The following is a 51321-nucleotide window of genomic DNA, read 5'->3' as shown; positions in this document are numbered from 1 at the left end:
GTGCGGTCGGAGAGACTTGAACTCTCACACCTTGCGGCGCCAGAACCTAAATCTGGTGCGTCTACCAATTCCGCCACGACCGCATCTTGAAATCTATTAACCATTAGTTAATTGGTAAAAACTAATCGTTATAATTTTTCTTTCATTAAGAAAGAATGGTGGCTACGACGGGATTCGAACCTGTGACCCCATCATTATGAGTGATGTGCTCTAACCAGCTGAGCTACGTAGCCATCTTTTTGAGCGAGACAATATAAACCTTCACGCTCTAAGTGACAACCCTTTTTCTTAAAGGAATCCCACTTTGGAATAATGGCAGGTCTACCTGGATTCGAACCAGGGAATGGCGGCATCAAAAGCCGCTGCCTTACCGCTTGGCGATAGACCTGCAGGCAGTAGTATTTCTACCACTTAATACATGGTGCGGTCGGAGAGACTTGAACTCTCACACCTTACGGCGCCAGAACCTAAATCTGGTGCGTCTACCAATTCCGCCACGACCGCATCTATTCCTAACAATTCTAATAAAAGAACGTTTAGGAATGGTGGCTACGACGGGATTCGAACCTGTGACCCCATCATTATGAGTGATGTGCTCTAACCAGCTGAGCTACGTAGCCAATACCATGTTTTCCGTTCTCGCCGCTAAGTTGCCTTGTTGTCGGGAACGGCGCGCATTATGCGAAGTTGAGTGAGATCCGTCAACAGTTTTTTTCAATAAATCCCGCAAAATCCATCGTTCGCTTCCTTTTTAAACAAAGAGGCGTGTTTATGATCTAAAACTGGAAATAAATTGGCTTGGAGCGAGGGAGTTTATTTTGTGTTGTTTATGAAAGGTATAAAAAAAGCCAGCATGCTAGCTGGCTTTTTTTGTAAATGAAGTGTTTAAAATTCATTTACTTAGTTATACATTGAAGCGGAAGTGTACAACATCACCATCTTTAACGATGTATTCTTTACCTTCTAGACGCCATTTACCCGCGTCTTTCGCACCGCTTTCACCGTTGAATTGGATGAAATCATCGTAGCCGACAACTTCTGCACGGATGAAGCCTTTTTCAAAGTCAGTGTGGATTTTACCAGCTGCTTTAGGTGCGCTTGCACCAACAGGGATTGTCCAAGCACGAACTTCTTTCACGCCGGCGGTGAAGTAAGTGTGTAGGTTAAGCAGTTCGTAACCTGCACGAATTACACGGTTTAGACCAGGTTCTTCGATGCCGAGATCTGCAAGGAACTCTTCACGCTCGTCGTCTTCTAGCTCAGCCATTTCTGATTCGATAGCCGCACATACTGGAACAACTACGTTGTTTTCTTTTTCCGCGTACTCACGTACAGCGTCTAGGTATGCGTTATCTTCAAAACCGTCTTCGTTCACGTTAGCGATGTACATAGTCGGTTTTAGCGTCAGGAAGTTTAGGTAACCTACTGCTGCTAGCTCTTCTTTAGAAAGCTCAACAGTACGTGCCATGCCGCCTTCTGTCAGAACTGGAAGTAGCTTCTCTAGCACAGTCAGTTCGAATTTCGCGTCTTTATCGCCGCCTTTTGCTTTTTTAGCATTACGCTGAATTGCGCGCTCACAAGCATCAAGGTCAGCCATTGCTAGCTCAAGGTTGATAACTTCAATATCTTCGATTGGAGATACTTTACCAGCAACGTGAACGATGTTGTCGTTTTCAAAACAACGTACAACGTGACCAATCGCGTCAGTTTCACGGATGTTCGCTAGGAATTTGTTACCTAGACCTTCACCGCGTGATGCACCAGCAACGAGACCAGCGATGTCTACGAATTCCATTGTAGTAGGCAGAACTTTCTGTGGGTTAACGATCTTCGCTAGTGCGTCTAGACGTAGATCTGGCACAGGAACCACACCAGTGTTTGGTTCAATGGTACAGAACGGGAAGTTTGCTGCTTCAATACCCGCTTTAGTTAGTGCGTTAAACAGAGTTGATTTACCAACGTTAGGTAGACCAACGATGCCACATTTAAAACCCATGATAGTAACCTTATTCAGCTTTGAACGTGTGGAGGCGATTTTGCGCTTTTGATAGGCCATCCTTTATTAGGATGTCTAGACAGCGAACCGACTCGTCGGCTGCGGCGTCTAGTAGCTCTTGCTCTTTCGCTGGAGCTTTGCCTAGTACAAAACCTGCCACTTTATCTTTGTGTCCCGGATGGCCGATGCCGATACGAAGACGATAAAAATCTTTGTTATTGCCCATTTTGCTAATCGTATCACGTAGGCCATTATGACCTCCGTGACCACCACCTTTCTTAAACTTAGCGACACCTGGAGGTAAGTCTAGCTCGTCATGAGCAACCATGATCTCTTCTGGTTTAATTTGATAAAACTTCGCTAATGCCGCGATCGCTTTACCAGAAAGATTCATAAACGTGGTGGGGATGAGCAAACGGAGATCCTGGCCATTGACCATAATGCGTCCGGTTAGGCCAAAGAACTTTGGTTCGTTCTTCAGGGTAACGTTGTGAACGCGAGCTAATTCTTCTACAACCCAAGCGCCCGCATTGTGGCGAGTTTTGGCGTATTCTGGTCCCGGATTAGCAAGACCAACAAGAAGTTTGATTGGTTGAGTCAAGGTTAGGATCTCTCTGGAATCTCAAAAAGCGCAGTATGATAGCACAGAATTCTCACAGTGGGCGACCAAGGGATTTTCTGCCTATCGATACAAATAAAAAAACACCCCAAAGAGGGGTGCTTTTAAAATCAGTCTAACTGAAATGTTCGTATTAGTTGAACATTGCAGAGATTGACTCTTCGTTGCTGATACGACGAATCGCTTCAGCTAGCATGCGAGATAGGCTTAGTGTGGTCACTTTGCCAGTTGCAGCCATCTCTTTAGATAGAGAGATAGAGTCAGTTACGATAACTTGGTCAAGAACAGAGTTCTTGATGTTGTCTGCAGCGTTGCCAGAGAAAACAGCGTGAGTTGCGTAAGCGAATACACGCTTAGCACCGCGCTCTTTTAGCGCTTCAGCTGCTTTACATAGTGTGCCACCTGTATCGATCATGTCATCAACGATCACACAGTCACGACCTTCAACGTCACCGATTAGGTTCATTACTTCAGAAACGTTTGCACGTGGACGACGCTTGTCAACGATAGCGATGTCGATGTCGCCTAGTGCTTTCGCTGTTGCACGAGCACGAACTACGCCACCTAGGTCAGGAGAAACCACTACTGGGTTTTCTAGACCACGAGATTGCATATCTTCTAGCAGTACAGGCGTACCGAAGATGTTATCAACAGGTACATCGAAGAAGCCTTGGATTTGCTCAGCGTGTAGGTCGATAGTCAGAACGCGGTCAACACCAACGTTAGATAGGAAATCAGCAACAACTTTTGCAGTAATTGGCACACGAGAAGAACGTACACGACGATCTTGGCGAGCGTAGCCGAAGTAAGGAATAACTGCAGTGATACGGCCTGCTGAAGCACGGCGCATTGCATCAATCATAACAACCAATTCCATTAGGTTGTCGTTAGTCGGTGCACAAGTGGATTGAATGATAAAAACATCGCTACCACGAACATTCTCGTTGATTTGAACTGCAACTTCGCCATCAGAAAAGCGAGAAACAGATGCATCACCTAGAGAGATGTAAAGACGATCAGCAATACGTTGGGCTAGTTCAGGTGTTGCGTTACCAGCAAATAGCTTCATATCAGGCACGGTGGAAACCTCGGGTTTGCGTCCAGTTTTAAATAGGTCGGTGTTGGGCTGATTGGTATTCAGCCAAAGTCTCTTTTAGTGGCGAGATATTGCGCCCTTGAGCGACAAATGCCGAGACATTATCAGAGAGTTGTGCAAGGATAGCTTTTGCTTCCGCTTTGCTTGAAAATTCAGCAAAAACGCAAGATCCTGTCCCCGTCAATCTTGACGGCGCGTATTGTAGCAGCCATGAAAGTTGCTTATCAACCTCTGGGTAGAGCATTCGTACAATTTTTTCGCAATCGTTTACGCTTGGCGTGTTTAAAAGCGTTTCTAAATCGCGTTTTGGCGTGTTTCGAGTCAAATCCGGATGAGTGAATATGTCGACGGTTGCAATGGAAACATTTGGACGAACGACCAAATACCATTTCTCATCTGGATGAGCTGGCGAAAGTTTCTCGCCAACACCTTCTGCAAACGCGGCAAAGCCACGCACAAAAACGGGTACATCAGCACCAAGCGCAAGGCCGATTTCGGCTAATTCATCATCACTTAAGTGGGTTTGCCATAGGTAATTAAGCGCAACTAAGGCCGTTGCCGCATTAGATGAACCTCCGCCAATACCACCGCCCATAGGTAAGATCTTATGAAGATCGATATGTGCACCGTATGAGCAATTAGCGTAGCGTTGCAATGCTGTGGCGGCTTTCCAGATCAAGTTGTCTTTTAGAGGAACACCTTCAATTTCAGGTGAAATTGTGATCTCGCCAGAGCCATTCGCTTGGATGCTAAGTTCATCGCCGTGATCGACGAATTGGAATAAGGTTTGTAATTCGTGGTAGCCGTTTTCAGTTCGGCCATTGATATAAAGAAAGAGATTCAATTTCGCTGGTGAAGGCCAGCGGGTTGAAAATTCGATCATTGGGTGATGTTCCATTTTGTGATCACTAAATTAATTTTTACGTCTGCGGTACTTAGCTTGAGTTTGTTCGGTAATGGCAACGCTTGTTCGTGCCAAGCCACATCCCCATACCGTTGGTAGGCAATGTTCCAATCGTTCATACCAATCTGTTTGTCCAGCGCTTGCAAGGTATTGGTCGCTGAGAGTTGGAAGGAGTCTGCATCCGTTGGAAGGCCAAGTAGCCAATCTGGCATGTGATCAACAGGCATCATTAAGCCCGTTAATCGGTAAATCAATTGATTGGCATTACGCGCAGAAAGTACTTGGTCGTCATAGGTTTCTACAGTCGCACCTTGTGGTGTAATCGTGAGTTTTAATGCGGTTTGACCAAGTAGAGTAGTTAAGCGCAATTGGCTTAAGGTGGAAGAGTGTTTCCAGAAAAAATTCAGACTTTGCCTTTGGTCGGGGCCAATGTAGCCAAGCTTGCCCGTGGCTTGAAAGTTATCAATGGTTTCTAGTCGCTGTTCATGTGCTTGCCACTCAACACTGGTGACACTCTCAGGAACAGAACTACAACCTGCAAGTACTATGCTCGATAAGAGCAAGATGAGAAAGGAGCGTAAGGTCATGTTTGATGGCTTATTAATCAGTTTCATCGGTAATCGCTCACAACTATAGCACTGAAAACAGAGACGAAGGAAAACAAATCCTGCTTACCCTTTCAATAAATGCGTGCTTACAGTAAAATTCTGAACCTATTTTATAACCGATCTCAGAGATACCACGTTAGATGTCCTTGCTTGCTATTGGAATCAATCACAATACAGCGTCTGTTGACTTGCGAGAGAAAGTGGCGTTCGGACCCGATAAACTGGGCCCAGCACTTGAGCAACTCAGAGACCATGAAGCCGTTAATGGCAGTGTGATTGTTTCAACCTGTAACCGTACCGAAGTGTACTGCGACGTAAAGCAAGGAGCGCGAAATAAGCTTATCGACTGGTTAGCCCAGTTCCATCAAGTTAATCAAGAAGACTTGATGCCGAGCCTTTATGTCCATGAAGAGCAAGCGGCGATTAAGCACTTGATGCGTGTTTCTTGCGGCCTTGATTCACTGGTACTTGGTGAGCCTCAGATTTTGGGTCAGGTAAAACAAGCGTTTTCCGATTCCCGAGATCATCAGGCGGTGGATACGTCGATTGATAAGTTGTTCCAAAAAACTTTTTCTGTCGCAAAACGTGTTCGAACTGAAACTGATATTGGTGGTAATGCGGTGTCAGTGGCTTACGCTGCTTGTACACTGGCAAAACACATCTTCGAATCACTTTCTGATTCTACGGTGTTGTTGGTGGGCGCAGGCGAAACCATCGAACTGGTGGCGAAGCACTTAGCCTCCAATGGCTGCAAGAAAATGATTGTGGCTAACCGAACCAAAGAGCGTGCATTGTTATTGGCAGAGCAATTTGGTGCTGAGGTGATCAGCCTGAATGAAATTCCTGACCATCTACCAAGAGCGGATATCGTAATTAGCTCAACAGCGAGTCCGTTACCTATCATCGGTAAAGGCATGGTGGAAACGGCATTGAAAAAACGTCGTCACCAGCCAATCTTGCTTGTAGATATCGCCGTGCCACGAGATGTGGAGGCGCAAGTCGGTGAATTGAGCGATGCTTACTTGTATTCGGTGGATGACTTACAGTCGATCATCGATAACAACATTGAGCAACGTAAAGTCGAAGCGATTCAAGCGGAAGCGATTGTTAGCGAAGAAAGTGCAGCATTCATGACGTGGATGCGCTCGCTGCAAGCGGTCGACAGTATTCGTGATTATCGTAAATCGGCGAACGAAATTCGTGAAGAATTATTGAGTAAGAGCCTACAATCATTGGCAACGGGCGCAGATCCTGAAAAGGTCCTGCGTGAGCTTAGTAATAAACTCACCAACAAACTGATTCACGCTCCTACTCGTGCATTGCAAAGTGCGGCCGAGCAGGGCGAACCAGCAAAATTAACGGTTATCCGCCAGACCCTTGGTTTGGATGATCTGTAACTCACGCTTTTTATTAAGAAAACGACACTATGAAAGCCTCTATTCTGACTAAGCTAGAAACGCTAGTAGAACGTTACGAAGAAGTACAACATCTTCTTGGTGATCCTGATGTAATTGGTGATCAGGACAAATTCCGTGCTCTATCAAAAGAGTACTCGCAGCTAGAAGAAGTAACTCAGTGCTTCCAAGCGTATCAGCAGGCAAAAGAAGATCTAGAAGCCGCTGAAGAGATGGCGAACGAAGACGACGAAGAAATGCGTGAAATGGCGCAAGAAGAGATCAAAGAAGCAAAAGAGGCGATTGAGCGTCTTACTGACGAGCTTCAAATCTTATTGCTACCAAAAGATCCAAACGACGAGCGTAACTGTTTCTTAGAAATCCGTGCGGGCGCAGGTGGTGACGAAGCGGGTATCTTCGCAGGTAACTTGTTCCGCATGTATTCTAAGTTCGCTGAGAAGAAAGGATGGCGCGTTGAAGTGATGAGCAGCAATGACTCAGAACAAGGCGGCTACAAAGAGATGATCGCGAAAGTGAGCGGCGATGGCGTTTACGGTGTGCTTAAGTTTGAATCAGGTGGTCACCGTGTACAACGTGTACCTGAGACTGAATCTCAAGGTCGTGTTCACACTTCAGCGTGTACCGTGGCAGTGATGCCTGAGATCCCAGAAGCGGACTTACCAGAAATCAAAGCAGCCGATCTGAAGATTGATACATTCCGTGCATCTGGCGCGGGTGGTCAGCACGTCAACACCACGGATTCTGCAATCCGTATTACCCACTTACCAACAGGTACAGTAGTAGAGTGTCAAGACGAGCGTTCACAGCATAAGAACAAAGCGAAAGCGATGGCAGTACTTGCTGCTCGTATCGTTCAAGCGGAAGAAGAGCGTCGTGCTGCAGAAGTCTCTGATACACGTCGTAACCTACTAGGTTCTGGTGATCGTAGTGACCGTATCCGTACTTACAACTACCCGCAAGGTCGTGTATCTGACCACCGCATTAACCTAACTATCTACCGTTTGAACGAAGTGATGGAAGGTGACCTGCAAAGCTTGATTGAACCAGTGGTTCAAGAGCACCAAGCAGACCAACTTGCGGCGCTAGCTGAGAACAACTAATCGATGAGCCAAGTTCAATCGATTGAGCAAGCACTGAAAAGTGCAACGGCAATTCTGACAGAAGGCGGCAAAGAGTCGCCTTCTCTCGATGCGGCTGTCCTCCTTTGTCACGTCCTAGGCAAACCAAGAAGCTACCTGCTCACTTGGCCAGAAAGAGCATTAGAAGCGGAACAACAAGCTCAGTTTGAGATGTTGTTAGAAAGACGCATCGCAGGTGAACCAGTGGCTTACATCATTGGTGAACGTGAGTTCTGGTCTTTGCCGTTAAAAGTCTCCCCTTCTACCTTAATTCCAAGACCAGATACCGAACGTTTGGTTGAAGTCGCACTAGATAAAACCTTTGATCAGACCGGGCCGATTCTTGACCTTGGTACAGGCACAGGAGCGATTGCCTTAGCTTTAGCGTCTGAAATGCCAGCGCGTCAAGTGATGGGCGTGGATTTAAAACAAGAAGCAAAAGAGCTCGCAGAGTACAACGCGGCGCAACTAAACATTAAAAATGTGACGTTTGACCAAGGTAGCTGGTTTGAACCTATTGCCAGCGGAACAAAGTTTGCTTTAATTGTCTCCAATCCACCATATATCGACGAAAAAGACCCACACCTATCTCAAGGTGATGTGCGTTTTGAGCCAAAATCTGCGCTTGTTGCAGACGAGAATGGCTTAGCGGACATTCGATATATCTCCGATCTTGCTCGTCAATATTTGCAAGAGGGTGGATGGCTTGCTTTCGAGCATGGTTACGATCAAGGTGATGCAGTACGCGAAATCCTGACGAACTTTGGTTTCGAGCAAGTGATGACAGAAAAAGATTACGGCGGTAACGACCGAGTGACGCTTGGTTGCTTTAAGCCAAAATAATAACGAGCAAGTCAGCAGTAAACTTATAAAAGAGAAGAGAAATGTACGTAGCTCTAAAACACATTCACTTGGTGACGATCGCGCTGAGTGCAACACTATTGTCTATCCGATTTGCGTTGTTGATGATGAATTCTCCGAAACTCAACAATCGCTTTCTGAAAATTTTCCCGCATATTGTTGATACCGCGCTACTGCTATCTGGTATCGGTCTGATCATGGTGACCGGCTTTATTCCATTTACGGATGCCGCGCCTTGGTTAACCAACAAGATCACTTGTGTGTTGGCGTACATTGCTCTTGGTTTCTTTGCGATGAAGATGGCGAAGAACAAGTTGCTGAGAATCTTTGCTTTCTTCGGTGCTTTAGGCTGGTTGGTTATGGCCGCGAATATTGCCGTTTCTAAAAATCCAAACCTATTTGGGTAATCTTCATGCTTGAACTTTTTGACGAAGATTTTGACAACATCCCGTTGGTGGAAGGCGCCTTAGAGCTGAACCATTCCATTAACCCAGAAACCAATGTTCATTGGGCAAAACAAGAATTAGAGCGTCTGTACAAAGAAGCAGAAGCGACACTTGTTCATGAAACCGATGAAGAGCAACGCTTTGACTCATTCTTGCGCCTATTCTTCCATGAATGGGGATTTAAAGGGGATGAGCAAGAGTATTTTATCTCTGACAACAGCTTTATTGATAAGGTGCTAGAGCGTAAGAAAGGCATTCCAGTTAGCCTTGGTGCTATTTTGCTTTATCTTGGCAATCGTCTTGGTTTCCCGATGAAAGGGGTGACATTCCCAACTCAGTTCTTGATTAAGCTGGATTGGATGCACAAAACACCAGATTACATTAATCCGTTTAACGGTGAATACGTTGGCGAGAAAATTCTTCAAGCATGGTTGATTGGTCAAGAAGGTCCACTTGCGACGCTTAAACCTGAACATTTTGAAGAAGCCGATAACCCGACTGTCATTGGCCGTTGGTTAGCTTTGATTAAAAGTGCGATGCTGCGTGAAGAGCGCTACACACTGGCACTGCGTTGTACCAATCTTGCGTTGACGTTTGTACCTGATGACCCATATGAAATTCGTGACCGTGGCTTTATCTTCCAGCAGTTAGAGTGTCTTCAGGTTGCCGCTTCCGATTTTGAGTACTTTATTGACCAATGCCCAGACGATCCGGCATCAGAGCTACTAAAATCACAAGTTAATGCGATGAACGAAAAGCACGTCACGCTTCACTAATTTTATCAATAGGCCGAAAGGCATATTGAGGACAGACAAAAGAGAATCAAAATGGAACAGAAAATCGTTAATATTGGTGACATTCAGGTTGCTAACGACAAGCCATTCACACTGTTTGCTGGTATGAACGTTCTTGAGTCTCGTGATCTTGCTATGCAGATCTGTGAGCACTATGTAAAAGTAACCGACAAGCTTGGCATTCCTTACGTATTTAAGGCATCGTTCGACAAAGCAAACCGCAGCTCTGTCCATTCATACCGTGGCCCTGGTCTAGAAGAAGGTATGAAGATCTTCCAAGAACTGAAAGACACGTTTGGCGTAAAGATCATTACTGATGTTCATACTGAAGCACAAGCTCAACCAGTGGCAGACGTGGTTGACGTTATTCAGCTTCCTGCATTTCTAGCTCGTCAAACTGACCTTGTTGAAGCAATGGCGAAAACAGGCGCAGTGATCAACGTGAAGAAACCTCAGTTCATGAGTCCAGGCCAAGTGGGTAACATTGTTGAGAAGTTCGCAGAATGTGGTAACGAAAACATCATCCTATGTGAGCGTGGCTCTTGTATGGGCTACGACAACCTAGTTGTAGACATGCTTGGTTTTGGTGTCATGAAGAACGCATCAAAAGGCAGCCCAATCATTTTTGACGTAACGCACTCATTACAAATGCGTGATCCATCGGGCGCGGCATCTGGTGGTCGTCGCGAGCAGACGGTTGAACTGGCAAAAGCGGGCTTAGCAACAGGCATTGCGGGTCTGTTCATCGAAGCGCACCCGACTCCAGACCAAGCTCGCTGTGATGGACCATCTGCATTGCCTCTAGACAAACTAGAGCCGTTCCTAGCGCAAATGAAATCGCTAGACGATCTAATCAAGAGCTTTGCAGACATCGATATCAAATAATCGATCGTTGTGAATGTTTGAATGAAATGGTCAGCCCGCGTGCTGGCCATTTTTGTATCGACACATTGATTCTGCCTCACTATCCTTTTCTCGCTTCCTTACCCCACCTTGATTATGTCTATAATCTGTTTAAATTTGCGGCTATTCAGTTCGCATAAGTAAAGTGCGTCGCAGAAACATGAAATCAATATGTTAGTGTTTTACACTATATCAAGTTTTTGCGTCTCAATAAGTAAGAGTTGAGTTAGTTCTTCTCATTGAGCGTGCAATGCAGTGGACTCCAGACGATAAAAAGGTAAAACAATGAAGCAACGCCTGATTGTAAAAACCGCTTTAAGCGCCGCTATTCTGGCTACTTTAGCCGGATGTGCAACGCAACCAGCACACGAATGGAATGAAGATACAACGTACAAATTGACCGTACTGCACACCAACGATCATCATGGTCGTTTCTGGCAGAATAAATACGGCGAGTACGGCATGGCTGCGCGTAAAACGCTGATTGATGAACTGCGCGCAGAGATTCAAGCGGAAGGGGGCAGTGTGCTACTCCTATCAGGTGGCGACATCAACACAGGTGTACCTGAGTCTGACTTGCAAGATGCAGAGCCTGACTTTAAAGGCATGAGCAAAATTGGTTACGATGCGATGGCGCTAGGTAACCACGAGTTCGACAACCCACTCGAAGTGCTATTCAAACAGCAAGAGTGGGCAAACTTTCCGATGCTGTCTGCCAACATTTACGACAAAGAAACTGGCAAGCGCTTGTTCCAACCTTATGCCATGTTCAACAAGCAAGGCATCAAGATCGCTGTTATTGGTTTAACCACTGAAGACACGGCGAAGCTAGGTAACCCTGAATTTATTGGCGAGGTTGATTTCCGTGACCCGAAAGAAGAAGCGAAGAAGGTCATCGCTGAGCTAAAAGAAACTGAGAAGCCAGACCTTATTTTTGCAGTGACACACATGGGCCATTACGAAAATGGCAACCGTGGTGTGAATGCTCCCGGTGATGTGGCATTGGCTCGCTACCTAAATGAAGGTGACTTGGACATGATAGTGGGTGGTCACTCTCAAGAGCCTGTTTGTATGGAAGGTCCGAACGTCATCAAAAAGAACTTCATGCCAGGTGATGAATGTAAACCTGATGTGCAAAATGGGACTTACATTGTGCAAGCGTATGAATGGGGTAAGTTTGTTGGCCGCGCGGATTACGAATTCCGTAATGGTGAGCTTTCTATGGTGAGCTACGATCTGATTCCGGTTAACTTGAAGAAGAAAATCAAAGTGAATGGCGAATCACAACGTGTGCTGATTCAAGATGAGATAAACCAAGATGAGGCCATGCTTGAGTTTCTACGCCCTTATCAAGAGCAGGGGCACGACAAGCTCAATGTGAAGATTGCAGAATCGAATGGGAAACTTGAAGGCGACCGTAACGTGGTTCGTTATCAGCAAACCAATCTTGGCCGTTTAATCGCAACCGCGCACATGGAGCGAGCGAAAGCAGACTTTGCTGTCATGAACTCAGGTGGCGTGCGTGACTCCATTGAAGCCGGTGATATTACCTACAAAGACGTACTAACGGTACAACCGTTTGGCAACATGGTTTCTTACGTCGATATGTCGGGTAAAGAAGTCTTAGATTACTTAAATGTAGTCGCAACTAAGCCCGTAGATTCAGGTGCTTATGCTCAGTTTGCGGGCATTTCTATGACTGTGGAAAATGGCAAGGTTTCGAACGTATTCATTGGTGAAAAGCAGTTACGCCTCGATGGCCAATACCGCTTTACCGTACCGAGCTACAATGCGTCAGGCGGTGATGGGTACCCGAAAGTAAATACGCATTCAGGCTACGTCAATACAGGGTTTACAGATGCAGAAGTGTTGAAAGAGTTCTTACAAACGCACAGTCCGATTGACGTAAATGAGTATGCCCCTTCTGGTGATATTGTTTACAAGTAAAAAGCGATTGACTCAAACTCGCGGATACCATTAACTTAAAGCGCTGCTACCGATAACGGAGCAGCGTTTTTTGTTTTATGAGGAGAATCTTGATGACTCCGGCCATTAATCTTGCGAAAAAGAAAAAAGTATCACACACCATTCACCAGTACGAGCACGACCCACGAGCGGACAGCTATGGATTAGAAGCGGCAGAAGTATTGGGACAAGATCCAAAGAAAGTCTTTAAAACGCTGCTGTTCTGTTTGAACGGCGAGCCTAAAAACCTAGCCGTTGCCATTATTCCTGTCGACCAAAAGCTGAATCTTAAATTGGCAGCGAAAGCGGCGAAGGGCAAAAAGGCCGATATGGCTGATCCGGAAATTGCACAAAAGACCACAGGATATGTTGTTGGTGGGATTAGCCCACTTGGACAAAAAAAAGCGCTGCCTACCTTTCTACATGAAAGTGCAATAGATCAAGACACCATCTGCGTGAGTGCGGGTAAGCGTGGTTTAGAAATCGAGTTAGCCCCGAAAGATTTGCTGAGTTTAACTCGTGGTCAATTTGCACCGCTGTGCTTGTAAGTTTAAGACAAGCAAAAAGGACGCTCATGAGCGTCCTTTTTTGATCTTACCATTCAGTGAAGCGTTATTTCTTCAGGCTCAATGTGCCACCAGAACGTTTTGCAGGTTTGCTTGGCTTAGCGGCATTTGGGTTCATGTAATGCTGCTTAGGTTTACTCGGTGATTGAGGCTTTTCAGTTTTACCATATTCACCTTGAGGCTTAGTGCGTTCATTTTGTGGCTTTGCGTTGTAATGCTCTTTTGTTGGGCGTGCTTTTTCATCATCACGTTGACGACGCTGTTGGCCTTTTTTCGAATTCGGTGCATGACGAAATTCATCAGCATTGTTACCACGGAAAGTTCGTGTCTTCTGGTTACGACGAGCAGTAGAGTCTTGGTTTTCTTCACGGCTATCAAACAGCTTTGCGTCGGTCGCTTTACGAATATTACGCCCTCTAGAGTCTGTTTTTGATGCTTCTTCCGTACCCACTGAGCCTTCACACATTGCTAGGATCTCTGCCATTTCGTCGTCACTTAGGTAACGCCACTTACCATTAGGAATACCATCAAGTGAGATGTTCATAATGCGTACGCGACGTAGTTTGAAAACTTCGTAGCCTAGCGCTTCACACATACGACGGATTTGACGGTTCAAACCTTGTGTTAACACGATACGGAAAGAGAATTTGGTCTCTTTCTCTACTTTACAAGGCAGAGTCACCGTATCAAGGATCTTCACACCGCTCGACATCTGCTTAAGGAATTCGCCGGTGATAGGTTTGTCGACACGCACCACGTATTCTTTTTCGTGGTTGTTGCCTGCACGCAAAATCTTGTTCACGATGTCGCCATCGTTTGTTAGGAAGATCAAACCATCTGAAGGTTTGTCCAGACGACCAATTGGGAAGATACGCTTTTTATGACCGATGAAATCAACGATGTTACCAGGGATATCACGCTCAGTGGTGCAAGTGATACCGGTTGGCTTGTTCAAGGCAATGTAAATTGGCTTTTCTTTTGCCGCAACGGGGTTGCCATCGACGCAAACATCATCACCAGGTAGCACTTTTGTGCCCATCTCTGGTTGTTGACCATTAATGGTGACGCGGCCTTGCTCGATAAGGCGGTCTGCTTCACGGCGCGAGCAGAAGCCCGTTTCGCTGATGTATTTGTTTAAGCGTTTTGTGTTGTCTTGTGACATGTCGTCTCCTAACGTTTCACAACGGCGGTTAATTGAAGTGCCTTACTGCTAGATAAAGCAGCAAGACGAGATAAGGTCGGGCATTCTAGCACCGGGAGAGCGCTTAGCCTAACCGTTTTTGATGACGTTCTCGCGTCTCAAGCTTCTTCTCGGGGCTCTTTCTTAATAGAACGTACACAGCACCGCTGCCACCGTGAAATCGTTGCGCACTGTGTACACACTGCACTTCGCGGATTTGCTGCAACCAACTGCTGACATAACTTTTCATTAAGGCTGGTGGATTAGAACGTTCACCACGGCCATGCACTATTACCACGGTACGAATGTCCATTTGAATGCATTGCTTAAGGAATTTTACGACTTCGTCACGCGCTTCTTTCAACGTCTTACGGTGTAAATCAAGACGAGCTTGTATCGGGTACTTGCCCAAACGTAGCTTACGATAGACACCGTCTTGTACGCCATCACGTTTGAACTCGATAAAGTCATCTGGTTTCAGCATTTCTGCATGGTCAATCGACAAGTATTCAGGATCGTCTTCAGTTAACCAAATTGCTGCCTCGCGTTTAGCAAGGTGTGCATCGGTAACTTGGTGAACCTTTTTGTGTTCGGCGGTGTCATTGCTGATTGGCTTTACATCGCCCATCATCTGTTGGAACAGATCAAAATCGTCATCGTGAGACATAACGGCAATCTCATAAAGAACAGGATAAGTAGAGACAATTATATCAAGGACGTGTGTGAAAAGATCAAATAAAAAACCGGAGCAGGCAGGTTACCAACTCCGGTGCAAAGCGTTTCTAGAGCTAAGCGAGATCTAGTGAGGAGATTTGTCGTTCATGATCTTGTAAATGAAGAAACCGCTGAAAAACAACATCAGTCCAATTGTCCCAAAGATTACTATCATTGACGATAGTCCCACCGCATTACCAAATAGGAGTTCAAGCCAAAAGTCCATGTGTTTCCTCCAAGATAGTTCCGACATGGACCAAACTAATAGGTGGTGCTTTTTTACACACTGATCTGGATCAATTATGTTGCCAAGGTTAATAGTCTGTATTTTATTGTGGGTTCTTAGTCACATTTCACGTGCTAGTGTTCAGTAATTCATCAAACGAATTAAGACATTAGGTTTTTTCGCAAAAAGCACTTGCGTCTCTCAAAAGAATCCGTAATATACGCATCCGTTGACGGGGATAAGTCCTCAGTTAAACATCTCGGTGAATAGCGCAGCTTGGTAGCGCATCTGGTTTGGGACCAGAGGGTCGGGGGTTCGAATCCCTCTTCACCGACCATATTAGAGAAAAAGGCCCTACAGAAATGTAGGGCCTTTTTCGTATTTGGTGATATTTATTTGGAACCAGAGGGTCGGGGGCTGGAATGCCAGTCCTCTGGAAGCCCAGCCGCGTCGAATCCCTACTTCACCGACCACTTTCAGAAAGCCTGCTCAATGAGCAGGCTTTCGTCGTTTCAGCGGTCGCAAATTTGGCTTTGATAGTAGCGAACCAAATGGGGTTCGCCTGAAGTTAGAATATGGCTCTTCACCGACCTATTTTAGAAAAGCCGCAACAGAAATGTTGCGGCTTTTTACGTTTACGGTTTTTTTGAGTCGGGAGCGCTTCGCTTTAGGAATTGAGAGGTGTTCGCTAGAGGGCTAATGAAGTGCACTCGGCTTTGAAAGTTGTTGATGGAACTTGTTCCTAGAAAGACAAAACAAAGTCGCTTCCCATTCCCGCTATTTCACATCACAACTAATATCTTTAATTGGTGTTTCGGATGTGGTGAAACAGACATAAACCGTTTGTGGATTGTTTGGTCCTACCTTGATGTAGCCAGCTTGAAGTTCATCTTCATCAAACGTCACAGAGTGTGATTTCCCTGTTTTGCCATCGAAGTATTCGGCTTCAAAATTCTGATTGATTAGATGTGCGACGCGATTGCGAGTATGGGCAGTAGAAAAAGTAATGTTCGCACAGCGCATCATAGGTTTTTGGGTAATTAAGAACTGACCACTTTCTTTATCGAATACACCACCTTTAGTTTCTGGGGCGATATCGACGGGCTGGAATTCTTCAATCGTGCAAGATGGCTTGGCATTCGCTAACGAAGGTAAAAGTAGTGCGCTGGCTAGACATAATAATGAGGCTTTGAACGTCATAAGGCTCTTATCAAATTTGAGATTGTGTACAGGTTGAGTCGATAGTATCGGATAGATTGCTGGATTTGTCAGCGAAGCGTAAGTGTAGACTCAACAGCGTGGGTGCGGTGTAAGAGGATGTAAGTGCCCCGTCAATCAGGGCACTGATGTTCGTAGTGTAAATATTGTGCCCGTTTAGATGTCACAATCTGCTTTGCTAGTATTGCCCAGAGCTTCGATGTTAAAGCCGCGTTTTCTGAGTAAATCGATCAAGTTGTCTTTACCAACTAAGTGCAAGCTACCGACCACAATGGTGTATTGACCTGCTTTCTTTGGCAGTACACTGCCTGAATCTAGCTTTTCAGCCCAATCATGGTTGCGCTCATACAGGAAAGCCTCATTAAATGCATCGGTAGACTCTGCGCTTTTAGACGCATCTTCTAGAGAGTTACCATCTCCAGTCTTCCAACTGTCGATCAAGCACTGTACCAAAGCCTCACCACCGTCATATTCTTCGATAGAAGAGAGCAGTAATTCTTTCCCGCCATCTTCTTGTCCAGCAATTAAGTCCAACTGAAATTGTACCGTTTCGAGTGGGATCACTGGCACATTTTGCTTATCAGCAAGCGTCATTAAGTGCATGTCGACACCTTGGTCTGAGGCATAGCCTAACTTATTCACTAGCAAGAGCTGAATCGTCAATGCCGCCGACCAAGGTGGTGCATCGAGTAGTTGTTCTTCCGGTAATCCAAGATCTTTTGCGATGTCAGCCAAGTGCTGACGTTGTTGTTTGTCGAGGATGTCTTTCGCAAGTAGTTTTGTTTTTGGAAATGCAGCCCCTTCGGTATTTCTGATATCCGCTTCGATGATCAAACCGTCACTGTTGTTGAGGAACTGAGTCACGGCTTTCGGTAAAGGGTACATGCTTTTGTCGCCCACATGGACAGAACCAATAATCATGTATTCGGTGTCTCCTTTTTGTACCAACCAGTGTTGTGGCTCTGCTTGTGCGGAGTAGGAGGTGAAAAAAACAATCAAAGATGACATGACAGACAAGAGTCGAAACATATTTTGCTCCTCGAATTCAATATGCACCTTATCTATAACATGGTTCGGCAAAATCGTCATTTCTAAAAATATTGACGAGTTTTGACGGCATGGAAATGAGATCTAATTCACGAAAGCACTTCAATTGAGTTTGTTGTTAATGGATTACTAAATAACCAATAGTGATCAAAATCCTATAAAACCCGACTAAACCCATCGATATTCGTGATTGAGATCGCAACAAACTCGTCAAAAAAAGTTGTTCGTTTTTGACGTTTTAATTAAGTAATTGAAATGTAAGTGTTTATATTTTCTTAAGCAATGCTGAATTTGACCTGGATCACTTCTTAGTTTCATTAATTTTACGCTTAGAAATAACTGCTTGTATGTTGAATGCAACTGTTAAGCGCCTCGCATTTAGGTGCTCACCATTTTTGATAAATGTCGTTTTGAACCACTGACTTTTTGGGGAAAGTAAGATGTTGAAACATAGTCTGATTGCTGCTTCTGTTATTGCTACATTGGCAGGTTGCTCTTCACTACAGAATTCTGAGCAACAAGTTGTAAACTCATTGGCTGACAACCTTGATATTCAATATGAAGTGTTGACTAACCACGGCGCTAACGAAGGTCTTGCATGTCAGGATATGGGCGCAGAGTGGGCGTCTTGTAACAAAGTCAACATGACACTGGTTAACCAAGGCGAAGCGGTTGACTCTCAAGATTGGGCTATCTACTTCCACAGCATCCGTCTGATTCTGGATGTCGACAACGAACAATTCAAAATCTCTCGTGTAACGGGCGACCTACACAAACTAGAACCAACAGACAAATTTGATGGCTTTGCGGCAGGTGAAGAAGTGGTTCTTCCTCTTGTTGCTGAATACTGGCAGTTATTTGAAACTGACTTCATGCCGGGTGCATTTGTTGCAGCGCCAAACGCTGAGCCTAAGATGATCGCGTCGCTTAATACAGAAGACGTTAATTCTTTCGTTACTGGCCTTGAAGGCAACAACCTAAAACGTACGCCTGATGACAACAACATCATGGCAAGTGCGGCATCTCGTTTTGAAAAGAACGAAGATCTAGCAAAACAAGATGTATCAACTACGTTGCTACCAACGCCAATGCATGTGAAAGCAGGCAAAGGCACAGTAGACATCGCAGGGGGTATTGCGCTGCCGAAAGACGCATTTGATGCGGCTCAATACGCAGCAATTCAAGATCGTGCAGAAGTGGTAGGTGTGGATGTTCGTGGTGATGTTCCTGTTAGCATCACGCTAGTTCCTGCAAACTTCACCGGTGAATTAGCAAAATCTGGTGCTTACGATATGAGCATCAACGGCAACGGTATTGTTATTAAAGCGTTCGACCAAGCTGGCGCGTTTTACGCAGTACAATCTATCTTTGGCCTGATAGATAGCCAAAATGCTGATTCTCTACCACAACTGTCTATTCAAGATGCACCTCGCTTTGATTACCGTGGTGTGATGGTGGATGTGGCTCGTAACTTCCACTCTAAAGACGCAATTCTTGCAACGCTAGACCAAATGGCAGCGTACAAGATGAACAAACTACACCTTCACTTAACGGATGATGAAGGCTGGCGTTTAGAAATCCCGGGTCTGCCTGAGCTGACAGAAGTGGGTGCTAACCGTTGTTTCGATTTGGAAGAGAAAAGCTGTTTACTGCCTCAGCTTGGCTCAGGTGCAACGACAGACAACTTTGGTTCTGGCTTCTTCAGCAAAGCAGACTACGTGGACATCTTGAAGTACGCGAAAGCGCGTAACATCGAAGTGATTCCTGAAATCGATATGCCTGCGCACGCTCGTGCAGCTGTGGTATCAATGGAAGCTCGTTACGACCGCCTAATGGAAGAAGGTAAAGAAGCAGAAGCGAACGAGTACCGCCTGATGGATCCTCAAGATACATCGAACGTAACCACGGTTCAGTTCTACAACAAGCAAAGCTTCATCAACCCATGTATGGAATCTTCAACTCGCTTTGTTGATAAAGTGATTTCAGAAGTAGCGGCAATGCACCAAGAAGCGGGCGCACCGTTATCAACATGGCACTTTGGTGGTGACGAAGCGAAGAACATCAAGCTAGGCGCTGGTTTCCAAGATGTGAACGCTGAAGACAAAGTAAGCTGGAAGGGTACGATTGACCTGTCTAAACAAGACAAGCCATTTGCACAATCTCCACAATGTCAGACGCTAATTGCAGACGGTACGGTAAGCGACTTTGCTCATCTACCAAGCCACTTTGCAGAAGAAGTGTCTAAGATTGTGGCTGAGAAGGGCATCCCTAACTTCCAAGCTTGGCAAGATGGTCTTAAGTACAGTGAAGGCGAGAAAGCGTTTGCAACAGAAAATACTCGCGTAAACTTCTGGGACGTTCTTTACTGGGGGGGCACATCATCAGTGTACGAGTGGTCTAAGAAAGGTTACGACGTGATCGTTTCTAACCCAGACTACGTTTACATGGACATGCCATACGAAGTTGACCCGAAAGAGCGTGGTTACTACTGGGCTACACGTGCAACAGATACTCGTAAGATGTTTGGCTTTGCACCAGAGAACATGCCTCAAAACGCAGAAACGTCTGTAGATCGCGATGGTAATGGCTTTACTGGTAAAGGTGAAATCGAAGCGAAACCTTTCTACGGTCTATCAGCACAGCTTTGGTCTGAGACAGTACGTAACGACGAGCAATACGAGTACATGGTATTCCCTCGCGTACTAGCAGCCGCTGAGCGTGCATGGCACCGTGCTGATTGGGAAAACGACTACAAAGTGGGTGTTGAATACTCGCAAAACTCTAACCTAGTAGACAAAGCAGCGCTAAACCAAGACTACAACCGCTTTGCGAACGTACTTGGCCAACGTGAACTGGCTAAGCTAGAGAAATCTGGTATCGACTACCGCCTACCTGTACCAGGTGCGAAAGTAGAGGATGGCAAGCTAGCAATGAACGTTCAGTTCCCTGGTGTGAAGCTTCAATACTCTCTAGACGGCAAGAACTGGCTAACTTACGCAGACAATGCTCGTCCAAATGTGAAAGGTGAAGTGTTTATCCGCTCTGTATCTGCTACAGGTGAGAAAACAAGCCGCGTGACTAGCGTGAAGTAATTCTGCTAATCATTCACTAAAATCATTGTTCCTTACTCAAAGCCCTCAACCTATGCTGAGGGCTTTATTTATTTTTCTACGGAAAATAAGCGTGACCAATGTCTGATTATTTTTTACTGATAATTAAGTTCGTAATTTAGAAAGAAAAGAAGAGTGTGATCTCGATGCTTATTTTGTGCCAAATTTGAGAGCCTAATTAGCTTCAGGTCACACTTTATTTTTTTGACGAATTTTTATATTTTATATCAAGTGACTGTATTTAATAAACTTTATTGGGTTTCGAAAATGTTGATTTGAATTGGATCACTGTTTTAAACGATTTATTTTTCAATGCGAATTAAATTGCGCAGTATTGCTGTCGCCAGGGAGGCACATCCCAATGTTTGCGATGAAGGGCAGTGATAGCCGGACATCTCATCGCATAACGTGAACAAATAAAGGCAGTAATTATGAAAAACGTTTTAGCACTAAGTGCACTTTCTCTTGTTTTCGCTTCAAGCGCTTTCGCAGACTCATCTTACGTAACGGGTAATATTCAATTTCACGATGATGGTCGAATTCACGGTTCGGACATGACATCAACGCTAGAAGCTGGCCACACTTTCGATAACCAATTCGGCGGCTTCACGGTTTACACTGAGTTTGATGGCATCCAACTTGGTAAGTTAGAAACTGAAAACGGCGGCGCAGGTAACACAACACCGGCTATCACTGTGGGTGGTGAGCAAGCATTTAACATCACTGATCACCTATGGGTTGCAGCAGGTTACCAGCATCTATTCTCTGCTGGGGAGAGCATTCAATACCGCCCGCTAGTTAAAATCGGCTACAACTTCGATAATGGTATCTCTCTAAGCAACCGTACTCGTGCACACATCGATGCAACAGACGCAGATGCGAAAACAGATTACCGCATGGATAACCGCATTGGTTACGCGATGAACGAAGATGTGACACTGAGCTACAACAACGTTTACATGATTGATGCTGAAACCATGGACCACGAGTTACGTGCAACATGGACTCGTAAGGGCGTTCAACCTTACTTTGAGTTCCGTAGCCAAGCACACGGTGCAGAGAATGCATCAGGTGATAGCCTAGTAAACAACGCATTTGTATTCGGCGCATCTTACGGCTTCTAATTAAAAAGTTTGTCTAATACCCAAGTAACCTCGAGATGCTAGGTTCAGCGAGAATGACTTGGTTTGAAGGCAAGGCAACAATTTGAAGATCTAGTGGTTCTAAATCAAAAATTGTTAACAAAGCATGCAAGGCAAGACAACTCGCCCTCTGGGAGCGTGTCATTGACTCAATTGCTGTGTCAAACAACTTGGAAAGAGCTTGCTATTCCGCTTCGTTGTCTTCCTTGCACTCGAATCAATGACAACGCTCTGAACTCTGCATCTTGAAGTCACTTGGGTATATTTGTCCATTAAGAAAAAGCCCAGCGGTTTGAATCGCTGGGCTTTGTTTTTATTGGTCGTTACCTTTGTGGTAACGGTATTCGTATACTTGGCCTTTCTCGTTGTAGGCGTAAACAGCGTAGCTGTCTTTCTTATCGCCGTATTCCATGCCTGGTGAGCCCATTGGCATACCCGGTACCGTCAGGCCTTTTGCATTTCTAGGCGGGTTTTCTAAGAAGGCTTTAATGTCGGCGGCAGGAATATGACCTTCAAATACGTAGCCATCGATCTCTGCGGTGTGGCAAGAGTAAAGCTGTTCGTTCTTGATGCCCAAATCGCGTTTGATCGCATTCATGTCATCATGCAGCTTTTCTTCCACAGTAAAGCCGTTCTCTTCCATGTGTTTTGTCCATTCGCCACAGCAGCCACAGTATGGCGATTTGTGGTTGATGACATCAGCGGCTAATACGTTCGCCGATGTGACAGCAAGCATTGTAAAGGTCAATAGTTTCAACTTCATAATATCCTCGAGAAGAAGTGTCGCTTACTTAATGGTAAACAGTCGTAGTCGATTTGCATTACTGACGACCGTGATTGAAGACAGTGCCATCGCTGCACCAGCAACGACAGGACTGAGCAAAAATCCAAACGCTGGGTAAAGTACGCCTGCGGCGATAGGAATACCCAACGAGTTATAAATAAAGGCGCCGAACAAGTTTTGTTTCATGTTCTTAAGTGTTGCGCGAGAGAGTTCAATCGCATGCACAACGGCCATTGGTGATGTATTGAGAATGGTCATTTGTGAGCTTTCGATTGCTACGTCACTGCCACTTCCCATTGCGACACCAAGATCCGCCAACGCAAGGGCTGGTGCGTCATTGATGCCATCACCGATCATCGCAACTGTGCGGCCTTGAGATTGCAGCAATTCAATGTGTTGTGCTTTCTCGTCGGGCATCACTTGAGCGATGACTTCATCAATGCCGAGCTCTTTACCGATAGCATTGGCTACGTGTTGGTTGTCGCCTGTGAGCATGACGGTTTTTATGCCCTGCGATTTTAATGCAGACACCGCTTGCTTGGCATCAGATTTAATTGGATCAGCGATGGCAATTAAACCAATCAGTTCGTTGTTCAGAGCCACTGCCACTGGTGTCCAAGCGTTGTTTGCACAATCTTCAATCGCTTGCTTCATTGAGCTGGTATCAATCTGCTCGGTTTGCATAAATTGCAATGAGCCAATGAGTAGCGATTGTGCTTGGTAAGTCGCAGTAATGCCACGGCCACGAATGTTCTCGAATGCGCTCAACTCAATATTTTCAGTATTGTTCTTTCTCGCGTAATCACACACGGCTTTTGCCAACGGGTGCTCCGATTGACGTTCGGCCGCGTATGCCAGAGCTAGCAAGTGCTCTTGGCTGGTGGCGTGAGTAAACACTTGCTGCACACTCGGTTTACCTTGAGTCAGCGTGCCAGTTTTATCGAATACGACGGTGTCGATTTTGCTTGCCAACTGCAGTGCGTCAGCGTCTTTGATCAGAATGCCGAGCTCTGCGGCTTTACCGACACCAACGGTAACCGACAATGGCGTTGCTAAGCCTAGCGCACAAGGGCAGGCGATAATCAGCACTGTGGTCGTTACTACAAGCATGTAGCTGGCTTTAGGTTCTGGACCTACGGCAAACCAAACCAAAGCGGCAAGGATTGCGATGCCGACCACGACCGGTACAAATACCGATGAAATCTGGTCCGCTAATTTGGCAATGGCAGGCTTGCTGCTTTGCGCTGTGCGTACCATGCGAATGATTCGAGCCAGCATGGTGTTCGCGCCGATGCCCGTTGCTTCAATGATTAATCCACCATCTGTGTTCAGTGTACCGGCAGACACTTGTGCATCTTGCGCTTTTAACACTGGTACTGGTTCACCGGTTAGCATTGACTCATCAATGTACGATTCACCCTGTATCACAACGCCATCTACTGGCACTTTCTCGCCCGGTTTGATGCGTAGTTTCATGCCTAGCGTGATTTGCTCAACTGCGATCTGTTGATCACCTTGTTCTGTCATCACCGTCGCTTGTTGAGGTTGTAGGTTAATCAGCGCCTGCAATGAGCGTGTTGTGTTTGCTTTGGCTTTTGCCTCGATATAGTGACCAAGAGAAATTAAGCCGATGATCATTGCGCTCGCTTCAAAGTACACATGGCGTGAAGCAAGAGGGAACCAGTCTGGGAATATCACCATAAGCATCGAATAGAACCACGCCGCCCCGGTACCTAACGCGACTAAGGTGTCCATAGTGGCACGTTTGTGAGTGGCTGCTAACCATGCGTTAGTAAAGAAGTGCTTACCCGCAGTTGCTAGCAGTAAGAGACACAGAATACCAATCGCACCCCAAGCCAACTGGTCGTTCGTGTTGCGAATCACCATGTTGCCGCCAAATACCCCCCACAACATCAGTGGCGCACCGACAACTAAGCCAGCTATTGCATCAAGCCTGAAGCGTTTTTGTTGGGCAAGTTGCTGTGCTGCTTGCTTTTCTTGTTGGGTTGCTGCGTCTTGGAGAATCTCTGCTTGGTAACCGGCTTGTTTTACTGAATCAATAATCGCGTGGTGAAGGGCTTCAGAATCTTGAGTAGCGAACACTAATGCACTTTGCTCAGCAAGGTTTACTTGTGCTTTCTCAATGCCTTCTACGTTAGTAAATGCTTTCTCTACTGAAGAGACGCAACTCGCACACGTCATGCCTTGAATCAGCATTTGCAGCTGAATACTCGCTGGTGGCACCTGTGCATCTTTAATATTGCTTTGCTTTTCTGCCAGTTCAGGCTCTGATGAACCTTCTTCTTCTTCTACTTCAATAGAATCAAGGCTAGCGGTATAGCCAAGAGTTGCCACAAGATCGATCACTTGCTGCTCTGAGAGTAGGGTCGTGATATCCAGTTGGGTTGTCGACGCTTGAAATGCAATGACGTCTTGATTCGCTTCTAACAAAGAAGAGAGTTTCTTCACGCAGCCGCCACAACTTAGTCCAGCTAGGTTGAACTGATATTGATGGCCAGCGTGATAACCCAATGTCTCGATGGATTCAACAATAGAAGAAAGAGGGGACTCGGTTTTCAACTCAACCACTATTGGGGACAAATTGATGATCTCAACACTGTGATTGGCATGTAAAGCTTTCTCAACTTTTCTAGCACAGCCCATGCAGTTAAGCCCTGACATCGGTACAACGAACTGATACATAATTTGTCCTCAAGAATAGTAATGTTCAGAGGATAAACCTTCCTGCAAGGTGAAGGTCAAGCATTTCGACGTGAAACAATTTCGTCAAAATCCCCCTACTTGCACCGTCAATGTACTGATATTGTTGCGAGTTATCTCAAAGTTTTTTCTCTCTGAATATAAAGTTCCGTTAAAACGCCTAAAAGTGAGGTGAGGTTGCTCACGAATTTCGAGCTTTTTATATAAAAAGCAAGTGACTCTGGATGCTTTTGACGTTTTTATATTTTTATTTGTCATTTTAAGTCGTTGTTATTAATTGGTTTATATTGTTTTTGATCTTCTCATTTTGAAGTTGCTCAGATTGCCGTGGGGAAAGTTTTTTACTGCGAAAAAAGTTTGTCATATTTGCTCCGTCCAAACACAGATTCAAGTTCCTGCAATGTCCTAGTTAGCGAATTTGAAAATGGAAAAAACTAAAAATATAGGGGTTAAAAATGTCTTACCTAAAGAAAAGCCTACTTGCTACTGCAATCACAGGCATGATGTTCAGTGGTTCAGCTTTTGCTGATGGTGCAAACAGTGATGCAGCGAAAGAGTACCTAACTAAAGACTCTTTCTCATATGAAGTGTACGGTATTATCGCGATGCAGGCCGCGTACCGCGATTACGATTCTGGTAGCAAAGCAACTGACGATGACTTGGGCGGCATGCAGCTAAACAACGAATCACGTATCGGCTTCCGTGGTAAAAAGCAATTCGCTAACTTTGAACCAACGTTCATTTGGCAAATCGAAGGTGGCTACGTAGACCCAAGCTTTGGTGGTGAAGGCGCAGGTCTTGGTGAGCGTGACACATTCGTAGGTTTTGAAAGCGCTTCTTGGGGTCAAGTTCGTCTAGGTCGCGTTCTTACTCCAATGTACGAGTTGGTTGACTGGCCAGCATCTAACCCAGGTCTAGGTGATGTTTACGACTGGGGTGGTGCAATCGGTGGTGCTAAGTACCAAGACCGTCAATCAAACACTATCCGTTGGGATTCTCCAATGTACGCTGACAAGTTCTCTATCGACGCAGCAGTGGGTGCTGGTGATAAAGCGGGTCTAGGTGAAGGTGACGATTACTGGGGCGGCATCGCGGCTCACTACAAGTTAGGTCCACTACAATTGGATGCTGCTTACGAAGGTAACCGTAACATCGAAGGTGAAAGTCAAACTTGGGAAAACAACACGTACCTACTAGGTGTTCAAGGTTGGTTTGACAACGGTATCTCTTTCTTCGCTCAATACAAATACATGGAAGCTGATGCAAGCAACGGTGTAAGCGAGAAGCAAGATGCAATGTCTGCAGGTCTAATGTACACAACAGGTGATTGGCAGTACAAACTGGGTTACGCAGCAAACTTCGACCTAGAACGTGACGGTAAGACAATCGATAACACAGCGGATGATGTACTATCAGCACAGATCATGTACTTCGTAGACCCATCTGCAGTACTTTACGCTCGTGCTCGTACGCTAGACTTCGGTGACGGTGCGTCTCAAGTAGACGATGACACTAAAGCACGTTGGAAGTCAGCTGACTACGACGAGTTCTCTGTAGGTGTTGAATACTACTTCTAATATAGAAGCAGCTAAAAGGGCGGAAACGCCCTTTTTGTATTGATACTTATTCACATAAGTCATTGGAATTACTGGCCTGTTGATTTCAGTGACTTATCTAAATTGGTATAAGACGAGAAAACCATGATGAAAAAAACAACCACACTATTAGGACTTTGCGCACTTATTTCTGCGCCTGCATTTGCTGCTCAACTGACTCTGCAAGCGGAATTGGTTCCTCGCGTTCTCAACAGTGAGTTCGTCTACCCTGAGTGGATCTCTGACAACAACAGCATCAAAGTAGAAGACGGTGCAAACCAACTGGCCGTGAACGTGGGCCAAATTGTTTTTGAAGATGGTAAGCGTCGTAAGTTTGATTCACAGCCTCTTTTACTTGAGTTCGATGCACCGAAAGATGCAGAGCTAACGCTGACATACAATAAGTTCCGCACTATTGAAGAAGCCAAAGCATTTGAAATAGATCCGAAACTGACGCTGAAAGACGCAAGCGGTAAAGATGTTGAGTTTTCAATGGTTCAACTTCGCAAAGGCGGCCTACAAGGGTTCCGCGACTATGAACGTGAAGTGGCTGATTACAACAAAGCAATGAACAAGCAATCGACGAAAGCAAGCATCGCGGCGTCTCCGGCTGTCACTAAGACATTGAAAGAGTCCTTCAGTGATCTAAGCCGTCAAGAGCAACAAGAATTCATGCAGTGGGCGATGCAGAATCTAAAATAATCGGCATTCGTAACTTTCTTTTGCGATAGCTTTTCTGTTGTTCCAAGCGTTTTGTCGCTATAAATAAGAGGGCAGTACCTTAATCGGTGCTGCCCTATTTGTATTTCTGGCGTTAAACCACACGGAAGGATTGTAGAATCGACCTACGATGGTAAAATGTCGCCACTTTTATCCTTGATATTACAACGAGAGCCCTCTCGTTGCTCATTACCCCTAAGGAACTCTGATGACGGTTAAAACTCGTTTTGCTCCTAGCCCAACTGGCTACCTACACGTTGGTGGTGCGCGTACTGCACTTTACTCTTGGCTATATGCTAAAAACCAAGGTGGTGAATTCGTTCTACGTATCGAAGATACTGACCTTGAGCGTAACTCTCAGGAAGCGGTTGATGCGATCCTAGAAGGCATGGAATGGCTAGGTCTTGAGTGGAACGAAGGTCCTTACTTCCAAACTCAACGTTTTGATCGTTACAACGAGATGGTTGATAAGCTTCTAGAAGAAGACAAAGCATACAAATGTTACGCATCTAAAGAACTGCTAGATGAAGTTCGCGCAGAGCAAGAAGCAAACAAAGAAATGCCTCGTTACGATGCTAACCATCCAAAAATCAAAGCGGCAAACGAAGCGGCAAAAGATGGCGATCCATGTGTTATCCGTTTCCGTAACCCGAAAGAAGGCAGCGTAGTATTTGATGACCAAATCCGTGGCCGTATCGAAATCAGTAACACACAAATGGATGATCTGATCATCCGTCGTACTGACGGTTCGCCAACGTACAACTTCTGTGTAGTGGTTGACGACTGGGATATGGGCATCACTCACGTAGTGCGCGGTGAAGACCACATCAACAACACGCCTCGTCAGATCAACATCTACGAAGCGCTAGGTGCGCCAGTACCAACATTCGCACACTGTGCAATGATCCTAGGTGATGACGGTGCGAAACTGTCTAAGCGTCACGGCGCTGTATCGGTAATGCAATACCGTGATATGGGTTACCTACCTGCAGCACTAAACAACTACCTAGTGCGTCTTGGTTGGTCTCATGGTGATCAAGAGATCTTCACTCAAGAAGAGATGATCAACCTATTTAGCCTAAACGCAGTATCTAAGTCAGCGTCTGCATTCAACACTGACAAACTGCAATGGTTGAACAACCACTACATCAAAAACTCAGATCCAGCGTACGTTGCACAGCACCTACAATGGCACCTAGATCAACAAAAACTAGACGTAACAAACGGCCCAGCTATCACTGAAGTGATCAAGCTAGTGGGTGAGCGTTGCAACACGCTAGTTGAGCTAGCTGAGCAAATCCGTTACTTCTACGAAGACTTCGCTGAATTTGAAGCGGGCGCAGCGAAGAAACATCTACGCGGCGTGGCTAAAGAGCCTCTAGAGCTTGCTCTAGCGAAAGCAGAAGCACTGACTGAGTGGACAACAGCGAACATCAAAGATGGCGTAATCGCAGCTGTATGTGAAGAGCTAGAAATCGGCATGGGCAAAATCGGTATGCCACTACGCGTTGCAGTCACAGGTGGCGGTCAGTCTCCTTCTGTAGACGCAGTAATGGAACTGATTGGCAAAGAACGCTGCGTTGCTCGCATCAAGATGGCGCTTGAGTTCATCGCTGAGCGTGAAGCAAACGCATAATTGCTTGAATAATTAGTCGAAAAGCCGCGGTAAATACCGCGGCTTTTTTTGTATCTGGCACCAGGGAAACAGCAAATTTCCTGAAATACCGCCTGAATTACTGAACTTTTTCTCATCAGATTGCTCAAAAATTGATAAGTTTTACTAATCCAAATATAGCTGTTGTGAATGCTAATTGAGTAGTTTCATGCGAAATATCTCTCTGAAATAAAAACACTATCCTCAAAGTTCCTTAAATATCGTCTCATTTATGAGAAGTTAATTTGCTTTACCTCTACTATTTTGAAATTTCACGCAAACGTTTGCGTTATTGCTGTGGCTCACTTTATGGTGCGCCAGATCACACTAAATCATGCTTTTCGATGACACTAAATTGACAGTTTTGGGATTTGTCTTGGGATTTCTTAGGGTTATAGTGCTCGCCGTCAGTGAGGCACGCTTATGCATCATTGAGCAGGAGACATACCCAAGTGACTTTTATGCAAATGAGCGGAAGTTATTTCGGTATCAAACTCAAAGGAACTGAATAAAAGAATTGAAATACAACGTCAGTCAGGCGGCGCATTTCGTTAACGAACAAGAGAACTTCTTTTAGAGGAATCAATAATGAAAAAACTAGCAGCGGTAATTTCAGCTTCTTTACTTATGGCTTCAGCAGCGCACGCAGAAGTATACGTGGGCGGTAAGATGGGTAAGTCTTGGATGGACGACGCTTGTGTAGCTGGTCAAGCTTGTGACAAAGATGGCTCTACTCTAGGTGCTTTTGTTGGTTACGAAATGAATGACTACTTCTCAGTAGAAGCAGGCTTCGACAACCTAGGTGACTTCGACCAAACTTCTTTCGGTGGCCACGTAGAAGCAATTACACTTGCTCCTAAGTTCAGCCTACCAATCACAGAAGACATCGCACTTTACGGTAAAGTGGGTGGCGCTTACCTAATGATGAACGATGGTAAAGACGATTACTCTTACCTAGGTGCAGCTGGTGTTGAATTCAACGTAAGCGAAAACGTAACAGCACGTGCGGAATACCAAACAATCACAGACATCAACAACGATTCTGTGAAAGCAATGGGTAACTCTGCAACGCTAGGTGTTGCATTCAAGTTTGGCGGTAACGACGAAGTTGTTGTTGAAGAAGAGCCAATCGTTGAAGAAGTGGTTGTTGAAGAAGTTGCTCCAGTTGTAGTAACTAAGACTTTTGAAACTCAAACTATCGGTACAGGTAGCTTTGCACTAAACAGCACAACTCTAAAACCAGAGAGCGCTGCAAAACTAGACGAGCTAGTAGCATTCCTAAACGAGTACCCACAAGCGAACGTTGACGTAATTGGTTACACAGACACTTCAGGCCCAGCAGCTTACAACCAAAAAGTTTCTGAGAAACGTGCTGAATCTGTAGCAAACGCGCTAGTAGAAAAAGGTATCGATGCTTCACGTATCCACGCTCGTGGTGAAGGTGAAAACAACCCAATCGCTTCAAACGAGACTCGTGAAGGTCGTGAACAAAACCGTCGCGTAGAAGTTGTTGTTCCTGAGTTTGAATACCAAGTTCAGCAATAAGCTCCTATCTGACCGTTAGAAGCATAAACGCTGAATGCCCCAAAGAGTTCGCTCTTTGGGGCTTTTTTATATCTATTGCGCTCATCTTAGATGTATTACAAAAGAATCAACGTCTATGCTATTTACAGTTTTGTATTTTATTACTTTAATTATGTATGAGTTTTGCTTACCCTTTGGCTATTAATAGAATTATTAGTTAGCACTATGTCTAAGAGCAATTTAATAACAAACACTGGACACCGCTTTATTTCGAAAGGCAAAACAGCCTTTAAGATCCACATCCACACACCGGAAGATACGGTATTGCACCGCTCCGTGGGTTTCGTTCGCATTGGAGAAAAGAAAGGCCTTAAGAAGGCCATCAAACTGCGTAACGAGCTCGGGCGTGAAATGTGGGGCAAGTTTTGGCGTCGTCTATTGAAAGACCCGTACCTGATGACAAGGCTGCCACACAGCGTTGAGCCTAAGATTGTCCATAAACCCAACCCAACGTTGGAAGATCCGAACAATCGAGACACTTGTTACATTGCCAAGTGGCGTGAGTTCGACGAGGAAGGGCAGTACAAGTACAAAACGGTGGTTCGATCCATCAACAAGTACGGAAAACTTGCTGCCTATATGCAGACGAAAAAAGCGTTGTTGGATGCACACAAAGATAACCTTGAGATCTTAACCTTCATGGGGCGCCTAAACAGCATTGATCTTAAGTAAGCGGTTTTTCACTGGTGTCGTCGACATCGTTCGAAATGATTTGCCTATACTGCGGGCATAAAAAAGCCTTAGCTTGAATGCAATAAGCTAAGGCGATGAATGGCGCCCCCAGTAGGATTCGAACCTACGACCTGTCCCTTAGGAGGGGACTGCGCTATCCAGCTGTGCCATGGGGGCGTAATCAAATAAGATGCGTTACCTATGATATTCAAAAGTAAGCATATCGCAAAGCCTTATACGCGTTGCTAAAGCATCTTGTTCATTACGTCGCCAATTTGAACACTTGAGGCAAGGTTTGGTTGTTCGATCGTCAGTTCCGCTTCGTGCTCGTAGACACGAGTTACTCTTAGGGTTATTTCGCTCTGAGAGACCTTATTACGTGGCAAACCGTTTTGGTCGATGAATGACGCCGTGTGCCACAATTGCAGCTGGTCACCCTCTTGTACGCCGTGCATGCGGCCAAGATCCATGGTGACTGTGTTGCCAAATACCGCGACCACTTCTGGTAGGGTAATTTTACAAGACAGTTCCGATTCCAAATCCAACATAATATTACGGCTCACGCGCAGCATCATTTCACCGTAGGTGGATGCCCAGAAGCGTGCACTGCGTGTATCGACTTGGCTGGTTTTTGCAAATGGCCAGCGAGCCACTTCACGGTAATTTTTGTGGTAGACCTCATGGCCAGTTTTACCGTCAAAAACTTTCATCTCCAGTGCAAACTGACGATTGATTACGTCGTCTTTCAATAATTTTGCATCAATGGTTGCGGTTAAATCTGTTACTACACCACCAATGATGTATTGCGCGCCGTTGTCTTGCGCGATCATTTTGGTTCGTTCAGGGTAATTTGCGCTGATCGAATAATCGGTGGTGCCAACAGAAACAAAGCTGCGTGACGTTTGATCCAATTGACGATTCACAACATGGCTGAAATCGTCGCCGACATTGTAGATCTGGCCCATGACCGCCTGTTGGGGTGACGCGACATCAATGTTACCCACCAGAACGGTTTTCTTGTATTGATCCACGTGGCAACCCGTTGCCGATGGATAAATGTCCACACGGATGCGCATTTCCATCTTGCCGCTGCGTTTACGCTCTGACTCCACCAAGATGTAACGCACTTCATGGTTAGTGAATTGGTACTCTTTGCGGCTTTCTTCTAATAGCGGCATCAAATTACTGATGCTGCCAATGTCTGCGCCCGAAAAGTTGACGGCTTTGAAGAGGGCGTCTTCCAATGCGTGCAGCCTTGCCGCTTCATCTGAAGAGACGATCGTGGCAACGCCTGTCACTTCATACCAAGATGCTGCCGCTCGAAATGGCGTCATCAATATGAAAGTGATTGATATTAGGCTAAAAAATAATTTTTTCATTGTTTGTAACCGTTCGGGTATAAATATTGCTTTACCAATTTCAGTGAAGTTTGGTGGCTTTTTCTTAGTTAGACAAACAGAAGAAAAGCAAAGACTGTTCCAAGATCACGCTTCTTCGTAAACGAAGTGATGAAAGAGCAGTAACACCTAAGATTATCTGGAGAATCAAACCATGAAAAGATGGCTTGTCGCCGCATCGATGATGACGCTTTTGACATCGTGCGCGTACTCACCAATTTACAATGGTAAAGAACCGTATTCTGGCAGTCAGTTTATGCTGATGGACAGTCCTCGTCATACGATGGACTTTTTCATTGAGAGCATGACGGAAGAGTTAATGGTTTCGAATGTTGCAGTATCGTCGCGTACACCGATTGCGATTACCTCTTTTGTCGATCTGCAAAGCATGGATGCCACTAACTGGCTGGGCAATTCAGTATCGGAAGGGTTTATCCATCAGTTCCAGCGCCGTGGCTTCAAAGTTGTGGATTTTAAAACAACGGGCAATATCCAAGTTACACAGCAAGGTGACTTTGCTCTAAGCCGTGATTGGCAAGACCTTGCACAAGCACAAGAGATTCAATACGTGCTGACCGGTACGATGTTGCGTCAAGAGGGCGGCGTCCTAGTCAACGCTCGTGTAGTTGGAATGCAAAGCCGTATCGTAGTGGCGACAGCGCAAGGCTTCTTGCCTGCGGACCGTATTGGTCGTGATTTGGATACGCTTAACAGTATTCGCACTCAAGATGGCGTGCTGATTCGCTCCGACCCAACTATTCGTCAGCCATACACAGTGATTCTCCGCCCGTAGGACATTAGCATGAAGAAGTTATTATTTATTATTGCGACATTGGTGCTGGTGGGGTGTCAACCATTGCAGCAGATGCGCCAAGATGAGATTTTAGTGGCGGTAGGTTATGCCAGCGTAAGTGAGCAAACAGGCCGAACCGTTGAAGAAAGACGCGTTCGTGCCATGCGTGCGTCAAAGATTGATGCTTACCGTGAGTTAGCAGAGCAAGTGTATGGTATGCGTGTTAGCGGCCGTGCAGAGCTTGCTGATCAGCGTCTGGGTGTGGAAAGTACCACTGGCGCTGTTGATGGCGTTATCCGTGGTGCAGAAGTCGTGCGCAGTTACTTGGTTGAAGACAGTTACGTGACAGAGCTTCGCCTAGATATCCGTAAAATGGATAAGCTGCGAGATTACGGAGAAGTACAACAAGTTCCTGAGAAGCGTCAGCAGACCTTGTTCTAATTCGACCCAGCTTTACTCAATAGATAATCTTTCTTAAGCGGCTGATTGGCAACAATGAGTCGCTTTTTTGTTGGCGTTTTATTGCGAAGTCGTGTGAGTAGAAAATACCCTCAGTGGGAATGTTCTGGTGAGCGTGGAGCGAATGCCAAAGAGTAGAGGTGAGGAAATCTACGCTTTAATGTTGGTTCCGAGAGTAGAAATCGTATGGGTTTTACCGCCAGCATTGTAAGTCATGCCGATCTTACCGTGGGTATGTTGAAGCATGTTGTTAAGTTTGTTGAAACTCAGTTGAGCACGGTTGAGTGATTCACCGTTCATTTGGTTTACTTGCTGACAATCGAGGACGATGGATTGGATTTGAGCGACTAGCTGACTTAGGTTTTCGTCTTCAGTAAGTTGATTGACGTGCGGGTGAGAGGCGATTCGCTGGTCAGTGGTTCTTAGTTGACCAATGAGTGTCATTTTTTCTTTGGCGAGTTTTTCGATCTCAATAGAGACACGAGCAGTGATGGCTTGTGTTTCTTGACGCAGTACACCAGAAAGTGCTTTCGTATTTTCTAGCTGGAAATTTACAAGATCGACTAATGCTGCCATGAATACTTACCTTGGGCCTAAGTCAGTTAGCTTTTGCCTTGCAATTCGTTTTCAAACTTAATCATATTGTCCGCCAGTTTTTCTGGGTCGACTTTGTATGAACCGTTTGCGATTGCTTCTTTAATTGCCGCTACTTTTGCGCTGTCATAAGCCGGAGAAGCTGCCATATCCTTTTGGAGTTTGCTGACTGCTTTGCCTTGTTGGCTTAGTGATACCGCGTCTTGCTGTGCTGGCGCTTTTTTCGATTCCGTTGTGCTGGTTGCACTAGAATCTGTACGTGCAGGTGCGCGACTGGTTGTCGTCATCATCTGTCCTGAACGTATATTGTCTATACCTGCCATATATCAACCTTAAACTCGTATCGTAATACTGGTATCCAGACTATCGACCAAGTACCAAATAACTTTAGTGCTTTTTTGCATTTTTATTGATCGATTTGCCGTACACCAGCCAACCTTAGAAGGTGATGGTGATTTCCGCAATGCCTGTCACAATTCCTTCTATTATACGTTGGGACTTATCATTTTTCACTCTTACTTGATCGCCAGAAGATCCATCTTGCAATGCGGTGCCTTGCGTGGTGATGGTCATACCTGATTTTACTGCTCTGATCGTCACTTTCTCATTACGGCAAACCACGCACACGTCATTGCGCTCGACCACATCACCTAGGCGTACATTGCGCTTGAGTTTTGAGCCGATCACTTGCTCAATATTGGTGAAACCGTCTTTGCGAAAACGCTGTAACTCGATCATTGAAGTGGTTACGTCAGAAGCACTGATGATCTCTCCTCGACCTAACTGGCGGGTAGAAACGATCATTGGAACTGAAGCCGAGATCCTTACCGGAACGTAGACCTTCCAATTGTCTGCGGGGCATTCAACCAAAACGTTAATATTGCTGCGTGTGCTACTGGTTGAAGATGCAGATGTATCAAGGGGCTCTGGGCAATCGGTGGCTTTGATACGTGGATCAATATTTGCCGCATTGACGGACAAATTTCCTCCCGCTGGTTGCTCTACCGTGCTAAGAATGTGCTGCTCGGCGGCGGTTCGGATTTGCTCAAGTTGGTTTTCCGTTGCTGAATGCACAAAAAAGCTAAACATACTGAGCAAGATGCCGATAGACTTAGCGTACTTTGTAAATAACGCTCTACATATTGTCATAGTCAATGGTGTCGAATTTATATTATGATACGCCATACTGTTTCTCTGGTATTATGCCTACCAGTGGTAGAGTATCATTTAAAATCAAAAAGTTTGAGATGGAGATGAGCATATGACGGGGATTCTTGATTCGGTGAATCAGCGTACGCAACTCGTTGGCCAAAACCGATTAGAATTACTGACTTTTCGGTTGATGGGGCGACAGCGTTACGGCATTAACGTATTCAAAGTAAAAGAAGTACTACAGTGCCCTAAGCTGACTTCAATGCCAAATCTACACCCTTTGGTGAAAGGTGTCGCTCATATCCGTGGCCATACTGTGTCAGTGATTGATTTAAGTCTGGCAATCGGTGGCCGCCCAACCACAGATATTGATAAATGTTTTGTTGTTATCGCAGAATTCAACCGTACCATCCAAGCGTTTTTGGTGTCGTCCGTTGAGCGCATTATTAACATGCATTGGGAAGCGATTCTGCCGCCACCTGATGGTGCAGGCAAAGCGCATTACCTAACTGCGGTAACGAACATTGATAACGAATTGGTAGAAATCCTAGACGTAGAAAAGATCTTAGCTGAGATTGCGCCAGTGGATGAAACCATGGATTCAGCTATCGGTGAAGAAATTGCCGTTGCTGAGCAAGCGAAGCCAATTGTTCGTCGTATTTTGATTGCGGATGACTCAACCGTTGCTCGTAAACAAGTTGAGCGAGCAATTACTTCGATTGGATTTGAAGTTGTCTCTGTGAAAGATGGTAAAGAAGCGTACAATAAGCTGCTTGAAATGGCACAAGAAGGAAGCATCTACGATCAGATTTCGTTGGTGATCTCCGACATTGAAATGCCAGAAATGGATGGTTACACGCTAACCGCCGAGATTCGCAGAAATGCAGATTTGAAGAACCTTTATGTTATCCTCCACTCCTCATTGAGTGGCGTCTTCAACCAAGCCATGGTTGAGCGCGTGGGTGCAAACACCTTCATTGCGAAATTTAACCCAGATGAATTGGGTAACGCGGTTAAATCTGCATTAACACAATAAAAGAGACATTAATGACTGCTATTACAATCAGTGATCAAGAGTATCGTGACTTTAGCCGTTTTCTAGAATCACAGTGTGGCATCGTATTAGGTGACAGTAAGCAATACCTAGTGCGCAGCCGACTGAGCCCGCTTGTGACTAAATTCAAGCTTGCTTCGTTGTCTGATTTGCTCCGTGATGTCGTAACTGGCCGCAACCGTGAACTGCGAGTTGCCGCTGTGGATGCGATGACGACTAACGAAACATTGTGGTTCCGAGATACTTATCCTTTCACGGTATTAGCTGACAAATTGTTGCCGGAGATGGCGGCAAATAAACGACCAATTAAAATTTGGTCAGCTGCTAGCTCGTCGGGTCAAGAACCTTACTCAATGGCAATGACCATCTTGGAAACGCAGCAGCGTAAACCGGGTCTATTGCCGAGCGTGTCGATCACCGCGACGGATATCTCAGCAAGTATGTTGGATATGTGCCGAGCGGGTGTATACGACAACCTAGCATTGGGCCGTGGCCTTTCTCCTGAGCGTCGTCGTACCTTCTTTGAAGATGCTGGCGATGGCCGTATGAAAGTTAAAGACAACGTGAAACGCTTGGTAAACTTTCGTCCACAAAACTTGATGGAAAGCTATGCGCTGATGGGCAAGTTCGACATTATTTTCTGTCGTAACGTGTTGATTTACTTCTCTCCAGAGATGAAGTCTAAAGTGCTGAACCAGATGGCAAACAGCTTAAACCCTGGTGGCTACCTGTTGTTGGGTGCTTCGGAATCGCTCACTGGTTTGACCGACAAATTTGAAATGGTGCGCTGTAATCCAGGTATTATTTACAAATTAAAGTAGCGGTAAGCTAAAATAGCGGACTCTTTTTAAAACAATGAAGCCTGACCTTGTGTCAGGCTTTTCTTTTTGTTCCTTTCCATCCCACCATTTCCTTACTCTTTCTGCGTTTCTCCTCGCTAAAGATCTGGCCGTTTTTGCCTGCAATGCACCAAAGGGTGTATATTTTTTAGAGGGTCGAGTTGATTACTCGATTCTATATGACACTCCATCAATCACTTTGGCTTGCTTATTGCAATCCATTACGTCGGTAACAAAAATGGCAAAACGGCATGTTCTATTTTTGGCACGCTAATTGCTTTTTAGTTATCAATAACGGTCAGTTCTTAATGTAGAGGCAAACATGGCTATATCTTTTGACAATGCACTAGGCATCCACCAATACACGGTGGGCGTACGTGAGCGCAATGCGGAGGTGATTTCCACCAACATCGCGCAAGCCAACACGCCTGGTTATAAATCAAGAGGTTTAGATTTTGCTAAGGAATTGCAGGCGGCAAGTTCTGGGGCAAGCATTGGTCTTAGCCGTACAGATGGTCGGCACATTCCTGCCACTACAACGTTGGTCGGGGACAAGCTATATCGTCTTCCTACACAACCTGATACGGGCGATGGCAATACGGTGGATTTGGATTTAGAGCGTAACTTATTTATGCAAAACCAAATCAGACACCAGGCATCACTCGACTTTCTAGGCAGTAAATTCAAGAACTTAACCAAAGCAATCAAAGGGGAATAATTTAGATGAGCTTATTTAACGTTTTCAATGTGACAGGTTCCGCAATGAGCGCTGAGTCCGTTCGTCTGAATACTACCTCAAGCAACTTGGCGAACGCCGACAGTGTCAGCAGCTCTGCGAAAGACACTTACAAAGCGCGTCATGCTGTGTTTGGTGCGGAGTTAAGTAACGCCATGCGTGGCGGTGATACGGTGCCAGTGAAGGTGATGGGTATTGTAGAAAGCGATAAACCGCTTAGTGCGGAGTACAACCCAGACCATCCTCTTGCAAACGATGAAGGCTACATCTACAAGCCTAACGTAAATGTAATGGAAGAAATGGCAAACATGATCTCGGCTTCTCGTGCATACCAAACCAATGTGCAAGTAGCTGATTCTAGTAAACAAATGCTGCTGCGTACGCTGCAGATGGGTCAATAAGGATAAGGGGGTAGCGTATGGCCGGAATTAACAACGTTGGTCAAAGCGGCTTGTCCTATATCGACCAGCTTAAAAGTCTACAAGAGAGCAACAAGAAGACGGAAGAGAGCACTGGTAAGCAAGACCTGAAACAGGAAGACTTCTTATCTTTGCTCACGAAGCAATTGTCGCAACAAGACCCTTTTAAGCCGGTAAGTAATGACCAGATGATTGCGCAAATGGCGTCATTTGCGACCGTAGATGGTATTGGCAAGATGAACTCTCAGTTCGAGAGCTTAAACTCGTCAATGACATCAAACCAAGCGTTACAAGCTTCCTCTTTGGTAGGTCGTGACGTATTGGTCCCAGGTGCGGCGGGTGTGAAGCAAGACAATGCTGCAATGGCGGCAATGGTTAAGCTGGCACAACCAATTGACAACCTGTTTGTTCGAGTGGAAAACGAAGCGGGCCAATTGGTGCGTACTTTTGAGGTAGGTGCGAAACCAGCCGGTGACACTCGTGTACTTTGGGACGGTAATGATGAAAACGGTAATCCATTGCCTGCTGGTAAATACAATGTGAAAGCGTCTGGCTTGGTAGAAGGGGAGTCGCAAGAGTTCCCGGTGTCTACTTATGCGAACGTGAACAGTGTATTGCTAGGCAAGGGTGACGGAAACGTATTACTCAATCTGGCTGGTTTTGAATCGCCAGTTCGACTTGCAGAAGTATTGGAAGTCGGCAAAGCGTAATTCGATAACAGGTCAGGTTAGGAGATTTTGGAATGTCATATGTATCTTTAAGCGGTTTGTCCTCCGCTCAACTGGATTTGAACACCACCAGTAACAACATTGCGAACGCCAACACGTACGGCTTTAAAGAGTCTCGTGCGGAATTCAGCGATGTGTACTCGAACTCTTTGTTCACCAACGCAAAAACCACTCCGGGTGGCGGTGCGCAAGCGAACCAAGTGGCGCAACAGTTCCACGAAGGTTCAAGCATTTACACCAATAACCCAATGGATTTACGTGTGTCGGGTACGGGCTTCTTCGCGGTAGCGAAAGATCGCCTTATCCCTCAACAAAATGAAATGACACGTAACGGTGCATTCCATTTGAACAAAGAAAACTACATGGTAACGGCGAACGATGAGTTCCTACTTGGTTACCAAGTAAACCCAGAGTCTGGTGAGGTATCGTCTTACGAGCCACAACCAATCAATATTCCTGCAGAGTTTGGTAAGCCAAAGCAAACAGCGAACATTGAAGTGGGTGTGAACTTACCGGCTAACGGTGATTTGAAAGATCCAACTCAGTTTGATTTCTCAGATCCAGATACATATAACCGTTCAACGTCTTCGACGATTTACGATTCAATGGGTCAGTCTTACAAGCTAACTACTTACTACTTGAAAGACCAAACTCAGCCGAACACGTGGCAAACTTACTACACAGTAACGGACAAGGGCGGTGAGAAGCCATTGAACGTTGCTAACGGTGATGCGGCAACACCAACGGGTCACGTTGGTCACACGATGAAGTTCAACAACGATGGTACGCTGGCAAGTTTGAACAACGGTCAGCCAATCACATCGGTAGCGTTGGGCGATCCTGCGACAAACACCAACCCAGTGGATTTAAACGGTGCCGATCCTGCGCAAACACTTAACTTTGGTTTAGGCTCAGCGACTCAGTTTGCTGCACCATTCGAGCTGACAAAGTTCGATGAAGATGGCGCAACAACGGGCTTCCTAACTAAAGTAGACTTCGATGAAAACGGTAGCGTATTGGGTACTTACTCAAACGGTGAAAACGTAACATTGGGTCGTGTGGCGCTAGTACGTGTTCCTAACGAGCAAGGTCTGGATAAGAAAGGCGGCACTCAGTGGGATTCAACACAGTTCTCTGGTGATAAAATCTGGGGCGAATCAAACAAGGGCTCTTTCGGCACCATCAACAACGGTATGCTGGAACAGTCAAACATTGATATGACTCAGGAGCTGGTGGATCTTATTTCTGCTCAGCGTAACTTCCAAGCAAACTCACGTGCGCTAGAAGTACATAACCAACTGCAACAAAATATCCTACAGATCCGCTAGTACACTAGCCTGATAATCTGTTTGATCAAGCGCTGCGAGCCACGGCCGTTACCGCTTGGTAACATCATGACATTCATCTGATGCCTAATCTGAATAAACCTCAATTCAGGTTGGGCATGCTTTGATCTTATACTTGCCGCTGTTGCCGCTTTGTGGATCACAATCTTGCCTCTCTAGCGACTTATTCCTTCATTATCCCCTTTTTAAATATCTCGTTTTATATTCAAGCTTTTGATTAATAACATTAATTTAATATTGGCATAACTCTTGCTTTTTACTCCTTGTACAGAGAATTTTTGGAGTAAATTATGGATCGCGCACTGTTTCTCGCAATGAGCGGCGCCAAGCAAAATATGCAGGCCCTGCAATTGCGTGCCAACAACTTGGCAAACGTAAGTACAACTGGCTTTCGTGCTGACTTAGCACAAGCACGTTCCATGCAAGCTTATGGTGAAGGTCTCCCTACACGCGTATTCAGCATGACAGAACGCCCAGGGCATAACTTTGCCCAAGGCAGTGTGATTACTACGGGTCGCGATCTTGATATTACGGTAGAGGGCAATGGTTGGATTTCCGTTATGGACCAAACCGGTAAAGAAGGTTTAACGCGTAACGGCAACCTAAAAGTTGATCAAAATGGCTTGCTAACGAATGCAAGCGGTCATGTGATTTTGGGCGAAAACGACGCGCCAATCACCTTGCCAATCCCAGTATCCAAAATCGAAATCGGTCGTGACGGCACCATCTCTGTACTGCCTCAAGGTGCGCCGGCTGAAGAATTAGAAGTGGTTGATCGTATCAAGCTTGTGCGCACGGACGATCAAAACTTGTTTAAAGATACCAATGGCTTATTCCGCCATAAAACTCCAAACCAGCCTTACGAAGCAGACGGCTCTATCAGCATCCAAACTGGTGCAATTGAAGGTAGTAACGTGAATGCCGTAGGTGAAATGACCGCTCTGATTGACCTTCAACGTCAGTTTGAAATGCAGGTCAAAATGATGAGCACCGCTGAAGAGATGGACAAATCTTCAGATTCATTGCTTCGTATGAGTTAACAGAGTTAGAGGTTCACAATGCATCCAGCACTATGGGTAAGTAAAACGGGTCTAGACGCCCAACAAACCAACATCGCAACGATTTCGAACAACTTGGCGAACGCCTCAACCGTTGGCTACAAGAAGAGCCGTGCGGTATTCGAAGATTTGTTCTACCAAAACATTAACCAACCAGGCGGTCAGTCTTCTCAAAATACTGAACTTCCAAGTGGTTTGATGCTGGGTGCCGGTTCTAAAGTGGTCGCAACGCAAAAAGTGCACACGCACGGTAACGCACAAACCACAACCAACGCATTGGATATGATGGTAGAAGGTGATGGCTTTTTCCAAGTGACACTACCAGACGGCAACATCGGTTACACCCGCAACGGTCAGTTCACCCTTGATGGTGAAGGGACATTGGTGACTTCTGGCTCTGGTTACGCCGTTGAACCTGAGATTGTGATTCCTGAAGACGCGATTTCTATTACAGTCGGCACAGACGGTGAAGTATCGGTACGTATCCGTGGTGAGCAAAACAACGTGGTTGTTGGCCAGTTAACCATCACTGATTTCGTGAACCCTGGTGGTCTAGAGCCTATTGGTCAAAACCTTTACCTACCAACGGGCGCAAGTGGTGATCCACAAGAAGGTGTTCCTGGTCTTGATGGCTTAGGCGAGATTCGTCAATCCATGCTTGAGGCGTCCAACGTGAACGTGACTGAAGAGTTGGTCAACATGATCGAAGCACAGCGTGTTTATGAAATGAACTCAAAAGTAATCTCATCCGTCGATAAGATGATGAGCTTCGTTAACCAGCAATTGTAATCGCTCGGATTAGGAATTAAGGGGCCAATGATGAAACGTATTTCTCTACTTGCACTTATCGCTACGATGTCTGGTTGTACGATGCTAGAACCGATCGAAACTGACGAAGTGAGCCAAGCGACAACCGTGGTAGATGCGGTTGAAGGCGATAAGTCGAAAGACGAGAGCAGCGGCATCATTGATACTCTGCGCGGCAGAAGCGATCCTGTGGCGGGCGATCCGGCATGGGCACCTATTCATCCTAAGCAAAAACCTGAGCACTACGCAGCAGCGACGGGCTCGTTGTTTAGCGCAGAACACATTACTGACCTATACGATGACTCTAAACCTCGCGGAATCGGCGACATCATTACCGTAACACTCGACGAAACGACTCGTGCGACTAAGAGTGCCAATGCCGATCTATCAAAAACCAACGATGCGAAAATGGAACCGTTGTCTGTTGGTGGTCAAGAGTTGCAAGTGGGCGGCAAGTACAACTTCTCGTACGATTTGAACAACACGAATACTTTTGCTGGTGACTCATCAGCGAAACAGAGTAACAGCATCAGCGGTTACATCACGGTAGAAGTCATTGAGGTGCTGGCAAACGGCAACCTCGTGATTCGTGGGGAGAAGTGGATGACGCTAAATACGGGTGATGAGTACATTCGCCTAAGCGGTACTATTCGTCCTGATGATATTACTTTTGACAACACTATTGCGTCAAACCGCGTATCAAACGCAAGAATCCAATATTCAGGGACCGGTTTACCACAAGATATGCAAGAACCGGGCTTCTTGGCACGATTCTTTAATGTAGCCTTATAAGACGCCGCATTGACGGCAATTTGACTGCAAGAGATTAAGTAAGCATGAAAAGAATCCTATTAGCACTGTTGAGCGTTGCGCTGTTTGCAACCACAGCCCAAGCTGCGCGTATTAAAGACGTCGCGCAAGTGGCTGGTGTGCGTAGTAACCAACTTGTCGGTTATGGCTTGGTTTCAGGCTTACCAGGTACGGGCGAATCGAACCCGTTTACTGAGCAAAGCTTCGCGGCAATGCTGCAAAACTTCGGCATTCAAATGCCGCCAGGCACTAAGCCGAAAATCAAAAACGTTGCCGCGGTAATGGTGACGGCTGAATTGCCTCCATTTTCAAAGCCGGGACAACAAGTCGATGTCACTGTGTCCTCTATCGGTAGTGCGAAAAGCCTGCGTGGTGGTACGTTATTACAAACGTTCCTAAAAGGTTTGGACGGTGAAGTATACGCAGTCGCGCAAGGCAATTTAGTCGTGAGTGGCTTTAGTGCGGAAGGTGCAGACGGTTCTAAGATTGTGGGTAATAACCCAACGGTCGGTCTTATTTCTAGTGGTGCCATGGTAGAGCGTGAAATCCCAAACCCATTTGGTCGTGGCGATTACATTACCTTTAACCTTCTGGATTCTGACTTTACCACTGCGCAGCGCATGGCAGATGCCGTGAATAACTTCCTTGGCCCCCAAATGGCCAGTGCCGTTGACGCGACTTCTGTTCGTGTTCGAGCACCACGTGATGTAAGCCAACGCGTGGCCTTCTTATCAGCTATCGAGAACCTAGAGTTCGATCCGGCTGATGGCGCGGCGAAAATCATTGTAAATTCTCGTACCGGCACCATTGTTGTCGGGAAACACGTTCGCCTTAAACCTGCGGCAGTGACGCACGGTGGCATGACGGTAGCAATCAAAGAAAACCTCAATGTGAGCCAACCAAATGGCTTCTCTGGTGGGCAAACGGTGGTTGTGCCGGACTCAGATATCGAAGTGAACGAAGAAAAAGGCAAGATGTTCAAGTTCGAACCGGGCTTAACGCTGGATGATCTTGTTCGTGCAGTCAATGAAGTGGGTGCTGCTCCTTCTGACTTGATGGCGATTCTGCAAGCGTTGAAACAAGCTGGTGCCATTGAAGGCCAGTTAATCATCATCTAATCGATTAGGAGAAAAAAACATGGTGAACAATCCTAACGATATTGGCTTTATTCATGACATCAGCTCCCTTGATACGCTTCGTCAAAAAGCGGTGAAAGAAGGCAAAGATGGCGAGCATGAAGCACTGCAAGCAGCGGCTCGTCAGTTTGAATCTATCTTTACTTCGATGATGCTGAAATCGATGCGTGAAGCCAACGAAGGCTTTGAATCGAATTTCATGAATAGCCAAAACGAAAAGTTCTACCGTCAAATGCTGGATGAGCAGATGGCGAGTAACTTGAGTGCATCTGGCTCGATGGGCCTTGCTGACATGATTGTGAAGCAACTAACCGTTGGTCAAGGTGATGATAAGAGTGAAACAGCCATGCGCGATGCGGCAAATAATGCTGTGGAATATCGTCGCGTGGATCCAAAGAAAGCGCGTGAAATCGAGCAACGTTTAATTGAATCTGGCCAGTTGTCGCGTCCGGGCTCTCAGCCATCACGTTTTGATACGCCAGAATCTTTTGTTAACTCGATGAAGCCTTACGCCGACCGAGCAGCAAAAGCCTTGGGTGTGGAGCCTTCATTATTACTTGCTCAAGCCGCGCTAGAAACGGGCTGGGGGCAAAAGGTGGTTCAGAATGCGCGTGGTAGCAGTAACAATCTGTTCAACATCAAAGCTGACCGAAGCTGGCAAGGCGACAAGGTAACAACGCAAACACTGGAATTCCATGATAATACACCAGTGAAAGAGACGGCGGCGTTCCGCTCTTATTCGAACTACCAAGACAGTTTTAACGATTATGTACGATTCTTAAACGAGAACCCTCGCTACGAAACGGCACTTCAGCAAGGCGGTGATTCCGAGTCCTTTATTCGTGGTATTCACAGTGCAGGCTACGCCACCGACCCGAATTACGCAGACAAAGTACTGCAAGTGAAGCAGAAAATTGAAAGCATGTAATTCATATCGTTATTGAATGCTAAATCTTCATTTGATAAGGCTTGCCATGGTGCAAGCCTTTCTTTTTTCCTAGGTTATTTCCTTTTAATAAACTGGCACACCTTTTGCTAAAAGTTCAGTAGGTGATCGGTTCATTCCGGTTTTATTTCGTTTTTGGGGGCATGTATGGCGTCAGATCTGTTGAATGTAGGTACACAAAGTGTGCTTACTGCTCAGCGACAGTTGAATACAACTGGTCATAACATTTCTAATGCGAATACAGAAGGTTACAGTCGTCAGTCTGTTATCCAAGGCACCAACGATCCTCGCCAATTTGGTGGTTCTACCTATGGCATGGGCGTGCATGTGGAAAATGTTCGCCGCTCTTGGGATCAGTTTGCCGTCAAAGAGCTTAATCTTTCTACGACCAACTACGCAGCCAAGCTTGATGACGAAAAAAATCTCGACTTACTTTCGAGTATGTTGTCGTCGGTCGCGTCAAAGAAGATCCCTGAGAACCTTAATGAATGGTTTGATGCGGTGAAAACCATGGCAGATACCCCAAATGACATGGGCGCACGTAAGGTGGTGTTAGAAAAAGCTAAGCTGCTCAGCGATACCTTAAACGAATTTCACGAAACCGTTCGTCAGCAATCGGATGTGACCAACAAATCGCTCGATATGGGCATTGAACGTGTGAACCAACTTGCTGTCGAGATCCGCGATGTCCACCGTTTGATGATGCGAACTCCTGGTCCTCATAACGACTTGATGGACCAACACGAAAAGCTGATTAAAGAACTTTCTGAGTACACCAAAGTGACGGTCACGCCACGTAAAAACTCAGAAGGTTTCAACGTGCACATTGGCAACGGGCATACCTTGGTCTCAGGTACTGAAGCCAGCCAATTAAAGATGATTGATGGCTCACCTGATGTACATCAACGCCGTCTTGCTATGGTGGAAGGTGGCGGTATTAAAGCCATTAAGTCGGACGACATCGACGGAAAAATCGGTGCGATGTTGAAAATGCGCGACGAACATATTCCTCAAGTGATGGATGAGTTGGGTCGATTAGCGACCGCATTCTCAAGTGAAATTAACCACTTGCAATCACAAGGCTTAGATCACAATGGAAATGTTGGTGACCCGTTGTTTACTGATGTTAACTCAGAACGCTTGGCGAAATCCCGTGTGGTGGCCGGCCCTCAATCAACCGCAGATATGGCGGTGTACATCAATGACATTAGTGCATTAAAGGGTGGGGAGTATTCACTGCGTTACGACGGTGACAGTTACGCAGTGACCAAACCAAACGGTGAAACCGTCAAACTTAATACTGATGCTGGCAATGCAATATACATTGACGGCATGCGTGTCGAAGTGCGCAATGAGCCAAAAGTGGGTGAGCATGTGCTGCTTCGACCAACCCGTAGTAGTGCAGCACAAATGAAAGTCGAAACCACTGATCCAAAAGCAATTGCCGCACAAAGCTATGAGGCATCGACAACCTTTGCCCAAGGTAACGCAAAATTCGAAATTATCGATGCGGGCGACCTGCGTGAATTTGAAGTGGTGGTCTCACCTACGGGCGATCAATTTGCCGTTACCGATACCAAAGGCAATGTGATTATGGCTCCGCAGCCGTATCCGCCTACAGGGCCTGTTTCAGTGTCTTTGCCTAGTAATCACCCGAGTTACAAAAATGGCGGAGCAACGGTATTCGAGCTTAGCTCTGGTGCGCTGGCGAATGACAAGTTTACCGCTAACCTAGTCCCTTCTGAGGGTGATAACGGTAACTTGCGTAAGATGCAGAACATTCAAACTGACAAAAAGATGAACGGCAATGAATCGACGATTCTGAGTTTGTATTACAACTTGAATACGGACGTGGGGCTTAAGACTTCAACCGCAACGCGTTTGTCAGACGTCGCTCAACTAGAAAGTGAAGCGGCACAAGAGCGTGTGGCGTCGATCTCGGGGGTAAATCTCGATGAAGAAGCGGCAAACATGATGAAGTTCCAACAGGCGTATATGGCCTCTTCTCGTGTGATGCAGGCAGCCAATGACACCTTCAACACCATCTTGCAGTTGCGATAAAGGAGGCCCTAGATGTTAACGAGAATTTCTAGCTTCCATAACTACCAGTCAGTGCAGAATGACCTGCGCCGTCAGGAAAACAAGGTACACCATAATCAGGAGCAACTTGCTTCTGGTAAGCAGTTGACCAAGCCGAGTGATGATCCACTTGCGACGCACTATATTCAGAGCATTGGCCAGCAAGAAGAGCAGCTAAAGCAATATCTTGATGCCATTGTTCTGGTTCGTAATCGACTAGAAAACCAAGAAGTGGTGATTGCCAACGCTGAGCAATTCACTGATGAATCGAAACGCATTTCGATGGAAATGATCAACGGTGCGTTTTCTCCGGAAGACCGCGCAGCAAAGAAGCGTGAGTTGGAAGAAATTGCGAATAACTTCTTGGCGCTTGTGAATACACAAGATGAATCTGGTAACTATGTGTTTGCGGGAACGAAACCAAAAACACAGCCATTTTTCCGCGATTCTGATGGCAGTGTCGTGTACACCGGTGACGATTACCAGCGCAAGATGAAGATCGCCAGCAATATGGAACTGGGCATTAATTATCCGGGGAATCAACTGTTCTCGGAGATACCCAATCCGTTTGGCGATTTTGAGCCGCAGTATGACTTGAAGGAAGGTTCTGAGCTCTTACTTGGTCAAGCGACCAATGCATCATCAGACAATGCCAACTACAAAGTCACGTTTGTCGACATGAGCAACGGCAAGTTTGGTTACCAGTTGGAAAAAGACGGCAGTATTGTTCAAGTGGATGACTATTCACCGGTCGACGGGATTCAATACGAAGGCGTCAATATTCAGCTTAAAGGGCAGGTGACGGCAGGAGATAGTATTGCGCTTGAACCACGTGAAACCTTTAGCGTTTTTGACGCGTTTCGGGAAACTATGTCTTGGTCAGACAGTTCAGTGTCGGATGCGTCAGCAACGGCAAAGCTTCACCAGATGACAGAAGAATTTCAAGCGGCCTTCGTTCACATGAACAAAGTCAGAACCGACTTGGGTGCTAAGTTGAGTACGCTCGATATTCAAGAGCAAAACCACGAAGATTTTAATTTGTCTCTGGCGAAAGCGAAGAGCAACTTTGAGGATTTGGATTATTCCAAAGCAGTGATTGAGTTCAGTGAGAACTCACGTGCGCTGCAAGCCTCACAGCAGGCTTTTGGTAAAACAAAAGACCTGACACTGTTTAACTACATCTAGGACGTTCACAGATTTCAATCTGTTGTGATTGTGCTTTATTTTGATGCCTTATGTGCCAAGCCTTAAGCGCGATAAATAGAGTAGAACAAACATGATTGTCGAGCAGATGCGGCACGATTTTACCGAAAGCGGCAATGCGTAAAGTGGCAATGTTAGCGGCAACAGAAAAACAGTGAACCGATAGCGATACATGATGACCTTGCGTGGAATGAAAGCGCAGGAAAATAGAACTAACTTGTTGTTTATTTGTTCGTTTCTAAAAGAGTAAATAATGGTTAATAAGTTGGCACACAAATTGTATTGATGTTGGCAGAACAGACTTACGAGATTCTAAACCCTGCCTTATGGGCAGATTTAGCAAGTAATTTTTACGGTCAGTGCTTATCCAAATGAGAGTAAAGCTGGCCGCTTCGCAAAAGCTTGCGAACTCAAAAGGAGAGCAAAATGGCTGTAACAGTTAGTACTAACGTTTCCGCGATGACCGCGCAGCGTTATTTAAACAAGGCGAGCAACGAGCTAAACACCTCGATGGAACGCCTGTCATCAGGACATAAGATTAACAGTGCAAAAGACGATGCCGCAGGTCTACAGATCTCTAACCGTCTAACTGCACAGTCTCGTGGTCTTGATGTAGCAATGCGCAACGCAAACGATGGTATCTCGATTGCCCAAACAGCAGAAGGCGCGATGAATGAAGCGACGTCAGTGATGCAACGTATGCGTGACTTGGCGATTCAATCTTCAAACGGTACTAACTCTCCAGCAGAGCGTCAGGCGATCAACGAAGAATCATCAGCATTGACTGACGAGCTTAACCGTATCGCAGAAACAACCTCATTTGGTGGTCGTCGCCTATTGAACGGTTCGTTCGGTGAAGCGGCATTCCAAATCGGTTCAAGCTCTGGTGAAGCAATGATCATGGCGCTAACGAGCATCCGCGCGGATGACCAGCGTATGGGCGGTGTGACTTTCTTCTCTGAGAACGGTAAAGACAAAGACTGGGGTGTCGACCCGGCTAAAGCGGACCTAAAAATCACGCTTCCTGGCATGGGTGAAGACGAAGACGGCAACCCTGACGATCTAGAAATCAATATCAACGCAAAAACAGGCGACGATATTGAAGAGTTGGCAACGTACATCAACGGCCAATCTGATATGATCAATGCATCGGTAAGCGAAGACGGCAAGCTACAAGTGTTTGTTGCTCACCCGAATGTTCAAGGCGATATTTCAATCTCTGGTGGTCTAGCGTCTGATCTTGGTTTGACAGAAGATGCAGTGCGTACTTCAGTGCAAGACATCGACATGACAACTGTACAAGGTTCTCAGAACGCGATTTCTGTACTGGACTCAGCGCTTAAGTACGTGGATTCACAACGTGCTGACCTTGGTGCGAAACAAAACCGTCTGAGCCACAGCATCAACAACTTGGCGAACATCCAAGAGAACGTTGATGCATCGAACAGCCGAATTAAAGATACGGACTTTGCGAAAGAAACCACGCAAATGACCAAAGCTCAAATATTGCAACAAGCAGGTACTTCGATTCTTGCTCAAGCAAAACAGTTGCCAAACTCTGCGATGTCACTATTGCAGTAGTTTACCTTGCCTGTGTTCAATACATTCAGACGTGGATGGGAATGCAGGCTTGTGGCAAGCAACTTTATAATAGAATGTGCGGCTCTCTCATCTCTCACCTGCCAATTATTTTCAATGTAAGGTTGCACCCGGTGTGCCGGTTATGTGTTCATTTCTCTTGATCTCCACATAGGCTCTGGCTACCAACCTAGCCCCAGTTCTCTCAAAGGAAAAGGGGCTTTTTCTTTTCTATCTCCTAAATAAAACCTTCTTCACCTTCATCTAACTCACTGCTTTTTAGTGGCTTTTGATTGTTCTTTGCTCAATTTAGAACGCTCGGCTTAAGCTGCAGAAACTTGAGGCCTTTTTTCTATTTTTCTTCAATTTTTCTAGTCAAATCTCGCAAATTCATTTTTTTTGATTTTTTCCTAAAGCTTCTGAAATCCGAGTCGTTAATAGAAGTAACTTTGAGAGAACTACTTGGTTTTCCGAGACGTCGGAAACCGCTACATCGGAAAATCAATTGGAGAAATCACCATGGCAGTGA

47 protein-coding genes and 7 tRNA genes are annotated in these 51321 nt (G+C 45.7%); 32 read left to right on the top strand and 22 right to left on the bottom strand.

Annotated features, from left to right (window positions below; genetic code table 11):
• Position 1: 1 nt before the first annotated feature.
• The 10 genes from VJL_RS17430 to lolB all read right to left on the bottom strand — a co-directional run bounded on the left by VJL_RS17430 (position 2) and on the right by lolB (position 5229).
• Positions 2-83: transfer RNA gene (locus VJL_RS17430), tRNA-Leu, on the bottom strand.
• Positions 84-156: 73 nt separating this feature from the next.
• A tRNA-Met gene (locus VJL_RS17425) sits at positions 157-233 on the bottom strand.
• A gap of 80 nt (positions 234-313) precedes the next feature.
• Positions 314-388, bottom strand: a tRNA-Gln gene (locus VJL_RS17420).
• Positions 389-419: 31 nt separating this feature from the next.
• Positions 420-504, bottom strand: a tRNA-Leu gene (locus VJL_RS17415).
• 39 nt (positions 505-543) lie between these two features.
• Positions 544-620: transfer RNA gene (locus tag VJL_RS17410), tRNA-Met, on the bottom strand.
• Positions 621-904: 284 nt separating this feature from the next.
• Positions 905-1996: a redox-regulated ATPase YchF gene (ychF, locus tag VJL_RS17405; RefSeq protein WP_038872793.1), complete on the bottom strand. Its 1092-nt coding sequence runs from the start codon at positions 1994-1996 to the stop codon at positions 905-907.
• A gap of 10 nt (positions 1997-2006) precedes the next feature.
• Positions 2007-2597: an aminoacyl-tRNA hydrolase gene (gene pth / locus VJL_RS17400; RefSeq protein ID WP_038872796.1), complete on the bottom strand. Its 591-nt coding sequence runs from the start codon at positions 2595-2597 to the stop codon at positions 2007-2009.
• Between the two features lie 151 nt (positions 2598-2748).
• Positions 2749-3693 (bottom strand): ribose-phosphate pyrophosphokinase, encoded by a 945-nt coding sequence (locus VJL_RS17395; RefSeq protein ID WP_010446481.1) that lies wholly within the window; start codon positions 3691-3693, stop codon positions 2749-2751.
• Positions 3694-3721: 28 nt separating this feature from the next.
• Positions 3722-4594, bottom strand: a complete 873-nt coding sequence (gene ispE / locus VJL_RS17390; RefSeq protein WP_038879813.1) for a 4-(cytidine 5'-diphospho)-2-C-methyl-D-erythritol kinase — start codon at positions 4592-4594, stop codon at positions 3722-3724.
• A complete protein-coding gene (lolB, locus tag VJL_RS17385) occupies positions 4591-5229 on the bottom strand; it encodes a lipoprotein insertase outer membrane protein LolB (protein WP_080774326.1) in 639 nt (212 codons plus the stop codon). The genes ispE and lolB overlap by 4 nt, the downstream gene beginning before the upstream one ends.
• Positions 5230-5363: 134 nt before the next feature.
• On the opposite strand from lolB, the gene hemA reads away from it, so the two are divergent.
• The 8 genes from hemA (at position 5364) to ybaK (ending at position 13273) form a co-directional block, all read left to right on the top strand.
• Positions 5364-6620 (top strand): glutamyl-tRNA reductase, encoded by a 1257-nt coding sequence (hemA, locus tag VJL_RS17380; RefSeq protein ID WP_038872799.1) that lies wholly within the window; start codon positions 5364-5366, stop codon positions 6618-6620.
• Positions 6621-6649: 29 nt separating this feature from the next.
• Positions 6650-7738: a peptide chain release factor 1 gene (prfA, locus tag VJL_RS17375; protein WP_038872803.1), complete on the top strand. Its 1089-nt coding sequence runs from the start codon at positions 6650-6652 to the stop codon at positions 7736-7738.
• A 3-nt stretch (positions 7739-7741) separates the two neighbouring features.
• The gene (gene prmC / locus VJL_RS17370; protein WP_038872804.1) at positions 7742-8599 is read left to right on the top strand and encodes a peptide chain release factor N(5)-glutamine methyltransferase; all 858 of its coding nucleotides are present in this window, start codon (positions 7742-7744) and stop codon (positions 8597-8599) included.
• 41 nt (positions 8600-8640) lie between these two features.
• Complete coding sequence (locus VJL_RS17365) at positions 8641-9024, top strand: SirB2 family protein (RefSeq protein WP_038872806.1); 384 nt, start codon at positions 8641-8643, stop codon at positions 9022-9024.
• Positions 9025-9029: 5 nt separating this feature from the next.
• Complete coding sequence (locus VJL_RS17360) at positions 9030-9839, top strand: SirB1 family protein (RefSeq protein WP_038872810.1); 810 nt, start codon at positions 9030-9032, stop codon at positions 9837-9839.
• A 51-nt stretch (positions 9840-9890) separates the two neighbouring features.
• Complete coding sequence (gene kdsA / locus VJL_RS17355; RefSeq protein ID WP_038872813.1) at positions 9891-10742, top strand: 3-deoxy-8-phosphooctulonate synthase; 852 nt, start codon at positions 9891-9893, stop codon at positions 10740-10742.
• A gap of 303 nt (positions 10743-11045) precedes the next feature.
• The gene (gene ushA, locus VJL_RS17350; RefSeq protein WP_038879811.1) at positions 11046-12707 is read left to right on the top strand and encodes a bifunctional UDP-sugar hydrolase/5'-nucleotidase UshA; all 1662 of its coding nucleotides are present in this window, start codon (positions 11046-11048) and stop codon (positions 12705-12707) included.
• Between the two features lie 92 nt (positions 12708-12799).
• On the top strand, positions 12800-13273 hold the full coding sequence (ybaK, locus tag VJL_RS17345) for a Cys-tRNA(Pro) deacylase (RefSeq protein WP_038879809.1): 474 nt from the start codon (positions 12800-12802) through the stop codon (positions 13271-13273).
• A gap of 64 nt (positions 13274-13337) precedes the next feature.
• Here the strand turns inward: ybaK and rluF are convergent, their stop codons facing one another.
• The 3 genes from rluF to VJL_RS28015 all read right to left on the bottom strand — a co-directional run bounded on the left by rluF (position 13338) and on the right by VJL_RS28015 (position 15411).
• A complete protein-coding gene (gene rluF, locus VJL_RS17340) occupies positions 13338-14453 on the bottom strand; it encodes a 23S rRNA pseudouridine(2604) synthase RluF (protein ID WP_038872822.1) in 1116 nt (371 codons plus the stop codon).
• Between the two features lie 103 nt (positions 14454-14556).
• Complete coding sequence (gene smrA / locus VJL_RS17335; RefSeq protein ID WP_038879807.1) at positions 14557-15138, bottom strand: DNA endonuclease SmrA; 582 nt, start codon at positions 15136-15138, stop codon at positions 14557-14559.
• A 132-nt stretch (positions 15139-15270) separates the two neighbouring features.
• On the bottom strand, positions 15271-15411 hold the full coding sequence (locus tag VJL_RS28015; RefSeq protein ID WP_020198127.1) for a DUF3149 domain-containing protein: 141 nt from the start codon (positions 15409-15411) through the stop codon (positions 15271-15273).
• Positions 15412-15671: 260 nt separating this feature from the next.
• On the opposite strand from VJL_RS28015, the gene VJL_RS17325 reads away from it, so the two are divergent.
• Positions 15672-15748, top strand: a tRNA-Pro gene (locus VJL_RS17325).
• 440 nt (positions 15749-16188) lie between these two features.
• Here VJL_RS17325 and VJL_RS17320 read toward each other — a convergent pair.
• Positions 16189-16611: a hypothetical protein gene (locus VJL_RS17320; protein ID WP_038872828.1), complete on the bottom strand. Its 423-nt coding sequence runs from the start codon at positions 16609-16611 to the stop codon at positions 16189-16191.
• 174 nt (positions 16612-16785) lie between these two features.
• Entirely contained in the window at positions 16786-17658 is an 873-nt protein-coding gene (locus VJL_RS17315) for a TraB/GumN family protein (RefSeq protein ID WP_038879805.1), read from the bottom strand.
• Positions 17659-18116: 458 nt separating this feature from the next.
• Here VJL_RS17315 and VJL_RS17310 point away from each other — a divergent pair, with 458 nt between their 5' ends.
• Both VJL_RS17310 and VJL_RS17305 read left to right on the top strand, forming a co-directional pair.
• Positions 18117-20768 (top strand): beta-N-acetylhexosaminidase, encoded by a 2652-nt coding sequence (locus VJL_RS17310; RefSeq protein WP_038879803.1) that lies wholly within the window; start codon positions 18117-18119, stop codon positions 20766-20768.
• 449 nt (positions 20769-21217) lie between these two features.
• Positions 21218-21910, top strand: a complete 693-nt coding sequence (locus VJL_RS17305; RefSeq protein WP_038879801.1) for an oligogalacturonate-specific porin KdgM family protein — start codon at positions 21218-21220, stop codon at positions 21908-21910.
• A gap of 331 nt (positions 21911-22241) precedes the next feature.
• On the opposite strand, the gene VJL_RS17300 is transcribed toward VJL_RS17305, so the two are convergent.
• Both VJL_RS17300 and VJL_RS17295 read right to left on the bottom strand, forming a co-directional pair.
• A complete protein-coding gene (locus VJL_RS17300) occupies positions 22242-22691 on the bottom strand; it encodes a DUF411 domain-containing protein (protein WP_038879799.1) in 450 nt (149 codons plus the stop codon).
• A gap of 24 nt (positions 22692-22715) precedes the next feature.
• On the bottom strand, positions 22716-25415 hold the full coding sequence (locus tag VJL_RS17295; RefSeq protein WP_038879797.1) for a heavy metal translocating P-type ATPase: 2700 nt from the start codon (positions 25413-25415) through the stop codon (positions 22716-22718).
• A gap of 473 nt (positions 25416-25888) precedes the next feature.
• Here VJL_RS17295 and chiP point away from each other — a divergent pair, with 473 nt between their 5' ends.
• The 5 genes from chiP to VJL_RS17270 all read left to right on the top strand — a co-directional run bounded on the left by chiP (position 25889) and on the right by VJL_RS17270 (position 31658).
• Complete coding sequence (chiP, locus tag VJL_RS17290; RefSeq protein WP_038872845.1) at positions 25889-27010, top strand: chitoporin; 1122 nt, start codon at positions 25889-25891, stop codon at positions 27008-27010.
• Positions 27011-27133: 123 nt separating this feature from the next.
• The gene (locus VJL_RS17285; protein WP_038879795.1) at positions 27134-27730 is read left to right on the top strand and encodes a YccT family protein; all 597 of its coding nucleotides are present in this window, start codon (positions 27134-27136) and stop codon (positions 27728-27730) included.
• 226 nt (positions 27731-27956) lie between these two features.
• A complete protein-coding gene (gltX, locus tag VJL_RS17280; RefSeq protein ID WP_005438627.1) occupies positions 27957-29384 on the top strand; it encodes a glutamate--tRNA ligase in 1428 nt (475 codons plus the stop codon).
• Positions 29385-29990: 606 nt separating this feature from the next.
• Complete coding sequence (locus VJL_RS17275) at positions 29991-30947, top strand: OmpA family protein (protein WP_038872851.1); 957 nt, start codon at positions 29991-29993, stop codon at positions 30945-30947.
• Positions 30948-31151: 204 nt separating this feature from the next.
• A complete protein-coding gene (locus tag VJL_RS17270; protein ID WP_038872853.1) occupies positions 31152-31658 on the top strand; it encodes a hypothetical protein in 507 nt (168 codons plus the stop codon).
• Between the two features lie 100 nt (positions 31659-31758).
• Here the strand turns inward: VJL_RS17270 and VJL_RS17265 are convergent.
• Positions 31759-31835 (bottom strand) — tRNA-Arg (locus tag VJL_RS17265).
• Positions 31836-31903: 68 nt separating this feature from the next.
• On the bottom strand, positions 31904-33037 hold the full coding sequence (locus VJL_RS17260; RefSeq protein WP_038872856.1) for a flagellar assembly protein FlgT: 1134 nt from the start codon (positions 33035-33037) through the stop codon (positions 31904-31906).
• A gap of 172 nt (positions 33038-33209) precedes the next feature.
• On the opposite strand from VJL_RS17260, the gene VJL_RS17255 reads away from it, so the two are divergent.
• Positions 33210-33848: a FlgO family outer membrane protein gene (locus VJL_RS17255; protein WP_038872858.1), complete on the top strand. Its 639-nt coding sequence runs from the start codon at positions 33210-33212 to the stop codon at positions 33846-33848.
• Between the two features lie 9 nt (positions 33849-33857).
• Positions 33858-34289, top strand: coding sequence for a flagellar assembly lipoprotein FlgP (gene flgP / locus VJL_RS17250; protein ID WP_038872861.1), 432 nt, complete (start codon positions 33858-33860; stop codon positions 34287-34289).
• Between the two features lie 168 nt (positions 34290-34457).
• On the opposite strand, the gene VJL_RS17245 is transcribed toward flgP, so the two are convergent.
• From VJL_RS17245 to flgA, 3 genes are all read right to left on the bottom strand, one after another.
• Positions 34458-34883 (bottom strand): flagella synthesis protein FlgN, encoded by a 426-nt coding sequence (locus tag VJL_RS17245; protein WP_038879791.1) that lies wholly within the window; start codon positions 34881-34883, stop codon positions 34458-34460.
• Positions 34884-34909: 26 nt separating this feature from the next.
• Positions 34910-35224 (bottom strand): flagellar biosynthesis anti-sigma factor FlgM, encoded by a 315-nt coding sequence (gene flgM / locus VJL_RS17240; protein ID WP_005425628.1) that lies wholly within the window; start codon positions 35222-35224, stop codon positions 34910-34912.
• A 115-nt stretch (positions 35225-35339) separates the two neighbouring features.
• Complete coding sequence (gene flgA / locus VJL_RS17235; RefSeq protein WP_038872868.1) at positions 35340-36086, bottom strand: flagellar basal body P-ring formation chaperone FlgA; 747 nt, start codon at positions 36084-36086, stop codon at positions 35340-35342.
• Positions 36087-36162: 76 nt separating this feature from the next.
• Between flgA and VJL_RS17230 the strand changes: the two genes are divergently transcribed.
• The 14 genes from VJL_RS17230 to VJL_RS17165 all read left to right on the top strand — a co-directional run bounded on the left by VJL_RS17230 (position 36163) and on the right by VJL_RS17165 (position 50795).
• Positions 36163-37089, top strand: coding sequence for a chemotaxis protein CheV (locus VJL_RS17230; RefSeq protein ID WP_038872871.1), 927 nt, complete (start codon positions 36163-36165; stop codon positions 37087-37089).
• A gap of 11 nt (positions 37090-37100) precedes the next feature.
• Positions 37101-37928 carry a protein-glutamate O-methyltransferase gene (locus VJL_RS17225; RefSeq protein ID WP_038872874.1) on the top strand — a complete coding sequence of 276 codons (828 nt, stop codon included), beginning with the start codon at positions 37101-37103 and terminating at the stop codon, positions 37926-37928.
• A gap of 340 nt (positions 37929-38268) precedes the next feature.
• Positions 38269-38664 (top strand): flagellar basal body rod protein FlgB, encoded by a 396-nt coding sequence (gene flgB, locus VJL_RS17220; RefSeq protein ID WP_038872877.1) that lies wholly within the window; start codon positions 38269-38271, stop codon positions 38662-38664.
• Positions 38665-38669: 5 nt separating this feature from the next.
• A complete protein-coding gene (gene flgC / locus VJL_RS17215) occupies positions 38670-39083 on the top strand; it encodes a flagellar basal body rod protein FlgC (RefSeq protein ID WP_038872880.1) in 414 nt (137 codons plus the stop codon).
• A 17-nt stretch (positions 39084-39100) separates the two neighbouring features.
• Positions 39101-39811 carry a flagellar hook assembly protein FlgD gene (gene flgD, locus VJL_RS17210; protein WP_038872887.1) on the top strand — a complete coding sequence of 237 codons (711 nt, stop codon included), beginning with the start codon at positions 39101-39103 and terminating at the stop codon, positions 39809-39811.
• Positions 39812-39843: 32 nt separating this feature from the next.
• Entirely contained in the window at positions 39844-41157 is a 1314-nt protein-coding gene (gene flgE, locus VJL_RS17205) for a flagellar hook protein FlgE (protein WP_009705674.1), read from the top strand.
• A gap of 308 nt (positions 41158-41465) precedes the next feature.
• A complete protein-coding gene (locus VJL_RS17200; RefSeq protein WP_038879788.1) occupies positions 41466-42215 on the top strand; it encodes a flagellar basal body rod protein FlgF in 750 nt (249 codons plus the stop codon).
• A gap of 18 nt (positions 42216-42233) precedes the next feature.
• The gene (gene flgG, locus VJL_RS17195; RefSeq protein WP_038872892.1) at positions 42234-43022 is read left to right on the top strand and encodes a flagellar basal-body rod protein FlgG; all 789 of its coding nucleotides are present in this window, start codon (positions 42234-42236) and stop codon (positions 43020-43022) included.
• 30 nt (positions 43023-43052) lie between these two features.
• A complete protein-coding gene (flgH, locus tag VJL_RS17190) occupies positions 43053-43832 on the top strand; it encodes a flagellar basal body L-ring protein FlgH (protein ID WP_038872908.1) in 780 nt (259 codons plus the stop codon).
• Positions 43833-43876: 44 nt separating this feature from the next.
• A complete protein-coding gene (locus tag VJL_RS17185; protein ID WP_038879784.1) occupies positions 43877-44968 on the top strand; it encodes a flagellar basal body P-ring protein FlgI in 1092 nt (363 codons plus the stop codon).
• Positions 44969-44987: 19 nt separating this feature from the next.
• Entirely contained in the window at positions 44988-45914 is a 927-nt protein-coding gene (gene flgJ / locus VJL_RS17180; RefSeq protein WP_038872895.1) for a flagellar assembly peptidoglycan hydrolase FlgJ, read from the top strand.
• Between the two features lie 165 nt (positions 45915-46079).
• The gene (flgK, locus tag VJL_RS17175) at positions 46080-47993 is read left to right on the top strand and encodes a flagellar hook-associated protein FlgK (RefSeq protein ID WP_038879780.1); all 1914 of its coding nucleotides are present in this window, start codon (positions 46080-46082) and stop codon (positions 47991-47993) included.
• Positions 47994-48005: 12 nt separating this feature from the next.
• Positions 48006-49196, top strand: a complete 1191-nt coding sequence (gene flgL / locus VJL_RS17170) for a flagellar hook-associated protein FlgL (RefSeq protein ID WP_038872898.1) — start codon at positions 48006-48008, stop codon at positions 49194-49196.
• Positions 49197-49640: 444 nt separating this feature from the next.
• The gene (locus VJL_RS17165; protein WP_038872900.1) at positions 49641-50795 is read left to right on the top strand and encodes a flagellin; all 1155 of its coding nucleotides are present in this window, start codon (positions 49641-49643) and stop codon (positions 50793-50795) included.
• Positions 50796-51321 lie beyond the last annotated feature (526 nt).

The sequence above is a fragment of the Vibrio jasicida CAIM 1864 = LMG 25398 genome (assembly GCF_000400365.1).
GTDB classification, from domain to species: Bacteria; Pseudomonadota; Gammaproteobacteria; order Enterobacterales; family Vibrionaceae; genus Vibrio; species Vibrio jasicida.
The sequence above is the reverse complement of the archived record's forward strand: the minus strand, read 5'-3'. Positions and strand labels throughout refer to the sequence as shown.

Coding starts and splice junctions, on each gene's coding strand:
- ychF (WP_038872793.1), bottom strand. CDS start 1,996: ATGGGTTTTAAATGTGGCATCGTTGGTCTACCTAACGTTGGTAAATCA.
- ispE (WP_038879813.1), bottom strand. CDS start 4,594: ATGATCGAATTTTCAACCCGCTGGCCTTCACCAGCGAAATTGAATCTC.
- lolB (WP_080774326.1), bottom strand. CDS start 5,229: ATGAAACTGATTAATAAGCCATCAAACATGACCTTACGCTCCTTTCTC.
- hemA (WP_038872799.1), top strand. CDS start 5,364: ATGTCCTTGCTTGCTATTGGAATCAATCACAATACAGCGTCTGTTGAC.
- prfA (WP_038872803.1), top strand. CDS start 6,650: ATGAAAGCCTCTATTCTGACTAAGCTAGAAACGCTAGTAGAACGTTAC.
- prmC (WP_038872804.1), top strand. CDS start 7,742: ATGAGCCAAGTTCAATCGATTGAGCAAGCACTGAAAAGTGCAACGGCA.
- VJL_RS17365 (WP_038872806.1), top strand. CDS start 8,641: ATGTACGTAGCTCTAAAACACATTCACTTGGTGACGATCGCGCTGAGT.
- VJL_RS17360 (WP_038872810.1), top strand. CDS start 9,030: ATGCTTGAACTTTTTGACGAAGATTTTGACAACATCCCGTTGGTGGAA.
- kdsA (WP_038872813.1), top strand. CDS start 9,891: ATGGAACAGAAAATCGTTAATATTGGTGACATTCAGGTTGCTAACGAC.
- ushA (WP_038879811.1), top strand. CDS start 11,046: ATGAAGCAACGCCTGATTGTAAAAACCGCTTTAAGCGCCGCTATTCTG.
- ybaK (WP_038879809.1), top strand. CDS start 12,800: ATGACTCCGGCCATTAATCTTGCGAAAAAGAAAAAAGTATCACACACC.
- rluF (WP_038872822.1), bottom strand. CDS start 14,453: ATGTCACAAGACAACACAAAACGCTTAAACAAATACATCAGCGAAACG.
- smrA (WP_038879807.1), bottom strand. CDS start 15,138: ATGTCTCACGATGACGATTTTGATCTGTTCCAACAGATGATGGGCGAT.
- VJL_RS28015 (WP_020198127.1), bottom strand. CDS start 15,411: ATGGACTTTTGGCTTGAACTCCTATTTGGTAATGCGGTGGGACTATCG.
- VJL_RS17320 (WP_038872828.1), bottom strand. CDS start 16,611: ATGACGTTCAAAGCCTCATTATTATGTCTAGCCAGCGCACTACTTTTA.
- VJL_RS17315 (WP_038879805.1), bottom strand. CDS start 17,658: ATGTTTCGACTCTTGTCTGTCATGTCATCTTTGATTGTTTTTTTCACC.
- VJL_RS17310 (WP_038879803.1), top strand. CDS start 18,117: ATGTTGAAACATAGTCTGATTGCTGCTTCTGTTATTGCTACATTGGCA.
- VJL_RS17305 (WP_038879801.1), top strand. CDS start 21,218: ATGAAAAACGTTTTAGCACTAAGTGCACTTTCTCTTGTTTTCGCTTCA.
- VJL_RS17300 (WP_038879799.1), bottom strand. CDS start 22,691: ATGAAGTTGAAACTATTGACCTTTACAATGCTTGCTGTCACATCGGCG.
- VJL_RS17295 (WP_038879797.1), bottom strand. CDS start 25,415: ATGTATCAGTTCGTTGTACCGATGTCAGGGCTTAACTGCATGGGCTGT.
- chiP (WP_038872845.1), top strand. CDS start 25,889: ATGTCTTACCTAAAGAAAAGCCTACTTGCTACTGCAATCACAGGCATG.
- VJL_RS17285 (WP_038879795.1), top strand. CDS start 27,134: ATGATGAAAAAAACAACCACACTATTAGGACTTTGCGCACTTATTTCT.
- gltX (WP_005438627.1), top strand. CDS start 27,957: ATGACGGTTAAAACTCGTTTTGCTCCTAGCCCAACTGGCTACCTACAC.
- VJL_RS17275 (WP_038872851.1), top strand. CDS start 29,991: ATGAAAAAACTAGCAGCGGTAATTTCAGCTTCTTTACTTATGGCTTCA.
- VJL_RS17270 (WP_038872853.1), top strand. CDS start 31,152: ATGTCTAAGAGCAATTTAATAACAAACACTGGACACCGCTTTATTTCG.
- VJL_RS17260 (WP_038872856.1), bottom strand. CDS start 33,037: ATGAAAAAATTATTTTTTAGCCTAATATCAATCACTTTCATATTGATG.
- VJL_RS17255 (WP_038872858.1), top strand. CDS start 33,210: ATGAAAAGATGGCTTGTCGCCGCATCGATGATGACGCTTTTGACATCG.
- flgP (WP_038872861.1), top strand. CDS start 33,858: ATGAAGAAGTTATTATTTATTATTGCGACATTGGTGCTGGTGGGGTGT.
- VJL_RS17245 (WP_038879791.1), bottom strand. CDS start 34,883: ATGGCAGCATTAGTCGATCTTGTAAATTTCCAGCTAGAAAATACGAAA.
- flgM (WP_005425628.1), bottom strand. CDS start 35,224: ATGGCAGGTATAGACAATATACGTTCAGGACAGATGATGACGACAACC.
- flgA (WP_038872868.1), bottom strand. CDS start 36,086: ATGGCGTATCATAATATAAATTCGACACCATTGACTATGACAATATGT.
- VJL_RS17230 (WP_038872871.1), top strand. CDS start 36,163: ATGACGGGGATTCTTGATTCGGTGAATCAGCGTACGCAACTCGTTGGC.
- VJL_RS17225 (WP_038872874.1), top strand. CDS start 37,101: ATGACTGCTATTACAATCAGTGATCAAGAGTATCGTGACTTTAGCCGT.
- flgB (WP_038872877.1), top strand. CDS start 38,269: ATGGCTATATCTTTTGACAATGCACTAGGCATCCACCAATACACGGTG.
- flgC (WP_038872880.1), top strand. CDS start 38,670: ATGAGCTTATTTAACGTTTTCAATGTGACAGGTTCCGCAATGAGCGCT.
- flgD (WP_038872887.1), top strand. CDS start 39,101: ATGGCCGGAATTAACAACGTTGGTCAAAGCGGCTTGTCCTATATCGAC.
- flgE (WP_009705674.1), top strand. CDS start 39,844: ATGTCATATGTATCTTTAAGCGGTTTGTCCTCCGCTCAACTGGATTTG.
- VJL_RS17200 (WP_038879788.1), top strand. CDS start 41,466: ATGGATCGCGCACTGTTTCTCGCAATGAGCGGCGCCAAGCAAAATATG.
- flgG (WP_038872892.1), top strand. CDS start 42,234: ATGCATCCAGCACTATGGGTAAGTAAAACGGGTCTAGACGCCCAACAA.
- flgH (WP_038872908.1), top strand. CDS start 43,053: ATGAAACGTATTTCTCTACTTGCACTTATCGCTACGATGTCTGGTTGT.
- VJL_RS17185 (WP_038879784.1), top strand. CDS start 43,877: ATGAAAAGAATCCTATTAGCACTGTTGAGCGTTGCGCTGTTTGCAACC.
- flgJ (WP_038872895.1), top strand. CDS start 44,988: ATGGTGAACAATCCTAACGATATTGGCTTTATTCATGACATCAGCTCC.
- flgK (WP_038879780.1), top strand. CDS start 46,080: ATGGCGTCAGATCTGTTGAATGTAGGTACACAAAGTGTGCTTACTGCT.
- flgL (WP_038872898.1), top strand. CDS start 48,006: ATGTTAACGAGAATTTCTAGCTTCCATAACTACCAGTCAGTGCAGAAT.
- VJL_RS17165 (WP_038872900.1), top strand. CDS start 49,641: ATGGCTGTAACAGTTAGTACTAACGTTTCCGCGATGACCGCGCAGCGT.